The sequence below is a fragment of the Paenibacillus helianthi genome, assembly GCF_001909055.1.
Classification (GTDB): domain Bacteria; phylum Bacillota; class Bacilli; order Paenibacillales; family Paenibacillaceae; genus Paenibacillus_AQ; species Paenibacillus_AQ helianthi.
Genome location: NZ_LVWI01000103.1, coordinates 57672 through 115342, shown reverse-complemented (window position 1 = coordinate 115342; position 57671 = coordinate 57672). Strand labels below are relative to the sequence as shown.

The following is a 57671-nucleotide window of genomic DNA, read 5'->3' as shown; positions in this document are numbered from 1 at the left end:
CATTATGTTCTTCGGCAGATCGATCAAGACAGGACCGGGACGGCCTGACGTGGCCAAATAGAAGGCTTCATTTACAATCCGGTGAAGATCGCCAACTTCCCTAACCATATAATTATGTTTAGTAACCGGCATCGTCATACCGTAAATATCGACTTCCTGGAAGCTGTCCAGACCGATTAATTCGGTAGCCACCTGACCAGTAAGGATAACTAGTGGAATAGAATCCATAAACGCTGTTGCGATTCCGGTAATGGCGTTGGTTGCGCCAGGCCCGCTAGTGACGAGGGCGAGCCCTGGACGCCCCGTAGCCCTTGCGTAACCATCTGCGGCATGAACAGCCGCCTGCTCATGTCTTACCAATACATGTTGTATAGCTTTACAATCAAATAGAGCATCGTACAGAGGAAGCACAGCTCCACCGGGATATCCAAAAATGGTTTCGACGTTCTTGTCAATCAATAGCTGAATCAGCAGTTCTGCTCCGTTCATGGGTGACCATCGACTCCTACTTTATATAGTCATACAATTATGTGTGTCCCAACCCGTCAGCCACCTATATAAGACATACTTATCTTGTTCCTGCTGGCTGCACTTTGTTCCTGACGCTCATCGGAATACCGGTCTCCGCGCAGCTCCCAAATGTCCTTAATTACGCTCATCAGCATACTGTTGTCAGCACCGTTGCGAAGTAATGTCCGCAAATCTGTACCCTTGGATGCAAACAGACAAGTGTAGAATTTACCGTCAGAAGATAGCCTTGCCCGGGTACAAGAGGAGCAAAAAGATTCAGATACCGAAGTGATAAATCCGACCTCTGTCTGACAGTCCTTGTAGCGGTAACGCTGAGCAACTTCCCCCTGGCTCGCCAGCCCCAAAGCCTCAAGCTCATAAACACTTTGAACGCTTTCGAGAATATCCCTTTTGGTTACAACTTTTGCGAGGCTCCAGCCATTGTCATTACCCACATCCATAAATTCAATGAAACGCAGCGTTATGTTGCGTTCCTTGAAATAGGCAGCCATCGGCAGGATCTCCGATTCATTAACGCCTTTTTGAACCACCATGTTGATTTTGATCTCAAAGCCAAGGTCGCGGGCTTGATCGATATTTCTCAGGATAAGAGAAGGTTTTGTCCCTCTTCCGTTCATCTTTCCGAAAATCTCCGGATCCAGCGCATCCAGGCTAATGTTCAAACGCCGCAATCCTGCACTGTACAACCCTTTAGCCTGCTGCCCAAGGAAGACACCGTTAGTGGTCAATCCAATGTCCTCTATTCCATCTATAGACCGAATTTCGGATACAAGCTCGTGAAGATTACTCCGCAGCAACGGCTCTCCCCCGGTCAAGCGAATTTTGACAACCCCCAAGGATACAAAAAGCCTACTCAAACGAAGAATCTCCTCAAAAGACAGCAGCTCGCGGGCAGGCATGAAGGCGTAATTGTCACCGAATACTTCCTTAGGCATGCAGTAAGTACAGCGAAAATTACAACGGTCAGTTACCGAAATTCTCAAATCCCGGATGGGACGTCTTAGTTGATCGGTGATTGGTGTCGTTGTCATACGCCCTCCTTTTATCGCTAATGACCCCCTACTTATTTCTGCGTAATATCGCTGAATGTACCGACATAACGAATATCCGTGCCGGTCTCATCCTTGACAGCACTGATATTCAGCAGTTGGAGATACTCTTCACCATTCTTCCTTCTGTTCCAAATCTCACCCTGCCAAACTCCCTTTGCCCGGATTTCACCCCACATGTTACGGTAAAAATCTTGTGGTTGCCTTCCTGACTTCAGCACATTTGGCAGTTTGCCGAGTACCTCTGCTTCCGTAAAACCGGTAAGCCTCGTAAATGCAGGGTTAACGCTCTTGATAACACCCGAAGCATCTGTAACAAGAATTCCCTGTGCCGTAGATTTGAACACTTCAGAAGTAAGCGCCAGGCGATCGTTGTAATACAGCCAAATGACAAGGACCAGACTCGCCAGAGCCACTTGTGAAAGCAGCATGAACCCGATCGAATATTGGCCTGTGATGGAAAAGATAACGGAGAGCATAATCGGCGGGAAGAATCCGCCCAGCCCTCCCATCATCGAGACAATCCCGTTGGCAATCCCCGCCTGCTTATTGAAATAGAGCGGGACTAATTTGAATATGACCCCATTGCCAATCCCGGCACTGAAGGCAATAGCCAGGCATCCAACCGTGTACAATCCAATAGAGGGCAGAAATGCTAACAGGATTGCTGCAACCGTATAAATACTGAAGGTGCCGATGAGCAGAAATAATGGCTGGAATTTGTCTGCCAACCAGCCGCCAACCGGCCGGAAGAACGTGGCAACGGCAATAAACCCTGCTGTGCGCATGCCTGCATCCACCTTTTCCAGTCCAAAATTGGATACCAGAAAGTTAGGCAGATAAATGGTAAATGCGACAAACGATCCGAACGTAATGAAATAGAAGAGCGAGAACAACCAGAGCTTCTCGTTGGCAGCTACCCCTTTGATCTGTTCAATAATGGGTGTTCTAACCTTAGGCTCATGGCGGTCACCGAAGAAGAAATTCAGTGCAATAAATACCAGCAGAAGGATCAGATACAGCTTCACAGCAGTAGCCCAGCCATAATGGGCAGCTACGATTGGAGCAGTGAATGTAGTAAGGGCCGTACCCAAATTCCCAACCCCGTAGATCCCGTTCACAAACCCGTGCTTTTCTTTTGGGAAATACTTGGGCAGTGAGGTGACCCCTACGGAAAAAACGGCGCCGCCGATCCCTAAAAACAATCCGCCAACAATCAAGTCTATATATGTGGTGGCATTGCTAATATAGAAGACGGGAAACAGCAGCAGGATAAAGCTGACCATAAAAATGATACGCGCCCCGAGAATATTGGCATAATAGCCGAGAGGAATACGCAGGATCGAGCCTAGGACTACGGGAATCGCCGTAACCATAGCCAGTTTTCCGGATGGAATAGATATATCCTCGGAAATAAAGGGCATTAGGGATGAAATAATTACCCATACCATAAAGCCTACGATCAAATTCAGGGTTTGTAACGGCAATTGCAATTTTTTAATCATTCCACTCACCTTTTCCGCCATTTTTATCTGCTGCGTGTATGAACTCACTTCCTGTCCTTATTGTATCTGCCGTGACTCTGCCACTGATATAGGGGAGTCCCCTGTCCCTGAGAGGGTATTCCCTGAAAATAAAAAAACAGCTCCACCATCCCAATGGGGACAGTGAAGCCGTATGCAGATTTCATGTAATGAGCGTATTCATTCTAGAGAAAAGCCGTTTATGATCCGGCTCGCTCAGCTGAGTTTCAGCCATTGGAAAAATGACCGCTTCTTCTTTGACCAAATGAACGGTTAATATTTCAAAAGCCTCTCCGGCATCCTTCACGGCGGATATCATCTTTGCCAGCGGCACCAGTTCCAAATCGCCTGCCGTATGGTGAAGGAAATGACCCAAATATCCATCGATCTCCACATGCTCTTCCTGAATACCAACCAGCGGCCCTTGTTCAAAACCTATGTAGCTTCCGAGCAGCGGGAAAAAATGTTCTTCTTCTTTTTGTGTATGCTTGGCAAGCGGAATCTGAAACTCCATAATGAGCCTCCGCAGCTCCCTGATCCTGTGCCTGGCTTCCTCCTCGCCCGGGAGGTCGTCTTGTTCAAAAGAAAGAACAATCGTATGCCATTCTTGCATCAGAAAGGACAAATAGCGGTGCTCGTTCTCTAGAATGCGCATAGCGGGAGAAGTAGCGGACAAACCGGCGGAATTTGGCATATATATCCTCCAATCCGTGCTTAGAAATCCAGCAGCTTTTTTTTCAAGGCATATTCGACCAGCTCGGGCCGGCTCTTCAGGTGTAATTTTTCCATGATCTTTGATTTATGGGCTTCAACTGTCTTCACGGAGATAAACAGCCTTTCAGCGATCTCTTTATTTCCGTAGCCTTTGGCGATCAGCGGCAAAATCTCCAGCTCCCGCTTGGACAGCAATTCAAACGGGTCTTCTGAAGCGGCTGTTTTGTCCTTTTTAATAAATTCACGGACCAGGGAGGTAGCCAATTTGGGGTGAATATAGGTTCCTCCCTGATGGATGGTGCGAATAGCCAGTAAAAGCTCCTCATCCGGCGCACTTTTCAGCACATAACCTGACGCTCCGTTCTTCAGGACATGGAACAGATATTCTTCATCATCATGCATGGTCAGAATCAATATTTTGGTATCGGGGTAATCCTCCTTGATTTTGCCTGTTGCAATTAGTCCGCTCTCTCCTGGGGGCATGCTAAGATCCATGATCAGGATATCCGGCCTGCATTTTGCTACCAACGCATAGGCTTCAATCCCGTCGGCAGCAGCACCAATGACTTCGATGTCATCCTGGAAATTCAGAATCATGGCAAAACCGCTGCGCACAATGGCATGGTCGTCTGCGATAACGATCTTCATCCGGTGATCATTCCTTTCCACTACCATCTCCGACAGGAACTTGAATGAAAATCGAGGTTCCCATTCCCGTCTCCGTCCTTATGCTGAAGCTGCCTCCTACTAATTCTGCCCGCTCCTGCATGCCGTATAATCCCAGTCCGGTGCCACTCGGCTCATCCCCTGGGCTAAATCCGATACCTTCATCTTCGATCGTGAGTTTCAGCATTCCGTCCCGCTCGGTAAGTTTTACTTGGACCAAGTCTACCTGTGCATACTTAAGAGCATTGAGCACAGCTTCCTGACAGACCCGGTACATCACCGTTTCTATTTCACTGTCATAGCGGTTCTCTGAGAGATCGGATTCAAATTCTATAATGAGCCCGTAGATTTGCTCCAGCCGTTTAAAGTGTGAGCGAAAGGCTGCTTCAAGTCCGAAATCATCGAGAGCAGCCGGGCGAAGCTCCACGGAGAGATTGCGGATATCGTTCAAGAGCCGCGTCATGGATACTTCTGTCTGCTTCACCTTCTTAAGAATGTTGTCATCTGCGGTCATATACTTAAGCACCCGCAAATCCACTACAGCGCTCATAAGCTCCTGTGCGACGCTGTCATGCAGCTCACGGGAAATCCGTTTGCGCTCATTCTCTTGGGCTTCAATCACATGCTTCATCATTTTATTCTGATAAAATTTCTCTTGGGTCTTGAATTGTCTGGTTAGATCCCGGAGCATTAACACCCGAATTCCATTCTTGGAATCTATGGTATGAAAGCTTGCTGTGTAGGGGACAATCCCTTTATATTTTGTCTCAAGGTAGACCTGGTAAGAGGTGAAATCCTCAGATTCCGGCGTATGAAAAAAGCAGTTGAGACAGGTGCGGAGCTCCTGGTCACTGGTATAACCCCTGCATGTACCGCAGAGGGCAAGGGAATTCCCTTGCTCCAGCTGGTTCAGAAAGTCATTGTCCACAATACTGGAGGCCGCCGGATTCATTGCCAGCGTCTTTCCTTCCCTGTCAAAAAAGAAGATAGCCTCCCTGCTGTTCTCGAACAGCTTCAGCATCAGAATATTTAGTGAATCCATCCCGGTTGGCAGCATCAACTCAGCAACAATTCCTTCCCGTTCAAGTCTCCAATACCCTTGCGTGACGTATTCTCCAGATCCTTCAACATCATTTCATTCACCTGCTGAATTCCCCGGAAACCGCCGAGAAGCACACCAGCGACGCGGGCATCATTCCAAAGCGGTACTGCCCCGATGCTTTGCAGTTCCTCAGATTTAACTATCGGATAATTAAACAGCATTTCTTGCTGTACCTGTTCTTTTACTGAAGAGAGCAAAAACGACTTTCCGGTCTTGAATACTATTCCCGCCACCCCTCTTCCCGACTGAAGAACAATCCGTTTATACCGGGAATTCAGATTGCCGGAGGCGTATTTCCATCGGATGACATAGTCATATTCTGCAGGGTCGGCAAGTGCCAATGACATGAAGTCATACCCTAGTGCTTCACGGATTTGGTCTAGTTCCAGCTGATAATCGACCTTGTTTTTCATCGTTTTCTCTCCTATTTGAACAGGGAAAGAAGTGCTCACTTACTTTCCATTAATTCGATTTATGTCTTCTGTATAGAATATAACTTCTGCCTACATAATTCAACGGAACACTCCATACATGAACAAGCCGGGTAAAGGGCCAAAATGCGAAGATGGCGAAACCCGACAAGACGTGAATTTTAAAAGAAAGCGGCACCGTTGTCATTAACGAAGGATCGGGTCTGAACATGAACAAGCCGCGGAACCATACGGAAATGGTCTCCCGGTAATCAAATTCAGGCTGTACGGCATTGGTAACAAGGGTGGAGTACATGCCCATAAATACAATGAACAAGAGCAGAGAATTTACAATCAAATCAGATGCGCTGCTAAGCCGCCGGACATTCTTGAGCGTAAATCGGCGCGAGGTAAGAATCAGCATCCCGGCAAGGGTGGCTATTCCAAAAATCCCACCGATATATACAGCCCCAATGTGATACGTGTGTTCACTTACACCCACAGCCTCCATCCATGATTTCGGAACAACTAGGCCGCCGATATGCCCGAATATAACCGGAATTATTCCAAGATGAAAGAGAATACTCCCATATTTCAACTGTTTCTTCTCGATGAACTCACTGGATTTGGCCGTCCAGTTGAACTGGTCTCTCCGGTAACGGTAAATATGCCCGACGATAAAAATAACTAAACAAATGTAAGGAATTATGACCCATAAGAATTGATCGAACATATTCATTGACTGAAAGCCTCCTGTTCGATGCAAGCTTTGAGTGTTTCCCGAAGGCCCTTCACCAGATGAAAATACGGACTTTCATTTTTGTCCAGCGCCTGGAGCAAGTGGTACGTTCCATCCTCAAGAACCGCAATCAGCATCCGGAAATTCTCGGGTGCCCGGGGATCGTTACGCCATTCAGCTGCATATAGAAATTCACACATGAGCGGCAAATAATCCGGCAGCTCCCCTTCCGGCATTTCAAGGCCGTACATTTCATAGAGCATTTTCAGTTTCGCTAGGATTTGACCGCGCTCCTTGGCATCCTCAAACTTAAAATAGGTCATATAAAGTGCACAGTCCCGCTGAAAATCAAATGTTGCTGCATACCGTTCCTGGATTTCATCCAAACTGTAGCACTGCATGAGCGCCCCATACCTTTGCACATGATTGTAAGCCGGATGCCCCACTTCGAACGCCTCATCCTGAAAAGACTGTTGAAAATCCTGCTTTTCCGGATACATCAGCTGCAGGGCATAGTACCCGAAAGAAGGCTTGAATGTACACAGCTTCGTTAAGTCAATCACGCCAAATCCCTCCGTAGAAGTTCTCTTCGTAGATTTCCTTCGCGGTCTTCGTCTCTGAACCGGCCCCATCTGCCGGTCCGCAGCCATCACATCCCGACCCGAACCCGGAACCCATATCTCCCATCCGGTTACCGTACCCTGCTGAACCTTGGGCACGGTAAGGATTCATGGTTTGTTCCTTATGCGAAGTCGGAATCACGAAGCGGTCCTCATATTTGGCAATAGCCAAAAGACGGTACATCTGTTCCGTCTGCTGTGCGGTCAGGCCTACACGCTCAAGACGGCTCGGATCGAAGGGTAGATTGGCTGACTTGGCTCGCATATAGGAGCGCATCATAGCCATCCGCTGCAGAGCTTCTTTTACAGTCTGCGTGTCACCAGCAGTCAGCATATTGGCCAAATACTGAATCGGTGTCCGCATTTCCTCGATCGCCGGAAAGATCATGTCCGGATTCTTTAGAGAATCCTTCCCTTCAAAGTAGTTCATAATCGGGCTGAGCGGAGGTACATACCATACCATCGGCAGGGTCCGGTATTCCGGGTGCAGCGGGAACGCGAGCTTGTGCTCAATGGCGAGCTTGTAGACCGGCGAATTCTGGGCGGCTTCCAGCCAATCTTCTGAGATCCCGTCTTTTCTGGCCTGGGCAATAACTTCAGGATCATGAGGGTTCATAAACAAATCACATTGAGCTTTGTACAGATCTTTCTCATCCGGTGTCGAAGCAGCCTCCAGCACCTTGTCTGCGTCGTAGAGCAGTACGCCAAGATAACGGATACGCCCGGTACAGGTCTCTGAGCATACCGTTGGCAAGCCGGCCTCCACACGCGGGAAGCAGAAGGTGCATTTTTCCGCTTTGTTGGTTTGCCAGTTGAAATATACTTTTTTATAAGGGCAGCCTGTCATGCAATATCTCCAGCCCCGGCAGGCCTCCTGATCCACCAGAACAATGCCGTCCTCCTCCCGTTTATACATCGCACCCGATGGACAAGAGGCGACACAGCTGGGGTTGAGGCAATGTTCACAGAGGCGCGGCAGATAGATCATAAACGACTGTTCAAAGTTGAATTTGATCTCCTCTTCAATCTTCTGGATATTGGGATCAAGGGGTCCGGTCACGTGTGCGCCGGCCAGATCATCCTCCCAGTTCGGCCCCCACTCCAGGTCCATCTTCTCGCCTGTTACTGCTGAATGTGCGCGTGCCACAGGTGAATGCTTCTGTTCCCCCGCTTCCGTCAGATGCTCATAATTGTAAGTCCAGGGTTCATAATAATCTTTCATTTCCGGCATGTCCGGGTTATAAAAAATCTTCCCGAGCGCAATCTTGGACAACTTGTTGCCGGATTTCAGCTCAAGCTTGCCTTTGCGGAGCTGCCAGCCCCCCTTGTAGAGTTCCTGGTCTTCCCAGCGTTTCGGATATCCGATGCCCGGCTTCGTTTCAACATTATTAAACCACATGTATTCCGCACCTTTGCGGTTTGTCCAGGTCGTTTTGCAGGTCACGCTGCAGGTATGACAGCCTATGCACTTATCCAGATTCATCACCATTGCAACTTGCGCTTTAATCTTCAAGCCAGTTAACCTCCTTCATTTTTCGCACCGCTACGTATACATCACGCTGGTTGCCGATTGGACCATAGTAGTTGAAACCATAGCTGAGCTGTGCGTAACCCCCAACCATCTGGGTGGGCTTAAGATGAATTCGGGTGGGTGCATTATGACTGCCGCCACGCGTATCTGTGATCTCGGAGCCGGGAACTTGAATATGCTTGTCTTGCGCGTGATACATGAACATGGTGCCTCTGGGCATCCGGTGGCTGACTACGGCGCGGGCAGTGACCACGCCGTTCCGGTTATAGACTTCCAGCCAATCATTATCGGCTATACCGTGCTGCTCGGCATCCTCGTTATTGATCCACACCGTTGGCCCCCCGCGGAACAGGGTCAGCATATGCTGGTTGTCCTGGTAGGTCGAGTGAATATTCCATTTGCCGTGCGGCGTTAAGTACCGGAGGACAAGCGCATCCTGCCCGCCCTTCACTTCTTTGTCGCGCGGTCCAAATACCATGGGCGGCAAGGTAGGTTTATAGATTGGCAACGCTTCTCCAAACTGCTGGAAGATCTCGTGATCAATGTAGAAATGCTGCCTGCCTGTCAATGTCCGGAACGGGACAAGACGTTCAATATTGGTGGTGAACGGCGAATATCGGCGCCCTTGCTTGTTAGAGCCGCTGAATACCGGTGTAGGAATCACTTCCCGTGGCTGTGCAGTGATGCTATGGAAAGTAATTTTTTCTGCAGCCCGGTCGGCTGAGATATCCCTTAACACTACGCCGGAATCCTTCTCCGCTTGTGCGTAGGCTTTCTGGGACACCCGGCCATTGGTTGCGGATGACAGATGAAGAATCGTGTCCGCTACCTGGCGTGCGGTTTGAATTTTGGGCAAGCCGTCTTTAATCGAATCATCATAAAAAACTCCGTTCAGACGCTTCAGCTCTTCATATTCCTCAGCCACGGAGAAGCTGATGCCATGTGCGCCTGCTTTGCCGGTGATCAGATTAGGTCCGAGTGAAATGTATTTATCATGGATCTTGGTATAATCCCGTTCCACAATACTCAGATTCGGCATTGTTTTACCAGGAATAGCTTCCACTTCACCCTTGGCCCAATCTTTGACCAAACCCATCGGCTGTGAAATCTCACTGATGGAATCATGAGCAAGCGGTGTGGCAACCAGATCCTTATAGACACCCGGCAGCTCTGATTTCGCCATTTCCGAGAAAACTTCCGAGAGCTGGCGGTATATATCCCAATCCGAACGGGATTCCCACAGCGGATTGACCGCAGGATTAAACGGATGAACAAATGGATGCATATCCGTAGATGATAAATCCGTCTTCTCATACCAGGTTGCTGCCGGAAGAACGATATCTGCATACAGCGGCGTTGTCGTCATCCGGAAATCCAGCGCGACCATTAGATCCAGCTTGCCTTCTACATCCTCCCGCCAGACGATTTCTTCAGGCTTCTGCTCTTCATTCGGCCGGGCAAGCAGGCCATCCGATGCGCCGAGCAGATGCTTCATGAAGTATTCCTGTCCTTTCGCGGAGCTGGATATCAGATTCGAGCGCCAAATAAACAAGGTTCGCGGGAAGTTCTCCGGTGCGCCCGGATCTTCCACGGCAAAACGGGTCGTCCGTGATTTGATCTCCTCCAGCGTATGATTGATAATCTCAGCGTTGGATTTCTTCCCCTGCTGAGCAGCTTCTTCCGCGAACAAGAGACTATTTTTATTAAACTGCGGGAAGGATGGCAGCCAGCCCAGCCTTGCCGCAAGTACATTGTAATCAGCGGGGTGCTGGTAGGCTACCTCTCCTGCTGTCGGTGACTTGAGCGAATCGGTACCACTCTCTTCGTAACGCCATTGTTCTGTCGCAAAATAGAAGAACGACGTAGCATTCTGCTGCCGGGATATGCCCTGCCAATCCTTCGCGAAGGCGATGGTAGACCATCCCTCGATCGGGCGGCATTTTTCTTGACCGACATAATGCGCCCAGCCGCCGCCATTTACTCCTTGGGACGCCGTAAGGACCACAAGGTTCAATATGGAGCGGTAGATGGTGTCGCTATTGAACCAGTGATTAATCCCGGCACCCATGATGATCATGGAGCGTCCGCCGGTATCGATGGCGTTCTGGGCAAATTCTCGGGCAATCTGGACCACGACACTGGATTTCACACCTGTAATGTTCTCCTGCCATGCAGGGGTATAGTGCGAAGCGCTATCGTCATAATCCTTGGCGCTGTGAAGACTCTCTATCCTGCTGATCCCGTATTGACTCATCATCAGATCATACACGGTTGCGCCGTACCGTTCCGTTCCGTCAGCAAGCCGTATTTTTATTGCCGGAATCATCCGACTGAATGTACCATTCCCCGCTTGATCGAAGTAAGGGAATACAATTTCTACCCACTGCTCGGCATGACCATCGACAGATAACGCAGGGTCAATCGTCGTTCCGTCCTCCCGTTCGAGAATCAGATTCCATTTCTTATCCGTCTCCCAGCGCTGCCCCATCGTACCGTTAGGCACAATCAGCTCCCCGGAACCCGAATCATAGATTACAGGTTTCCAGTCTGCATGTGGAGAAGAATCACCGAGATCGCTGGCACGCAGGAAACGGCCGCCCTTTAAGGATTGCTCATGAGGGTCCAGGAGGATGATGAAGGGCATGTCCGTAAACTGCTTGGCATAATCCATGAACATAGGTTCTTTACGTTCATTATAGAATTCCTTCAAAATCACATGAGTCATTGCCTGTGCCAATGCAGCATCGGTACCTGGATTAGGTGCGAGCCAGTTATCAGCAAATTTGACGTTCTCCGCCAAATCCGGTGCTACGGATACCACTTTGGTTCCTTTATACCGGACCTCGGTCATGAAGTGAGCATCTGGTGTCCGGGTTAACGGTACATTCGAGCCCCACATGATCAAATAGCCGGCATTATACCAATCTGAGGATTCAGGTACATCCGTCTGCTCGCCCCAAATTTGCGGTGAAGCCGGAGGCAGATCAGCATACCAGTCGTAAAAGCTGAGCATTTGTCCGCCAATGAGCGAGATGAACCGCGCACCCGAAGCATAGCTGACCATCGACATCGCCGGAATCGGAGTAAAACCGGCAATCCGGTCAGGCCCATATTTTCGTATGGTATAGATTAGCTGTGCCGATATCAGACGAAGCGCATCGTCCCATGCAACCCGGATATGACCGCCTTTCCCCCGGGCTTTTTTATAGAGATCCGCTTTCTCCGGGTCTTCCACGATACTTGCCCAAGCATCCACGGGGTTGTCATGCTCCTGAAGTGCTGCCTTCCACAGCCGCCACAGTTTCCCTCTCATATAGGGGTATTTCACCCGAAGCGGACTATATTCATACCAGGAAAAGGTTGCGCCTCTGGGGCAGCCCCGGGGTTCGAACTCCGGCATATCAGGTCCGCAGGACGGATAGTCAATCTGTTGATTCTCCCAGGTAATAATGCCGTTCTTCACGAAAACCTTCCAGCTGCAGGAACCCGTACAGTTCACTCCATGCGTGGTGCGGACCACTTTATCATGGGACCAGCGCTGGCGGTACATATCTTCCCAATCCCTATTCTTTTCCTCCAGAATGGACCACTTCCCGGAATAGCTTTCAACAGGCTTAAAAAAGTTCAAGCCGAATTTTTTCTTCATCGCTTACAAACACTCCTTTGCAGAATGAAGGACATGGAAGAGTCCGACTCACTATTCATTCGAATACCTCCATTATGGAGGCCCCCGGCCGGAGTTCCCATTAGGGAATGTCCTATAGTCCCGCGGGAAATCCCTTGATTCCGCAAAAAGTCAAAAGCCCTCCTTTGGAGTAGGAGAGCTTTGATAAGGTTATGGGAATGTATGCTATACCAACTGTAGTTAGGGAATTCCCTCTTTTTATAAAGGGGATGTCCTAACCGGAAATTTCACAGCGGTCTTCTATGTTATACTGAGAAAAAAATGGGGGAGGATATACAATGGTAGGACCTTCATTACGCCAATTACACGCCCATCATGCCATACATCAAGGCGGACTGTCCGGTGCAATAGCTAAAACTGAAGAAGTCGAGAACCTGCTGGAGGCACGGGAATTCGAAGTTGCGCGTCAAGCAGCCGATCACCTCGTAGAATATTGGGAAACGAGGATACTGAGTCATGCCGAAGCAGAGGAAGAGGGATTCTACCCGGAGATGGCAATGAATAATCCCGGTTTGCAGCATGCAGTAACCAAGCTGACACGTGATCATGAGCTGCTCCGGATGATCATTGCAGATATCAAATCCATGCTTGACGAAGATGGACTCACACCGGAGGTGCTTCAGCAGTTTCATGCTCTTATCGTAGTGAATGCCATTCACAGCAGGGATGAGGAAAGGCTGCTGCTGGAGGAGCCCTCTCAATAAATGCTATTCGTACCGGATTCCATGTGGGTTATGTTCAACTTCTTTATGAAAGATTGCCTGAAGATCATGCTTGTTCAGCAGCAAATCTGCAAGCGTATATTCACTAAGCACCTGTAAATAGGCAGCCAGTGCTCTGCCGAGCACACCTTTTAATCCGCACACCGGGGTAATCGGGCAGCTGTTGCCGGCAGGGTTAAAGCATTCCACAAGGTGAAAATCGTCCTCCATCCGGCGCACAACTTCACCGATGTTTATCAGTTCTGGCCGTTTGGCCAGGCGTATTCCCCCTCCTCGGCCTCTTACCGCTTCGATATATCCTGCTTGTCCGAGCTCATGGGACACCTTCATTAAGTGATTCTTGGATATATGATAAGCGTCAGAGATGTCTTGGATGGTCGAAAGCTCGCTTTGCTCTTTAGCCCCGAGATACATGAGGATACGCAATGAAAAATCAGTGTACATGGTAAGCCGCATTGATTCCGCCGTCCTTTAAATGAAGTATGTGATCTTTGTTGCAAATGATACCACAAATAGTGTCCATTTTGTTAAAGTGGTATTTTAAATATATCTTTTAAAAACAAAAGAGTATATATTAAATTTGTAATAATGAGAGGAGTGAACGGTCATTTTATCCACACAAACACGTGAAATCGTCAAATCCACAGCCCCTGTCTTAGCGGAACATGGAACAGCCATAACTACGGTGTTCTACCGGAATCTCTTTGCGGCCCACCCTGAGCTTTTAAATGTATTTAATCATGCCAATCAGGCACAAGGCCGGCAACAGACTGCCCTTGCGAATGCAGTATACGCAGCTGCAGTTCACATTGACAACCTGGAGAACATTTTGCCGGCAGTCGTCCAGATCGCCCACAAGCATGTCAGTCTTGGTATTAAACCGGAGCAGTATCCAATTGTCGGTGAATTTCTGCTAAAAGCGATCAAGGAAGTGCTTGGAGACGCGGCAACCGATGAGATCCTGAAGGCTTGGGAAGAAGCTTACGGTGTGATCGCAGCTGCCTTCATTGGGGTTGAAGCGAACATGTACAAGGAAGCGCGCGAGCAAGAGAACGGGTGGAACTTCTTCAAACCGTTTACCGTCGTCCGCAAAGTACAGGAAAGCGACAGCATTACTTCTTTCTATCTGCAGCCAGCTGACGGATCAGGCGTACCGGAGTTCAAACCAGGGCAGTACATCTCCGTTCGTGTTCTGATTCCGGGCGAACAGTATACTATGATCCGCCAGTACAGCCTCTCTCAAGCCTCGAAGCCGGATGAGTTCCGTATCTCGGTGAAACGGGAAGCAGACAATGATCCGAATGGTGTTGTCTCTGTCTACCTCCATAAGCAGGTGAACGAAGGAGACACTGTGGAAGTAAGTGCACCTGCCGGAGAATTCCTGCTGGATACTACAAAAACCACACCGGTGGCTTTTATCTCCGGCGGTGTTGGAATCACGCCTATGATGAGCATGCTCGAAACGGTTGCAGTGTCATCGCCCGAGCGCCCTACTGTATTCCTGCATGCAGCACGCAATGAATCGCTTGCCGCTTTTGGTCATGATATCGAGAAGCATGCGCTGAACATGAGCAATATCAAATATAAAACCTTTTATTCAAGCGGCCCGGACGGCCAAATCACTCGTGAAGCATTAGCGTCGTACGTTGATCCTGCTGGTGATGCCTATGTATGCGGGCCGGTTCCTTTCATGGAAGCCATGATCCGTGAACTGCTGGCGATAGGGATGAAAGAGGATCAGATCCATTATGAGTTTTTTGGTCCGGCCATGCAATTAGAACAAGCCTAGTCACACAAAATAAAAAAAGAGTGCGCCAGAATCTAAATTCCGGAGCACTCTTTTTTCTCTTTACTGTTCAGTCAATGTATTTCTCCAAGGAGGGCCGGTTCCGGATAATCATCCGCTTATTGCCAACCAGCTCTATCAGCCCCAGATCTTCAAAGATGGCAAATTTCCGGCTAATGGTCTCCCGGGTAACCCCAACGTAATTTGCCAGCTCTTCACGGGACAGCGGGAGATCGATATGGATCTTGCCGCCACGATTTTTACCATAGACATCGCTAAGCTCCAGAATCATATAGGCAATCCGGATTTCGGGGTCCTTGGTAGCAAGGCTTTGCGCCAGATTCTCGGTATGGGCCAGCCTTTTGGTTACCGTACTAAGCAGTTTGAACGCGATATCCGGATTCGCCATAATCAGCAGCTCCATATCTGTTTTGGTCAGCATGCAGATACTGGTATCCTTCAGTGCATAGGCGCTAAAGTTGCTGAGTTCATCGCTGTTGAAGATACTCAGCTCACCAAAAAAATCACCGGCTGTCAAAATGTGCAGGATTTGTTCCTTTCCCTGCGGGGTCATTTTGGACAGTTTCACTTGCCCTTGCTGAATAATGTATAAGGTATCCGTCGGCTGTTCTTCCAGAATCAAGGGCTGTCCCTTGGCGTACTTCCGGTGGATAATCATCGCACTGACCCGGGAGAGATCCGCATCAGAAAGGGAAGCGAAGATCGGTACTTTTCGGGTGCAGGGCTCTGCGGCATTTTGGCAGGAATGTTCCGGCATATCGGGTCTCTCCTTTATCTTATTCTTTATGAGATGGGTGAAAAATGACTGGTATCCTCGCCGCAGACCGGACAGACCCAATCCTCAGGCAAATCTTCAAAAGCAGTGCCCGGTGCCACATCCTCATCGGGATCACCCAACGCCGGATCATAAATATAACCGCAAGGCTCACATACATATTTTTTCATTAGGTTGATCTCCTCTTTTTTTAAGTTCAATGATTTAGCTTTGCAATCTACGCTTAACTTCCGTCATAATTTCTGAAATACTTCGGGAAAGATCAATGCCTTCCAGGCTGCAGCCTGTCTCGATAGCGGATTTATAGGCCAGTGAGGCCGCTGCACCCTCCCAGGAAACAGCTCCGGTCATTGTGTGATCTTTCGCAAATATCTGCGTATACACCCCGTTCTCCAGTGCGGACACACTCTGGTCACACCGTGCTTCGTCGGTGTCTCCAATCGAAAAAAGCGAGATTCCAAACGCATTAAAGAAGGTGACCGGAACAGCTTTGCGGTAAGCAACAGGTTCAGCAGCCGCCATATTGTTACCGGCAATACGTCCCTGCTCCATGGCTCCTCCCCACAAACCTTCCACATGCCCGTTCATTTCCGCTATATCTCCGGCCGCATAGACATGGGGTGCACTGGTCTCCATGTTGGCATTCACGACAATACCTGAACGGGTATCAATCGGTGTGTCCTTAACAAGAGCGGTATTCGGCACAATCCCAATCGAATAAACTACATGATCACAGGCAATGGCAGAACCATCGTCAAGCGTAATTCCCGCAACGGATTCCTCACCCGTAATCGAGGTCACACCGGAATGCAAAATAACGTTCACACCGGATTGTTCCAGGGTGTGTTTAAGCATCTTGGAAGATGTCACATCCAGTTGGCGGGCCATTAACCGCGGAGCCGCTTCAACAACCGTCACTTCATAACCAGCTTCATGTAAGGCCCATGCCGTTTCCAAACCCTGTACACCACCGCCGATCGTAACAATACGGTTGCCGCCTTCGAGACTCGCTTTCAGGGAATCAGCATCTTCCATATCCCGGATCGTATGGACATTCTTCAGTTCTGCACCTTGTACTGGGAGCATACGGTTTCTCGCCCCCATACAGAGCAGAAGCTTATGGTAATGAATAACTTTGCCGTCCGCTGTTACCACTTGCTTCCGGTCTGTGTGAATGTTTGTTACCCGGGTAGAGGTTTGCACAGTGATGCGGTTGTCTTTATACCACTTTTCCTTCTTGATCAGCACCTTTTCACTGTGCAAATCGGTGAACAAGCCTTTGGTCAGCTTAATCCGGTTGTAGGGCAAATGTTCTTCCTCACCCAGAATGGTGATCTCCGTATCGGGGTCCTGATCGCGGATCGCCTTGGCGGCATGAACAGCAGCCACTCCACTGCCAACAATTAGATAATGTCGATTCATGATCTGCCCCCCTTAGTAAGAACTGAGCAGAAGATCAGAGACAAATTCCGCAGCATTTTTGATTTTTTGTACCTTATCGGGCGCTTTCGGCGAGAAACGGACCCGTATCGGGAATTCGATGTGGATCATCCCTGTTGTTTTGATGACTTCGGAAGTACTCTGTACAATCATGTTCGTAGCGTTCAGATAATCCTGGATCACTTCGATCGCTTCCCCGCTCCAGCCGTAGGAGCCAAAGGCCGCTGCCAGCTTGCCCTCTAAATCCATGTTCTTCATCTCCTGCAGGATGGGCTCCAGGTTACCGATCATATCAGCGTATCTGGTGGAGCTTCCTATGAATACGGCATCGGCAGAGGCAATGCTGCTCAGAATATCCGCCGCTGTGCTCTTGTCCGCATCCCATACTTCCGTCTCAATTTGATTTGCCTTCAGGCAATCCTGCAGGATATTGGCCATTTTCTTGGTGTTATTCTTGAGCGTGGTATAGACAATTACAGCCTTTTTGCCTTCAGACGTTTCACGGCTAAGTTCATCGTAGAGATCAATATATTTACGGATATCTTCGCGGATCAGGAACCCGTGAGAAGGCGCAATCATCTCAATATCAAGGTCTTGGACGGCATCGATCAGCGTTCTGACATATCTGCGGTGCGGGTGAATAATCGCACTGTAATAGCCTTTGAAATCATCCGTGATGTCGAATCCGGCTTCATCGCTGAACAGCTTCTCCACCGCAACGTGGGTGCTGAAGATGTCGCAAGGGAAGAGGATTTTATCTTCCACACAATAAGTAATCATGGTCTCAGCCGTATGAAGGTACGGTGTCTCCTTGAACAGCAAGGTTTTGCCGCCGATATCCAGTGTATCCCCGTCATTTACAACCAGGAAATTCCGGTTGTGGAGCTTGTACATTTCCTGCAGCTCCGGCACGGCGATCGCCGTACAGACAATCGTGGCATTGAGGGCCCGTGAGGAAAGTGCAGCCAGTCCCCCGGAATGATCGGGTTCGGTATGGTTAATTACGATATATTCAATATCCATAGGGTCTATGAATTGGCTTAAACGCTCCGCATATTCACGTCCGAACTCCATATCTACGGTGTCAATCACTGTAGGTTTACCCGTTTTTAGCAGGTAGGAGTTATAGGTGGTTCCTTTCGCCAGGATCAGACGATGAAAGGGTACCTCCCGGTTGTCTATTTTACCCACCCAATAAGTATCTTTGGCAATCTTGTATTCTGTGTTCATCTGCTTAGCCTCCTGAATGATAATGTTTATCAGCAATTTCATTCTATATCGGAGACTAAACAAAAAGGAGGATTACAATCACATTTTGAAAGTTTCAAAATCCATCTATTCATACTATAAATATACACGATTGCGGCCATAGGATTATGCGTATGGTCACTTTGTGTATCAGTAGCGTTTTAATATTTTATCAGCCTCTTCCCGGATCCGGCAGCGGAAAGACTCCGGTTCGAGTACTTCTACATTCCCGCCCCAGCTAAGGACATATGGCAGCAGTTCCTCCGGGTGCCGGACTCGAAAGGTGAATAATAGACCGTCCGTTCTCTCCTCCGTCGATTCCATATAGAAATTACCGGTCTCCAGGATTCTATCGGCTATCTCAGGGTTCACCCGAACCAGCACCTGTAAGTTCCGGTCATCCTTTTGGCGGTAACGGCTCAGGTCAAACCCGGGCGGTACAAGAAACGGCTCTTCCAGCATAGCAAGCTCCGTCATCCGTGATAACCGGAAATGGCGGATATCCTGCCGAAGGTCGCAGCGTGCGATCAAAATCCAATTCCCCTGAATGAACATCAGCCCATAGGGAGCAACCTCACGTCTGCTCTTCCGGTTTCCGTCAGATTCAGGCAATGTTTTCTGATACGTGAAACTTAATTTGCGCCGCTCAAGAATGGCACGCCTGGCTTCTCCAAGATAGTCCCTTTCCTTAATTCCGGTTACTGGTTCACTGGTGTGAAGAAGGCGCATCGTTTCCCGCACCCGTGTGGATTCAAAACGTACCGGCTCTGGCAGGATCGCCTCAATTTTGCGACGGGACGTCTTAGCCACGCTGCCATACAAGGAATCCAGCCTCTGTTCGATGAAATCCGTCCCCATGATCAGGGCCACGGCCTCCTCAGCGGTGAAGCCGACTGGCGGCAGGAAATACCCATCCATCAGGGAATATCCCTGTCCAGGGGCACCGACAATCGGAACTCCAGCTTCGCTCAGAGCCTGAATGTCGCGGTATATCGTCCGTACGCTCGTCTCGAATTGAGCAGCCAAATCTTCCGCTCTTAGCACCTTGCTCCGCTGCAGTTCAAGTGTAATGGCGAGCTGCCGTTCGGTTTTATTCATATTAACCCCTCACTGCTTCCTTAATTTTAGCGGTTTCGGCTAATGATATAGTCCAATAAATGCTTCAGAAAAGTGATTTTGCGGGGAATCGCACCCAGTGCTTCCACAGCGTGGCAATAGTGATCCCACATCTCGATTCTGGCAGCTTCCGGACCAAGTATAGATACAAAGGTTGAATTATTATTCTCCACATCCATACGGGTGTTTTTGCCAAGCAACTGATGATCCCCCTCCAAATCAAGCAAATCATCTTTGATCTGAAAGGCAATGCCTGCATGATAGGCGAATGTCTTCAAGGCAGTGATTTCCGCAGGCTGCACCTCAGCAAGAATGGCTGGCATCACCAGAGAGGCTTCAAACGCCAACCCCGTTTTATAAAAACACATCATATTCAACTGCTCCAGAGTTAATGGGATACCTTTGGATTGCAAATCCATGACTTGCCCCATGCACATGTCCTCTGCCTTTTCTGCCGAATATCGCATCAGCGCCAGCACGGTTTCCGGATTGAAAGCCTTCAGCGACGCTTGTTCTTGAATGGCCTTCTGAATCAGATAGAGACCCGTTAATTCTGCTGTGGCGCTATTATGCACCTGATGCAAGGTTGGCCGTCCTCTGCGGGTTGATGCATTATCCTGGGAAGGCAGATCATCAAAGATCAAAGATGCGGTATGCATGAATTCCAATGATCGGAGCAGCGGCTCAATTGCAGCAGGCTGAAGTCCATACACCTCGACCCCGAGGACCCAGGTCAAAATAGGCCGAATCCGCTTCCCGTCTCCGGTCAGACTATAATTTGCAGCCTCAATCAGCGATTCCTTCATCGGAGGAATTCCGTCCGGCCTGGGAATCTTCAGCAATTCGTTAATTTGATCCCTCACCGTGTGAACGGTACGCTGAAAATCTTCTTTTTCCTTCCGGTTATTCTTCAAATCGGTATTGATCTGGTCCCGCAGCAGCTTGTCGAAGAAATCCACTTGATCTGCTTTCCGAACCATTTGCTGCACGAGCTGATTGAATTCCGGATTCCCGGAGGCGAAAATCCCCATGATCTCATTATACTTTTCTGTGCCGATGCGTGCTTTACAGCGTTTGAGTCCGTTAATTGCACGGTCCAGAATGACCTCAAGGGTCTTCGAGTCGGAGTGGTATACATTATGGATCAGATGGCAGATGACCGTCCAGTATAATTCATAGGGGTTGATCAGATCCGAACGCTCATGCCGGTATTTCAAATAGTAGGTATATGGGGTTACCGCTCCGTCCTTCATATCGTCAAACATATCCGCAAAATCGTCAGCCAGCTGATTGTAGATACCATAATAAAAGGTCCGCTCATCAAACCCTTCATCTGCTTGTGCGCCAATTACGGAACGGACAATTAACCGGGAGGATGAGGATTTTATAATGATAGGGATATAGAGCTCCTCGTTGCTGTATTCCGTATTATTGATCTCCTTATTGCGGTCTATATCCTGGGAATGAAAAAACACATACGATTGCTCAAAAAAGGTTGTCTCTGTCTCTGGCTTCTGAAGACTCTTGATATATTCGAACGCATTCGTTAGCTCTGCATGGACATATTGAATGATCTCCATGTTCATTCCGGGCCACTCGTTAAGCTCCGGCACACCCCCAGTTAGAAGTGCGGTTCGTATCATGCTGGAATATTGTTCTTTCTCCGGAGCTGTTAAAACCTTAGAATCCAGAAGATCGTCAATAAAAGGATACGTCAAACCATAGGAATAGCCAATCCGAATGGCTTCATCCAGTCTTCGGGTACGTTCTGCGGACGTTGTATTCTCATCCATATCTTCTACCACATGCAGGACGACCCCGACAATGATTTTGATTAGTTTGCGTTCGGCTTGATCGGCATCCATTTCCTTCGGGATATGAGTGGCGACATTTTTAAGTTTCTCTATCAGCCAAATGGCCGTGGTTTCTATACCTTCCTTCTGGGCCCATCGGAAAAATCCGGCTACGCTGATGGATTCGGGACGGCTCCCCCTTACGGTTGCATCGGAAGGAACCAAGTGATTCTTCGTGTCGGTGACTACCCGCTGAATTCGTGCCTTTGTGCGGGGATCGTCAAGCGCTTTCCCTAAGTCTCTCATATAAATATAGGAAATGCTTCGATCCAAGTAGTCATCTAACTTACCGTTATCATTCAGCCATGCTATATATTTATCATAGTCCCGGGAATCCGCACTTTTCTTCCCCCGCGAAAAAAAAGACAGCCACGAAATTTTATGAACATGGTTCCGTTTCCACAACAGAATATCTTTGGTCAAAGCAGGGATATACGTTTTGTCCATAACCTGTATATTAAGGGATGCAAAATACTGAGCTGCCTTAAGCTCCGCCACCCTGTACACCGTCTCACCCTGATCTGTAATCTTCTCATTCATATGCATTCATTACCTCTGCTTAAATTTTTTATGAGCATCCTAATCATAACCCTAATACGGGTAGAAATCTTTTTGGTTACACAGCAAAAAAACCGCCCTATTGATAAATGGAGGGGACACCCAACCATCTCTACAAAGGAGCGATTTCTCACTGAAGTCTTTATTTATATCTCCCGAAACCTCTACATTTACCGGTCCGTGTCCTGAAACTCAACTGTCCGGTCATAACTCAACCTCTGCTGCAGGATTATGGCCAGTTCTTCAGCGGTATCATAGACGATTGGACGGATATCTTTGACTTGTACCCACAGTTTACCGGCTTCACTGCTGTGCACAGTCCAGATCACCGGGATGTTCAATCCAAGCGCGTATCCTGCTGTAAAATACACCTCTGGAGAATGACTGGTCAAGTCCGCGATCATCAATTTGCTGTCCCCGATACGCTCAAGGGAATAGTTGTCCTGATTCTGAGCTTTTTCATCACGAAGCAAGTGCGGCATATAACCGAACTGCTCGATTTTCGGCAACAGCATTTCCAGCCACTCTATGCGCTGATCCTCATCATCTGGAATGAGGACGAAGCATGGCTTTAATTTCTTTCCCCCAGCGATGGCTGCGGCCTCGCTCCATCCCTTGTCTGTAAGCTTAAAGGTCATGCCTTCCCGGATGAGCAGCTGCTCGCCGATCAGTTTATCAAGGATATATACCAGCTCTTGCAGGTTGGGAGAATACGTCAGGTTATAGCTGCTGGAGAGTGGCTGAATGACAACCGGTTCTCCCGGGCCTTCGGAATGCCTGTACAAATATTGATTGAACCGGTTCCCTTTGTCCTCAATAGTCACAGGGATTTTCGGGGAATTTGTTATGGATTCTAAATCGTCATTGGATAGTGTAACCTGTACACCACAATCGGTCATTTCACGGATATAAGCTGATACGATATGAAGCATATCACGTTTCTTTTGGTGCGGGAGTGAATGAATAGCTTCATAGCTGTCCCTCAGCAAGTCATAGAACCCGCCTGGTGAACAAGAACAACCTTCATATCTGTCATATTCACCTTCAGGCTTCACAGGGACCATCTCATCACAGAATAAACAGTGTTTTCTATTCATGATCATACATCACCTCTTAGTCCATACTCTCTCCACCTTATCAATAATCTATGGAAAAGTAGACAAGAAGATATTTCCTGCACTAAAAGCCGACGCTATGGATGAACCCGGACAACGGTCATCTAACCGTCTGGTAAACGAGACCTATGGCTCCAGAATCAAAGGTCTTGTTTTCGATAAGCTTAAGATTGATCTTCTCCTTTACACCTTGGAATAAGGGTAACCCGCTGCCGATCAGGACGGGAGAAACTGTAATCTTATACTCATCTATTAAATCAAGCTGCATAAGGTAGTGAGCGAACCTAGGACTGCCGAGGATAACCATATCCTTGCCTGGCTGCTCTTTGAGGTTCTTGATCTCTTCCCTGACATTTTCTTTCACAAGTCTGGAATTGTTCCATTCGGCTTTCTCCAGTGTCGTGGAAAAAACGATTTTGGCTGTCTTTTCAATCCACTCGGCATGATTCAGTTCATGCTGCGTAGCAGATGGGTTCGAAGGCACAGAGGGCCAGTAACTGTGCATCATCTGATAAGTCCCGCGTCCCCAAATAACAGTGTCGGCTGTACTCAGAATTTCCTTCGCGTGTTTCTCCAAATCAGCATCGTAGGAAACCCAGCCAATGTCCATTTCACCTTTAGGCCCTTCTACAAAACCGTCAAGCGATGCGTGCAGGAATAGAACGAGTTTTCTCATTTTCAATTCTCCTTTATTCATGATGGATATCTAAAAACTAAATTACCTACATTTTAGCATAATTCAACTCGGGTTGTTTCTTACGTATTGCTAATCTGCCCGTTCATCACACCAAGTATTGATCCTGCTCAAAAAACCGGGGTATCCCGCGCTGCCAATTATGGCATATGGGAACACCCCGGTTGCTTTCTTACTGAATCAGTTGCTGAAGCTGAGAACCCTCCGCACGGTACTGCGGCTTGAAATCTGCGGATTTCATGTAATGCGTCAAGCTGGATAAGAACTGTCTGCCCTCAGGTGTGCCGCTTACTTTGTCCGCGTCAAGTGCACAGATCAGGAGATTACCTGCCCCGACGCTGCACTCCAGCAAGAAGCCTAGCTTATGATTACGCTCAAAGTTGTCGATGGTCTGCACAATAGGACTCCACGAACGGTCGAATCCATCCAGGATGATGGACTTCGAGTTCTGAATGATGTTCCACCAAGGGTAAGTGGAATATTCTTCACACGGGAAATCACGGAACACAGGATGCCTGTTGTCAATCAGCAGACCCATTGTACCCACGGGTACGGGCTTGTTCATACTCTCGGAGATTGAACGGAACATGGGATAACACCAGAAATCCGTACAATAAAAACCTTCAACAGCATTTTGGAGCAACTCCGGCTTTGGCATGAGCAGCACATTCTGGCCTTGGTCCAGCAGGGCTAGTGCTTCCGGTGATAGCTCCTGAAAAATATGTACACCGTCCAGCACTCCGCTGCTGTTTTCCGGATATATCCACACATCATAGCTCTTGCGGATATCAGTACCCGGTATCCACAAGGAAAGAACGGCTTGGGTCATCTGCACGACCTCAGGAAGAGTGATGGATAAATCACAGATATCAATGTAATTTGAACCAGCCGGTACCCCTGCTTCTGAACTGCCTGCCGCCAGTGTTCCCTCTTCTGTATTCAACGCCCATTTCAGTACAAGGATATCCGGTGCCCCGTTCCGGTACCAGGACAGCTCAACATGAGCTTCGAAATGTTCCCCGGAGACATAGTTATACTTCGGAAATCTTGCCAACAGGACTGCATCACTGCAGAAAGTACGCCATTCCTCAGCGGAAACAAGTCCCTTGGAATCCATGAAGGCATCGAGTACCCCTACCAGCGCCGTTCCCTGGCCACTGAAATCCTGTAAATCCAGAAGCTGGAATCCCGCAAGTCTTCGGGTACGGAACGCAGCCTCAAGCTCCTCTTTGTAGCAGGCTACTGCCAGCTGTCCAGAGCATTCAAAATATTTCGCCGCGAGATGGCCCAGTCCATTGTCCTCCAGCCGGCCGCGAAAGATTTCATAATTTTTGGCTTTGAGAGAGCCTGTATATTTACTGATTTCTGCATAATTCGGATAAGTCGCATATTGACCAATCTCATGGGAGACTACCGGAATTCGCGGAATCCATTCACCGGATGCGTCCCCGATCTGCACGGTCTTGGCTTCAGTGCCGTACTGGATTTGAATGGTATCCCCCGTTGCCGCTGCTGTGTCTTCTCCGTTCCCCACAGCGGGCGGTACGAATTGCTCATCATAATCCTTCATGGTGCCAGGAACATCCGTCTGAACATGTCCCAGGGGAGCATCACACATTGCATAAGAGCCTCTGAACAGCCGGTCTTTGGAAAACCGCACACCACAGAAGAAATCTTCATGCTCCAGAACTTCCGGAACAAACTGATGGTTGTTGGAGCCCTGCGTATACAGATGTCTATCGTCGAATGCCTTATAGTCTTTCAAAAAGGTATCAATCTTGGTTCTGCTGCCCCACAGTTCGTTGCCAAGCGACATCATTACGAAGGAAGGATGGTTGCCAAATGCCCGTAGAATAGCATATCCTTCGCTGATCAGATAGTCTTGCTCGGCTTGATTATGGCCCTCATCCGTTTCTTCTGTGATCGTTCCCCAGAACGGCAGCTCCGGCTCCATATAGAAACCGAGCATGTCTGCTGCGGCAAAGGCTGCCTCCGGCGGGCAACAGGTATGAAAACGGTAATGATTAATACCGTAGGACTTCGAGATGCCAAGTATTCTGAGCCATTCCTCCAGATCAGTCGGGGCGTATCCGGTTAATGGGAAAATCAGACCGTCATGCTTGCCGCGGAGAAAGGTTTTTTGTCCGTTAATCGTAAATTTGTCGCCGCCGGTCTTGAATTCCCGGAGTCCAAAAATCAGCTCATGTTGATCAGAAGCCTCTTCTCCTGTGCCGCTCAGGTCAATGCTTATCTTATAGAGATGGGGTTCGGAGTCGCTCCAAAGTAGTGCATCCGGCCCCAGGCCGTAGCTGATTGAAAACTCCCCGCGTGAGATGTTGTACTCCTGTACGGCTCTAGTTTGAGCAGTCTTACTATTGAAAGTAACGGCTGATACTTTGATTACGCCCGTATCCGCGCCTTCAAGGGTGGCTGTAATTCGTACGGATCGCGCGGATACATCCGGATCAAGACGAATGCCGCTCAAATAGCATTCGCTGTAAAATTGAAGTTCAATACGTCCGGTAATCCCATTCCAGTTGGTCTGGGTATCCTTCGATGTTAAATGTCCGCCCTTTGTCGGATAATCCGTATTGTCAACCCGGATAGTGAGAGTGTGATTACCTGAGCGGAGCTGTCCGAGGTCGTACACATGAGGGGTATTCAGGCTGTCACGGTTGCCGATCTCCAGACCATCCAGCCAGACCATGGTAAGTCTTGTCCGTTCCAGATGAAGCATACATGTTTTACCGGTAAGCGCTACCGGAATTTCGAAGTCTTTTGAATACCAGGCCTGCCCTTCAAACAGGTACTCATCTGTGAGAGCGTCTACAAGTATATCCCCGTTCTTCGGTCCCTTAAGGGCGTGTGACGTTGTGCCCGGAAGAGAGATGACATCAGCAAAAGGCATTGCCAGTCCTTGTTTTGTCTTATCCAATTGCAACTTCCATTCGCCTTCCAGGCTGATCTTCGTCTGCATCTTATCACTCCTAATATAATCTCTAGTCTCTCTTTCTCTCTTAGCGTGCCAGTTTCCTGCAAGATTACAACACTGTTATTAACAGTAGCACAAACAAAAATAACAATTCAAACAGATTAACAGCATAGAAATACTTGACTAAAGGGATCGTTAGCTTGCTATAAAACAAAAAAACCAACAGAGTCCGGATCTCTGCTGGTTATCGTTGTTGCCAATATAACATTTGACGGGTCAGACCAAATCTAATTCCTGTGCCCCAGTGATAACGGAAACAATACTTTTCCGGAGCTGTTCCGCGTTCTGCGCCTGATATGGGTTAGCATTGTATATAATTGCATCTGCAATATACCCTTCGGCAATTCGCCCTAATTCATTGCCACTTCCCAGAATCCCGGCAGCACTCTCTGTAGCAGACTTCCATGCTTCTGTCCGGCTCAGCCCGTAATCTATTAACGTATCTAACTCTTGCAGGTTGTAACCATGCAATGCAGGGGTAGCGTAATCCGTACCGAATCCAAAACGGACTCCTGCTTTTTGGGCATAACCAATAGCTTTCGAATGGGCTTCAGCAGCACGCGCTGCCCGATCGCAAATCAGCGGGTTCAAGGCCAGTACACCCTTCGGATCAGCGGCAATGCGGTAAATCGAGGTTGTGGGCACATAAGCTACTCCAGACTCAGCGAGTCTGCCAGCCTGCTCCTCACTCAGAAACATTCCATGTTCAATGGATTCCACACCCGCTTGAATGGACCAGTCAATCGTCACTCCGCCCCACGTATGTACCAGCACCCTTTTATGATGGGCATGCGCATTGCGGACAATGAAGGCGAACTCCTCTTCCGAGAAAATAGGATCAACCACTTTCTCGGTAGGCGTACCAAGGCCGCCTGTCGCCATGATTTTAATCCAGCCTGCTCCTGTAGCAAAGATATCAGCCATTCGAGCTTCCAAATGCTTAAGACCGCGTGCATCCGCTGACCCGATCATATCGCTGCTGGTCTGCACCCGGAGGGGCTGCTGATAATGCCGGACCAGATGACGCACCGTGCTTGGCAGAATCCCGCCTGCATCACGTGTAGTCGTGACACCCGTCCGAAGCGTAGCCGCGAAGGCTTCAGCCTGCATCGCTTCGATCTCAGGTTGATCGCGCTTCAATTGATCGGCGTGGTCAAAATCTGTCCAGGCAAGATGCGTATGAAGGTCTATCACACCAGGACTTATCCATAAATCCTGGCCCGGCTGACTTGATTCATTAGGATAGGGACCAGCCTCAACTATTGAGTAGAACCGTCCCTCATTAATCACAATATCGAATCGTTTATCTTCAATACCTGCTATATTCATATTTTCTAGTGACAGCAGCTTAGGTTGTTTTTGGATCATGCTTATTCTCCCCATACCCGCCGGACAGCCAGTAATGCCTGTTCAGGGTCCATCTTCAACAATTGGGCAAGAACCGTTATAGCTTCTTCTACGCTTTTCCGTGAAGCATTCTTTCCGAAATGGTTAATCCGCAGAAGCTGGCCGAATAGTCCACCGTCACCGGGAGCCACGATACCCACAGGCTGATGGATCAGCAATTCCTGCTTCCCCGAGATTTTGATGGTTGTAGTCAGAGTAGAATAGTGTCTGCTGTCCTTTTGCCACGGCTCAAGACCCAAGGCAGTGATTCCTGCGATTGCAGAGGATGCGGCACGTTCATGTCGCTTAATCACCTGCTCCAGACCTTCTTCTTCGATTCGTGTCAACGCCAGGATCAATGCTCTGGCTTCCAAAACAGGTATGTTGGGTGGAACCCGTAACGGAGCAGCCCCATCCGGGGATGGTTTCAAATCCAGCAACGACAGGATGGAATTGCGGGGGGCGATTGCATTCGACTCAAGAAATTCCCAGCCGCGTGGAGAAATACTGACAGCACTAACGCCATTAGGGCCAGCCAAGGCTTTTTGGGCACCGATTACCGCAAAGTCTACGCCCCATTCATCTACGGGGAGAACCTCCCCTCCGACCGCCGATACAGAATCTGATACTGTAATCAGGTTGAACTCCTGTGCAAGCTTAACAATTTCCCTGACGGGATTAGAACCGCCTGTAACCACTTCAGCGTGAACAAAGGATAGGGCATCTGGTTGGTATTGTTCAATCGCCGCTGCAACGAGGTCCGCTGTAGCGACTTCATCAAAGGGGACTATAACCTCAGCAACTGTTGCTCCTCCCCTCTCCAGCCATTGTCCAAATAATCTGCCGTAAGGGCCTGTAACCACATTTACAAAGGTACGACCCGGTGCAGCTATTCCGGTAGCGACCGCCTCAATCCCCAAGATGGCCTCACCCGGGATAATAACCGGAGGATGCTGGGTTGATACAAGTTTGGAAAGCAATTCAGTAAGTGTATTGAACTCTGCCAGTGAAAGCGGCACAAATCCTTGATGTTCCGGGTTCATAATAACCTCCTGGTGGTACTTGTTTTTGGCATTTTTGGAACGGCTGACAAAAGCTCACGACTATATTCATGTTCCGGGCGGATGAAGAATTGGTCCTTGGAACTTTTCTCCACCAGCTTACCTTGCCGCATGACTGCAACCGTATCGCTAATGGCATGAATAACCCCCAGATCATGGGAGATGAACAGTAGCGAAAGATGAAGCTCAGCTTTGAGCGTATTGAACAGTTCGAGCACACTCCGCTGAACAGACACATCGAGTGCGCTCGTCGGCTCGTCCGCAATCAGTAGGCTTGGTTCCACACTTAACGAACGCGCGATTGCGATCCGCTGGCGCTGGCCGCCGGAGAATTCATGAGGGTATTTATCCAGTGATCTGGCTTCCAACTGAACAAGGGCCAAAAGCTCTTGGCATCGTTTCTCAACCTGTGACCGGCTCACGATGTTGTGAAACAGCAGCGCTTCGGAAAGAATCTGCCGGATAGAATGCTTGGGATTTAGCGAGGCATCCGGATTCTGGAAGATCATTTGGATCTGTTTATGCTGATATAGGCTCCTCTTCTTCCGTAATTCTTGAGATCCCAGCAATATCTTCCCTTCATCGGGTGCAATTAGTCCGGCAATCACCCTTGCCAGGGTAGATTTGCCTGAACCGGATTCTCCGACGAGCCCAAGCGTGGTATGCTGTTCCAGGTTGAGACTGAGTTTATCCAGGGCAGTGAATCCGCCGTAACGGACGGTGAGGTTGTGTACTTGCAGGGCCATATCCATCAAGCTCCACTCCCTTCAAGCTCCGGCACTGGAAGCACTGAATCAATCAGCATTTGTGTATAGGGGTCGGTTGGGTTCTGTAAAAGATCAAGTGTATCTCCGTGCTCTACAATCCGGCCTGCTTTCATCACGTACAGTCTGGAGCACAGGTTCGCTGCAATCGCCAGATTATGGGTAACAAAAACCATAGCAAACCCTAATTCATGCTGAAGGTCGGTAATGGTGTCAATAATTTGCCGTTGAACCGTAACATCCAGCGCCGTGGTCGGCTCATCACAGAGAAGAATGCCTGGTTTGCAAGCCAATGCCATGGCGATCACCACCCGTTGGCACTGACCGCCAGACAGCTGGCTCGGATACCGGTCCGATCTCTTCAGAGAATCGGGTAGACCGAGTCTCTCGAGCAGTTCCAGTGCAATGATGCGTGAAGCTTTCCGGTTGACCTGCTGCCTGTAATATACGACTTCTGCCAGCTGATTAACTACCGGACAGAGCGGATCGAGTGCGCCTCTCGGGTCTTGGAAAACCATTGCGCTGCTAGCCCCGCTCTTAATCATACCTCCGGTCTGAGTAACACCGCGCGGCAGCAGTCCCAGAATGGCCCGCAGCGTAAGCGATTTGCCGGAACCCGACTCACCTACCAAGCCCAGACTTTCTCCTTTACCGAGTGAGAAACTGACGTTATTCACTAATGTTTCTTTGGATTTCGCCGCCAGCGATAGTCCCTCAATTTGCAAAATCGGATGTATTGACATTATTTTTTCCTCCAAATATCGGCCAATCCATCACCAACAAGCGACAAAGCGATGCCTGTATACACTACAGCAAATCCCGGAACTGCCGAGAGCCACCAAGCTGTCGTAATGAAGGGTTGTCCATCAGCGATCATGGTCCCCCAGTCGGGCGTTGGCGGTGCAATGCCGATGCCCAGATAACCGAGTGTAACAATGGCTACAAGCAAACCAATCATATCCGTCATCAGGACGACAACCGCTTGAGGCAGTACATTGGGCAGCAGATGGCGCAGAATAATTCTTACCCCGGGCAACCCTAGTGTCTGTGCGGATGCTACCCATTCCTGCTCGCGGAAAGACGCGCTCAGACCTCTGACAACACGGGCAAATACGATCCATCCGACCAGCATAAAGGTGATGTAAATCCCCCGTTCTCCTGCTCCACTGGCAAAGGCCACAATAATAACAATCAGATAGAAAGGAAAGGCGATTAACGTATCCGTGAGCAGCGTAATGACGGTATCGATCCATTTTCCGTAATAACCTGCCAGCATGCCCAGAAACACACCTGTACAGAAGGGAATGATTTCTGCCAGCACCATAATTTTCAGATCGGTTCGCGCAGCGTAGATCAATCTCGTGAACAAATCACGTCCCAGCTGATCGGTTCCGAGCCAATGTGCTGCGGACGGAGGTTGTAAAAATGCGCTCAGATTCTGCCCCGAAGGCTCATAAGGACTTAAGTAAGGAATAAACACGGCCAGGATAATGAGCACGGCAAACATCATGCTGCCCACAAGAAGTGAAGGCGTATTCCATATTCGTCTGAGGCTGCCAGCTGTTTTGCCGCCCTCTTGCAATGGTGGGTCTAACCGTATATCGTTCATTGTTTTCCTTTCGTTCTGGGATCTAGCCACCAGGAAATGATTTCAATCAGTAGACTGATGATCACAACAGATAGGGCACAATATAGAGCTATGCCTTGAATAACCGGAAAATCCCTTTTCGAGATTGAAGTAAACAGCAGACTGCCCATTCCCTTGATTCCAAACACCTGTTCAACAACCAGTGTCCCGCCGATCAGATAGGAGATATTCACCCCAAGCAGCATCAGTGTAGGAAGAGCAGAGTTGCGCAGCACATGTTTGAACAGAATCACCCTGCCCGGTATTCCGGCAGCTCTCAAGGTAACTACAAAATCGGATTCCAGGACTTCAAGCATCTGCGCCCTTAACGACCGGACAAGCGTAGGAATCTGTGAAAAAGCAACAGTTATCGCCGGGAGCGCAAGGCTGTGCAGGGCTCCGGTCCACCCTTCTCCCACTCCGCCAACAGGAAACCAGCCAAGCCGGACGCTAAACAGCAGAATCAAAAGAATGCCAACCCAGAAGATTGGCATACCCAGAGTGATTGCAGGAAAAATACGGATCAGATGATCCAGCAGCTTATCCTTATGAGTGGCTGCAAGTGTAGCAAGCAGAAGTGCTATGATGATTGCCAGCACACAAGCCATCAGAATGAGCAGCAAAGTAATGGGAGCCCGCTGCGTGATCAGCTCTCTGGCAGAGGTCCCTGTAACAATTGAATTTCCTGTATCTCCTTGGGTAAACAATGTCTTCACAAAACGTAGGAACTGGTCCCATAAAGAGAGGTCAAGCCCGAGCGTATGATGCATACTCTCGAGCGCCTCAGGTGTACCGTATTCTCCCAGAATCATTTTCGCGGGGTCTCCAGGCACGATGCGGATAATGAAAAAAACTGCCGTCATTACGCATAGGATCACGGCCAGTGCTCTCACAAGTGCTATTAGTAGCCACTTGTGAGATGCATTGCCTCCTATCCGTCCAGTAAATGAAGAATTAGATTTCATCATTTACTGATGCTAACCGTGTCGAATCTTACACTGCCGTTAGGTAAAACAACCAGTCCCTGGACGGAAGAACGGGCACCGATCAGAATATCAGGATAATACAACGGAATATAAGGTACTTCATCGGCCAGTGTCTGCAGCAGCTTGGAGTAAATGTCTGCACGGCCATCCCCATCCGCTGTTTTCTGCCCATCATATAGAAGCTTGGTGACTTCATCATTCGTGTAATGGGTCCAATACGATTTACTGAAGCCTTGCGGGTCCGTCTGGAAAGCAAGAATCGAGTTCGCTTCCGGAGAGTCCGCTTGTCCGCTGTTCAACATAGCTGAGAAATCATAAGCGAAAAACCGTTCACGGAAGGCGGCAAGTTCAATCGATTCAATCTCTATTTTGATGCCGATCGCTTGCCCTGCAGCCTGAATAATTTGCGCCTCCTGGGCTCTTGTACTGTTGCCTGAAGCAACAAGCAATTTTGTACTGAACCCGCCAGGGAAAGCAGATTTGGCAAGCTCCGCTTTGGCTTCATCCACATTGAAGTTCAGCGCTTTAATCGTATCATTTGCATTATAAGGTATCGTTGGAGGCAGCAGGGAATTTGCAGTCTGTGCATAGCCAAACGTAAGTGCCTTAGTCAAGCCGTCACGGTCCAGTGCGAGCGCCAGGGCACGTCGGACATGCACATCCTTGAAATGTTCGTCGAGCGTATTGAAGAACAGCTGCTCGGTCACCCAGCTCCCGTTGGTAACTACTGCTGTGTCAGAGCCGTCCTTGATCTCATTGGCATTCTGCAGGGCCAAGGATTCAATTGCATCCACTTCTCCCGCCTTTAACTGGTTAATCGCCTGGCTGTCATCTTCAATCAGCTTATATACAAGCTTATCAATATTGGGCTTGCCTTCCTGCCAATAGTTCGGATTCTTGGTGAAGGTCAAATCACCAGCAGGGTCCCAGGTCTCAACTACGAACGGTCCCGTACCGACTGGTTTCTTGAAGAACTCTTCTTCGGTAACTCCGCCGAAATGGTTCGGGATAATCCCGTTCGAGAAGTTGGACAGCTCGGAGATGAACGGTGTATATGGCTCTTTGAGCGTAATAACCAGCGTTTGTTTATCCTGTGCTTTGATCGTAGCCACCTTTGCCGAAATGGCCAGCGGGCCTTTAACCTTCAAATGCCGCTGCAGCGAAAAAACCGCATCTTCAGCAGTTACATCCGTACCGTTCGAGAACTTCAAGCCGTCACGGAGAACAAAGGTATAGGTCAAGCCGTCTTTACTGATGCTGTGTGACTTGGCAAGAAAGTCCACTATTTCACCTTTGCTGTCAAATGAAACGAGGGATTCAAACACTTTATCAATCGCAAACGCATTGTTCGATGTAATTTCATTATGCAGATCGAATGAAGTCACCGCAGCAGGCCGACCATAGACAAAAGTGCCACCCACAGCGGGTCCAGCCGCGCCTGCACTCTGAGTTGGAGCCGGACTGGCACTCTCCTGAGCTGCATTTGTTGAATCAGCTTTATTATTGGAGCCGGAGCATCCTGCTAGCAATACCAGAAACAGAACTGCCAACGTCCCTATTCCAACCGACTTTTTAAAAGATGCTTTTAACTTTGACACGAGTGACCCACCCCTTCTGATAAATCTTATGTGTTTAGTATGGATTGAATTATGGATGAATCATCCTCGTCTGTCAAACAAAAAATCAGATCCCGGCTAACAATAGATCTAATTTATCCATTGCAGGAAATGAATTCGTTTTAATCTATATTTCCAGCAAGGACGGCTCCCCCAGGAGCAATGAAATTTCATGCAGCACACCCTGTTCATTATTGCTCACCGTGTGATAATTGACTACAGCTTTGACTTCCGGCGAAGCGTTGTCCATAGCATAACTGTATTTGCATAACTTCAGCATTTCAATATCATTACTGCTGTCTCCAAATGCCGCACATTCCTCAGGCCGCACACCATAGCGCTCCATCAGACGTTCAAGCCCTGAGGCCTTGTGGCAACCGGGAATGATCAGGTCAATACACTGATGGCCACTGGTCACAGGATCTACCATTCCCCTCAGCTCTTCCATGAGCAGCGGCAGATATTTCGCAACACCACCGGCTGTCCAATCAGGAGTGAGTAAGGAAAATTTGAAAATCTGGTCATTTACCTGCTCAAATGAGCTTACCTTCTGCAATCTCGGATAATAGCGGCACATGAGCTCATAGAAATCATTGCTGGCATCCTCGAGCACATAAGCCCCCTCCACTCCGCACATGACTGCCGAAATTTCCTCATATTGACTCAGCTTCTTCACGATCAGCCTTACCTGATCCGGTGGAATTTTGCCCGTAAACAACACTTCTGTCCCATCGATGACATAGGCGCCATTCTCTGCAACATAAGCGAGCTCATCCTGGATATCTTCAAAAATAGATTTTAGCTTATAATACTGGTTCCCGCTGGCTACCACGAAATGAACGTCTTTAGCCTTCATTACAGCGTAGAGCTGTTTGAACCATTTTTGATTATAGTTTTTTTTATCATCTAAAAAGGTGCCGTCCATATCTACTGCAATTAACTTGATGTTCATTGTAAGTTCTCCTCATGTAAGTTTATGTTGTCTCCTTTACTGTAAATTGTGAAATGCATTTCATGTCAAGCAACCTAAAGACTCGAATTCACCTTACTCAATAATCTCATCAGTGTTTCCGCCTCTTCCGCAGTAAGATTTTCCGTGATGCTTTTTTCCACTTCCGCAAAAATCTCATTGAACTCCTCGACTAGAACCGCCGCTTTCTCCAATAGATATATTTTTTTCTGCCGCTCATTTTCTTTGGGGATCACGCGTTGGATATATCCTTTTCTCTCCAGGCCTTGAAGCATGCTGGTGATGCTGGCCTCCTTACGGTTGAAATGCTCCGCCAGATCCTTTTGGATCAGACCGTTCTCCTGATTTTCCGCAATATAGCCGATCATCTGCCCCTGCTGTGCATTCATGCCCAGCTCCGCTAATCTTTCATTTGCCTGTCTTTTCTTTTTCAATCCAATTTCCCGGATCAAATCTGAAAATGGCGTGTTCGAAGGTTGTTCAGTCATGGGAAAACTCCTTTAGCTATGGATGTATAGTTAGATATCTAATTATATGAATAGCATATACTTCATCCTTCTAACAGTCAAACAAAACAGGCCAATGATCATTTCTGATCACTGACCTGCAATGCCAGGTGACTTGCCCAACCCGCGTATCATTCGTTCTATGACGCACTGGTCAGCTTTCGCACAACCTCTTGGACGTACTTGCGTTTGGTAATGATGTAGAAGCTGAGCTGAAATAGGAAATAGATAGCGATGACAATCGTAGTGTTCTTCATGAATTCACCGAGGATATCGGAGCCGCTCATGACATGTGTGACCAGATAGATGAAGGAGTAACCGAAGAGGCTGCCCAGAAGCAGGGGTACAAAAAAGGTTATGAGCAGCTCTGCGGATACCACCGTCCGAATCTCCCTGTCACTGATCCCGATTTTGTACAGCTTGCGGAAAAAGACAATGGCGTTCCCTATTTCGGTGTATTGCTTGAAATACAGCACCATTCCACCTGCCACAAAAAACAAAACGCCGACAAGAGAGGTTATGAACACAAACAGCGAATAGTTATTTTTCAGCTCTTTATAGGCATCTATTTTGGAAGAGACCGCAAACCATTGGCCGCTTCCATCCTTGTCTGTTGCCTTCAAAGCATCCTTCAGCCTCTGGACGATCCCTTCTGTACCCTTCCAGTCTGTAAAGTTGATCCCATAATGGGTACCTATTGCACCGCCGTCTATCTTAGCCGCCATGTCCTTGTAATCCTCATTACTGATTACGATGCCTGAGCTTGTGGGATAAGAGCTTGCTGTTGCAAACCAATTGCCATGGTAGGAGGACTTCACCTTAAAATCAAAGGTTTGGGTACCATCGGTGAACGCAATCGCTGCTCCCGGGTCAATTCCATGAGAACCCGGCTCCCATGCCGTGATAATATTCAAGGCTTCTCCTGCCCCCACGGTTACCTTCTCGCCTGTTAGTAAGTTGTACCTATCCTGTGAAATAATTGGCTTTGACTTCAGAACATCGTATTTGTCGCCTTCCAGATTCATTTTCAGATTCAGAAAGCTGGTTTCTGTGATCGACTTGAATGGCTCGCCGGACTGCTTCATCATCTGTTCCAGCTGTCCGCTCCCCAGTGTGTGTACACCTGTTACCGAGATATACTCGATATCATATTTATTCCGCTCCGCAATACTTTCCGACAGCTGCAGCAATGAGAAAGGTGAAGCTACGAGAAAAATGGTCACCCCGCTGAGAATACTCAGGATAAACATCACACGCTTGTTCTGATTGAATTTGTGATTAATTTCGGTGATGGAGAGAATGTGACGGTAATAGAATTTCTTATTCTTCAGGAAGCGGATCAGCGTGTTCCCCAGATGGGCAATAATCATGTAGATACCGGTGAAGCTCATCAAAATATATGAAATGATCATGAACGGATTCGTATTCAGGCTCTCATGATTGGAGATCAGCACCAGGAAGAGGATCGAGGCCACAACCAGCCCCACGCCTGCCAGCCCCAGTATAGTGTCATTCTTCTTCGCATGATTATCCTGCGTACGGGAATCCTTCATCAGATCCGCGATATCCAGCTTGCCGACTTTTACGCTTGATATCAGCTGTGAGGCGGCAAAAATCACTGTAAAAACAACCGCAGTCACTACAAAACTCGCCGCACTAAACGAATACGAAACCTCCTTCAGATCCAGCAAATCAATCGCTATATTCTGAAACAGCCGGGAAAAGACTGCTCCTGTGATGATCCCGGCGACGAGTGAGGAAACACTGATGATCAGATTCTCCAGCAGAATAAGTTTCTGCAAATCATTTTTGTGCATGCCCAGTGACATAAAGATGGCGAATTCTTTGCTTCTCGATTTGATAAATGAGGAATGTGCATAATTGATGAAAAATACGGAAAACAGCGTCAGAGCTACTAGACTCAAGATCAGTACAATCCGGATCACATCCTCCGCCGTGCCCTCTCGAACACTATTATTGAACAGCAAGGAAGCATAGAGGAAGAAGATCGTGATTGCAAAGGCACTGCACATGAAATAGGAGGAAAAATTCCGTACATTACGTTTGAAGTTCTTAATCGTGACGTCTCTAAAGGTCATTGCGCTCTCCTCCGATGATCGCCAGACAATCCAGGATCTGATCGAAGAACGCCTTGCGGACCCCGCTGCTGACAATCTCCATGCAGATCGCCCCGTCCTTGATGAATATGATTTTTTTGCAAAAGCTAGCAGCGAAGGCGTCATGGGTTACCATCAGAATGGTGCTCTCACGCTCCTGATTCATCCTCGCGATGCATTTCATCACGGCACTCGAAGATTTGGAATCCAGGTTGCCAGTAGGCTCATCTGCAAAAATAATATCCGGATCATTGACCAGCGCCCGGCTGACCGCGACTCTCTGCTGCTGCCCTCCGGAAATGTTATAGGGATATTTGCCGGCAATTTCGTTGATGCCGAACAGCTTCATAATCTCCTCGCTTTTAGCTTCCATCTGTTCTTTGTCTTTCTTGTCAAGAATCATGGGCAGCATGATATTTTCCTTCAGCGTCAGACTGTCCATCAGATTAAATTCCTGGAATACAAAGCCGAGATGCTGCCTGCGGAAGAGCGACATTTCATTTTTGTCCAACGAGGTGATATTCTTGCCGCCTATAAAAACCTCACCGTAGCTGGGCTTGCCGATACCGCTTAGGATATTCAGCAAGGTGGTTTTGCCGCTGCCTGAGGGTCCCATAATGCCGATGAAATCTCCCTTTTCCACAATAAAGCTGATGGAATCGAGTGCTACTGTCGAGTTACCACCATTCTGAACACCATAGATCTTCTTGACCTCTTTGACTTCCAGTACTATGCTCACCGGTTCATCTCCCTTTTTCATTCTGGGTGTATTGAACGATATATCTTCATTGTAGAAGTCCCCGGGAGCAGTATCCATCCATTTAAGTTACGCTTTCTTTCAATTTTGAAAGGTAAGCAATCTGTACCTCTGTGCCCTGATTTACTTCTGAGGAAATGGTGAGGTGATGCCCCAGCTTCCGGGCAATTTCCGAGCAGACATAGAGGCCAATACCTGTCGCCTGATGGTGGGTACGGCCGTTTTTCCCGGTAAAAAAGGGCTGGAACACCCGCTGTAAATCCACTTTTTCGATGCCAATGCCTTCATCCCGGATGGACAGAACCACCTGATCGCCACTCTGCTTAATATGGAAGTGGATGGATTTCGCCTCTTCTCCCGCATCCGAATATTTGATCGCATTAGTGACGATTTGCTCCAGCATCGCGTGATTCCATTTGCTGTCCGTCATGACGATTACGTTCTCCTCTTCGCATACGATCACCGGATAGACATTGTTATAGATGTATTGGTTCCGCTTGCTGTTGATCAGGGCTCTGAGCGATTCCAGCAGATGGATGGGTTCCGGGGTATAATCACGGGTGAAATGCTCCAGCCGGAAGAATTTCAGCATCTGGTTCAGCATGCTTAGGATTTTGTCCTTCTCTTCTCCGATATGCTGCAAGGCAAGGGCGTGGCCGGTAGTGTTCATATTGTAATTCTGCAAGATGAGGTCGATGACCGACAGCGGGGTTTTTAGATTATGTATCCACTGCGATATGAATTTGTGAGTACTGTCAGCCTGGGCTTTGATCTCATAAATCTGGTCCTGGTAGGTGTGGTGAATGCGGTGAATCATCGAAATGATGGACTGCTGTTCACAGGAAAAGCCTTTTTCTTCAATCTCAACATTCTCTGATAGCCTCTGGATCTCCCGACGGGTGGAGACATATTTGATGAAGCGGAAGCACATGAATAAGATATAGACATACACACTGATGCTGAGCAGGTACAGAAGCTGGATATTGCCGCTAATATAATGATTGCAGTATACACTCACCAGAAGATGGCTGATAAAATAGACAAGCGTGAACGAAAAATGATCTCGCAAAAAATCCCGAAACAGCTTGATACTCACTGGCGTGCCCCTCCTGCCATAGCCGAATCAAAGATATAGCCCACGCCTCTTTTTACCTTGATAACATCCTGAAAGCCCAGATTGGCCAGTTTGCTCTTCACCCGGGTGACATTCACAGTGAGCGTATTATCCACAACGAAATGCACATCGTCCCACAGCTCCTCCAGCAGCTCTTCCCTGCTGACGATCGTATCCTGCTTATCCATCAGCTTCTTCAGCAGCTTGTACTCATTCTTGCTTAACTCTTCAACCATACCATTGCAGGAAATGCTGAAATTGCGGTCATCCAAATGTATCGGCAGCGGTTCTTTCTCCGGTTCCGGCTTGGCTGCATATTCCCCGTAATTCCGGCGCAAAATCGCCATAATCTTGGCCAGCAGCACCTGAATGTTCAGCGGCTTGACGATAAAATCATCCGCACCCAGCTCCATGCTCAGCACCTGGCTAGACTCTTCATCTCTGGCGGAGATCACAATGATCGGCACCGTGGTTTTTCTTCTGAATACCCGGCAATAGTAGAATCCGTCATAGTACGGTAAATTCAGGTCAAGCAGCACCAGATGCGGCAGTTCCTGCTCAAAGATCTGCTCGACTTGCAAAAAATCCGCAACCTCCACTACTTCATAGCTGTACTTGCGCAGAATATCGGTGATCAAGGTTCTGATTTTGCTGTCATCCTCGACGATCATAATCTTGAACAATTCCGTCACCTCCGGGCATTAGCGCCTCCAACTGCTGCATCAGCCAGGTCTCTCCCATCTCAGTCATCGCTTTGGAAGGAAGCACGATGGTAAAGACATATGTACTTCGAAGCACAGTTATGGCCTTATATGAAGGGAAGTTTTTAAATTGGGTGATGACATTTTGTTCTTTCCATACGCATCCCTTAACTTCAAACAGCTCGGTAGGGACTGTAAAACCGGTCTGAATCACTTTGGACATCGCTTCCTTTACTGTCCAGAGCAAAGTCAGGAAAACGGGAGCCTGTATTCCAAGTCCATGCAGCAGGAATTGCTCCTCCTTGGATGTAATTCTCGCTATGGCATCCATGGCCTTCTCATCTATGAGCTCCATATCAACACCCAATAAAAGCCGGGGGTCATAATCAATTGCCGCGCCCATGGTATCGCAATGGGTAATGGTGATCTTCCGGTCACTTCCACGTATAAATGGCTGACCCATGACTCCATGATCAATGACTATATCATTTAGATCATCATCGGCACGAGCCACTGCCATTTTACAAGCCAGCTTACTGAGGAGATAGCTATTACGTCTTCGCTGGTATTGGAAGCTGTTGTATTGATCCTTTTCCACCTTGCTCAGATAATCCAGTGGTCCATCCTCTGGAGGCACGGAAACCACACTAATATTCAACCCATATATGCCTTCCGGACCTTCTAGTTTAAGCTCCGCTTTCCTTACAATCCTGGTGAGAAAAAGCTTGTATTGCTTTTCAAAAGTTGCATACAGCATATCTGTGCCCCTATTCTTGTTCTCAAGTACTTTTCGATTTTTTTACCAGAATATCCCGTTTGAATCTACTAAATTATCATCTACCCTCTTCTGAAATGTCAATGAATGTTTATGCTGTATAATGTTGAATTCCGGCACAAAAAAGCCTGCAATTATTTAATTGCAGACTAAACATCGTTATACATGTCGGGTATTGTGTAATATAGAATATACCAATGATCACAGGGAGGTTATATCCTTGCCAACTACAGATTGGATCCCGGTCGCCGCACTTACTCTCTCGATAATATTGATGTTCAGAGTAATGACCCTTAGCAGGAGGGTTAAAGATTTGCAATCACAGCTGGATCGGATCGATAACCGCTCAGGATTGGGCGGAAGTATGTTCAAACCAAATATGGAAACACCCACACCGCTGTATGTGCAGAACATGGAATTTGCTCCGGACCTGGAGAGAAGGCTGCATCTGCTGCTGGCTGAAGGTAAGAAAATCCAGGCGATCAAGGTGCTTCGTGAAGCGAGGAATTTATCGCTGAAGGATGCCAAGGATTACGTTGACCATATGGACCAGGGCAGGTAATCCTTTGTAAATAGCACTTTCCGGGCATGACCTGTCTAAAGCAATGAAGACAAGAACCGGCTGCGCTAATCCCTATAGGGACAGTGCAGCCGGTTCTACGATAACGTATATAGTTATCGAGGGCCTTATCCAGCGCGCCGGGGGACATATTAGCGCGTTAGATGTCTTTCTTAACGAAAATCCGCAACGAAATCAGATAAGAACAATACAGCAGAAATATGTAAGCCACGCCGCCTATAGCCCATAATAAGATATGGCTTGAGGTTTGCGGGTGAATCCAATCGAGCAGAGCCGGAAACCGCTTTGCCAAATGAGAAGTAGCAGTGATATTCAACATGATCAGCATGATAAAGGCAAAATTCACGATCTGCATCCCTTTTTGTCCCAGCCAGAAGTACAGCGGTAAATAAAAGGCTGCAAGTACCGGGAAGGTTGCAATGGTCAATAGTAACTCTCTCCAGGCAACCGGTTCACTAATCTGCCCGGATAAAACCCCGGAGAGGTAGAGCAGCAGCGTGCAGATCAGACTGATGATAGCATACGGGATCAGACTTAAATATTTGGCCAGTACCAGCTGATGGCGGGGCACCGGAAGACTGATCTGAAACCGCTGGTTGTTATCCAGCACGTCCATAGCGCAGGCATTCAACAATATCAGCATTGCCGGAAGCAGGGCAAATACTGAGTAAGCATCAACATTCGTAAAACCTATAATGATATAGTATGGAATCAGCAGCAACAAAAACTTGCGGACCAGGAAGAAATCCTTACGGATCAAATAAATGGAGTTACGCATGTGCTTCACTTCCTTTTACGGTAAAATACATGATTTCCTCCAGCGTAGGGATCTCACAGATGGCGGTATCCTTGAAGTAGCGTTCGCCTTCCGCACGGTTGCCGATCAGTCCTTCGAAGCCTACAGCAGTCTCACGAATACCAATGAACCAGCGCCGGACGTCCCGGTCAAGCAGTTCCCTCCCGCCTTTGACCAGCAGATATTTCTCTGTAAGAGATTCCTTCATCTCGTTGAAAACCAGCCGTCCGTCATTGATGAACACAATATAATCGGCAATGCGGTCCAGATCCATTGTGTTATGTGTGGAGAAGAGAATGGACTTCTTCTCATCCTGGATGTGTTCACTAAGCAGCTCCAGCAGTTCTCTGCGGAATATCGGGTCGAGCCCCGAAGTAGGCTCATCCATAATCAGCAGATCCGCATCGTGGGACAGGGCAATGGCAAGTGAGAACTTGATTTTCATCCCTTTGGACAGATCCTTGATCTTCTTATCCTGCGGGAGCTTGAATCTCTCCTGGTACTTCTGGTATATATCCTCATTCCAGCGGCTGTAGAACGGAGCAATGATCCTCTTCATTTGATTAACAGTAAGACGTTCGTAATAAATATTTTCATCGGATACATAGCCGATCCGGTCCTTGATAGCCGCCTGATGAAGCAGATGGTTCTGCCCGAATAGCTGAATTTCACCCTGATCCGGATAGACCATCCCCATGATCATTTGGATCAGGCTTGTTTTACCCGCCCCATTCGGGCCGATCAGCCCTGTGATATACCCTTCCTTAATGCCGACCGTAATATCACGCAGTTCAAACCGGTCATAGCTTTTGCTTAAGCCTTCCAGCTGAATGACCTCACTCATTCTTTCTCCTCCTCATAGAGCAGTTTCAGCATCTCCGCAAGTTCCTTATATTCCATTCCCAAAAGCCTGCTCTCGTCAATAAGCTCTTTCAGCTTGCCTTCCATAATCCGCAGCCGCTGCTCCCGGATGAACTCCTGATCTGCCCCGGATACAAATGAACCCTTCCCGACGATAGAATTAATCAGACCCTCCCGCTCCAGCTCCTCATAAGCCCGTTTCGTGGTGATCACGCTGATCTGCAGCTCTTTGGCTAGCTGGCGGATGGATGGCAGCGGCATCCCGGTAACCAGTTCACCCTGAAGAATCAGCTGGCGGACCTGACCCGCTATCTGGGCATAAATCGGCTCGCCGGATGTACTCGATATCAATATGTTCATGTTGCAGCATCAGCACCCTCTGTAAATACTGTAATTATTGTATATGTGTAATATATACACTATTTGTTTGCTTGTCAAGATTCTCTCTATGCATTAAAGCATGAGGTATCCTGATACCTCTTTATGGGAAAAGGTATGAATATGAGTTTTTATCAAGCTTTTAACTGTTCACTAACGATTGGAAATTATAGTAGATCTAAAAGGGGTTAATCCTTCCAATGCGCACAAAATGGTTCAAGCTAGGCTACGGGACTCTGATTGTTGTCTTCATTCTGCTGTTGATGCCCAAATATTCTTACAATGACCCTGACACGTTCTGGCATATTGAACTCGGCCGTTACATGATTGCCCACCACACCGTGCTGCATCATGCCATCCATACCTTTTACAATGACAAGCTGCCCTATATTCCCCATGAGTTCGGATTTCAGCTTCTTATTGCTCCCTTGTACCAGGCATTCGGGTGGCCGGGAATCTACCTGTTGACTGCCATTTGCCTCTTCTGGCTTATTATGGGACTGCTCCGTTTAGGGAAGGTTTCGCGCAAAGAACTGGGCCTGCCTGAGGAGCATCCGCTCCTCCTGCCTTTTGTGCTGCTGATCACCAGCTGGATCTATTACAACTATTTCAAAGGGCGGCCGCAGATGATCTCTTCCGGGATGATTGTGTGGTTCTTCGTGTATCTGCGGGAATTCCAGCTGAAGACAAGTCTTAAATATGCCACTGCGATGTTGCTCCTCTCCTGTGCAGTAGCTAATATTCACACCGGAGTATGGCTGGTGATTGCAGTGTTTACGGGCATGGCTGTGCTGGAATCATTGCTGGAGAAAAAACTAAATTTACGCCGTGCCGCAGTATTCATACTGGTCTGGCTCTCCGGACTTTTGAATCCGGCTGGTGCAAAGAGCTTGCTATATATCTTCACCGTAACCCATAATCACTTCAACATGCTCATCAACGAGTGGCAGCCGATCCAGTTCAACCGAATTGAGAATCTGCCTATTTTGCTGCTGTTGTTGTTTTTTGCGGTAACCCTTCCTTTTTCACTCTACAAAAAGCCCTTCCGCTTCTTCCTGATGGCTGGCATTCTCTATTTGGGGGTAACCAATTTCAAGCAAAACCTGTTTATGTGGTTGTTTATTCCTTATTTCGCAGGCGTTTTCTTCGAAGTGGTACCGTATTTCCGTAGCCTGTCCCTGCGTCTTGGCCGGGGGACTCTGATGTTTGCACTGACAGTAGGCCTGTCCCTTAATATCGTCTGTATTTTCACCGTACCGCCGGTTATCGATGTCAGAGCTTATCCCGTGAAAGAAATGGACTATGTCCTGGAACATGCGGCACAGGGCGTCCGGCCTAGGGTGCTCTCCAGCTATGGATCATCCGGTTATGTCATGTACCGCGGTGGTGACGTGCTCTGTGACGGAAGGCAGGACCCTTTTATCACCAAAGCCTCTGCCGGGCCGATGGGCTGGACCGCTTTTGAGCGTTCCATGTACGGTTTCTCGGAATACCTTCCCGATATTGTGAAGTTCGACCATCCCGACTTTTTAATCGTCAAAAACAACAGCTCCACGCGGCTTTATCAGGACTGGGTTAAAACCTTTGGAACACCGGTCTTCAAAGGAGACTATGGCAGCGTATTTTCGTTATGAGAGGTTGCAGAAAGCACCTCCTCCGGTTCCATGCTAAACAGGCATAATCCGCTTCAAATAGAGGGAATATACCTGTTACTTTATTATCCATTGGCAGCTCACGTAGGAACACCAATTGTTATATGGACAAATGTTGCAAATAGAACAAACCTGTTGTAGCCTGACAATAGTGCGTCTCATTCATTGCATAAAGGTGGACCGGCCATGATTCCTGAGCATTATTCCTTTACCGCCGGCTTTAATCTGCTCCCCGGGGAGCAGGACCTTGCCGTTCTGTTCAGCGGTGAAGGCCAGCCATATCCCGGTCATAAAATCGGACCATCCGTTCATGATTATTATCTGATCCATACGGTGCTGGAGGGTGAGGGCTGCTTTCAGAGCAGCACTGTTTCTCAGCAGTGCAGGAGCGGAGACACCTTCGTAATCTTTCCCGGCTCCCTCTTCAGCTATCAGGCGGATGATCGTAACCCGTGGCATTATGCCTGGGTTGCGCTCCAAGGCACCGGTGTATCCGGGCTTCTGTCCGATATCGGCATTACAAAGGAGCGGCCGCTGCTGCATACAGAGAATACCCTGGAGCTGCATAGCTTGTACGAACGAATCCGTCTGTGCTTCCGGCAGTCTGCTTATCCGCGTCTGGAAAGTCTGGAGGCCTCTGGATGGACGCGGCTCCTGCTTCACCATTTCGGACAGGACAACCTGGCCATCCTGCCTGCCAGGCCTAAGGAAATGCCGGAAATCATCGACCGGCAGATTGACCAGGCCATCCGCTGGATCTCCCTTCAGTTCCATCAACAGATCAGCATTGACCATATGGCCGCTACGCTCGGTTACCACCGTGCGCATCTGTCCAAGGCTTTTAAGCAGAAAACAGGCCTCTCCCCTAAGCAGTATCTGCTAAAGATGCGGATGGACAAAGCCAAAGGTCTGCTTGCCGGCCCCCTCACCATTGATCAGGTAGCTTCGTCTGTCGGCTTCAACGATGCACTGTATTTCTCCAGGCAATTCCGCAAATTCAGCGGTATGTCACCCAGTGAATACCGCTCAATGCTGCGGCAGGAATAGACGGCGCACCTGTTAAGCCGTGCGTTCTTTTCTCCGGCGCACCAGCCAGAGAACGATAAGAATAACAACGGCACCGCAAATGATATAACTCACAGGACGCATGTACTCCTCAACGACTGTCCAATGGTCTCCAAGGCGATATCCCAGATATACCAGAGCGATATTCCAGGGCAAGGAACCCAGAGCTGTAAAAAAAACAAATTTCCCGGGTTTCATCCCGGCAATTCCAGCGGGTAAAGAAATGAAGGTCCGAATAAAAGGCAGCATCCGGGTGAAGAACACCGTACTTTCACCGTAACGGTCGAACCAGCGCTGGGACTGCTCCAGGTGGCGTGAATTAAAGAAAATATATTTACCATACTTTTCCAACAACCTTCTGCCTCCATGTGCCCCCACATAAAATGCGGCTATAGAGCCAACGAGATTGCCGAGCACTCCCGCGGCCACCACCTCCGGAAAAGACAACGCTCCTCTGGCAATTAGCAGTCCGCCGCTAAGCATAATGACCTCACTGGGAATGGGAATACAGGCGCTCTCCAGCACCATCCCGATCCAGATTCCCCAGATTCCCAGCGTATTTACAAGATTCAGAGCGGCATCCGTTATCGCGTTCAGTAATTGGTGCATGCTATCCCTCCTTATCTTACCTTATTGCTCTTATCACACTTCAGAACCATTTAATGGTTCTGAAGCTCCTCTACAACGGGAAAAGACAGCGTGACTGCCGTTCCCTGTCCGGGTATGCTGGAGAGCGTTATGCTGCCGCTGTATCTAGCGACCAATCGTTCTGCAATGGCGAGCCCCAGGCCGCTTCCGCCTTGTTCCCGGCTTCTTGACTTGTCCACGCGATAGAACCGCTGAAACAATAGGGGCAAGTCCTCCTCCGGCACTCCAATACCACAGTCCTCTACACTGATGTGAAGCCGGGACTCCTGCACAGCTCCATTTATCGTAATGGTCCGTGTAGACCCCGAATATTTAACAGCATTATCCAATAGAATAAGCAAAATCTGCTCCAGATGATTCGGCACGATGTGGATTACCGCACCGTCTATGTCATCGAGATTCTGAGTGAAATGGAAATCGGGATGCAGCAAAGCAAAGTTCCGCAGGGTGTATTGAAGGGTATCATTGGCTATGCAAGGAAAGTCGTATAGCTCCCTGCTCTTCTCTTCTGCCCGTGTAAGCTCCAGTAATTCATTGACAATCCCTTTCAGTCGGCCCAGCTCCTGCACCGATACATTCAGCGATTCTTCAAGAATCATCGGATCATGTTTACCCCAACGGCTAAGCAATGAAATATGCCCTTCAATGATAGAAATCGGTGTCCGTAATTCATGGGAAGCATCCTCAACGAACTGCTTTTGGCTATAAAAGGAAGTCTCGAGCTGATCCATCAGATCATTAAAAACCCTGGCAAGCTGAGCCAGCTCATCATTGCTGCCCGAGATGCGTACCCTCTCCTGCAGCCCTTTTTGCTTAATGCTGGTCATGGTGTCTCTTAACGATTGAATGGGCCGCAGGAGCTGCCGGGACAAAAAAACTCCCCCTATCCCGCTGATGACGATAGCACCCAGCCAGCCGGCGATCATAACACCCAGCAGCAGATCACTTAGCTGATCAGAGCTTTCCAGGTTGTTCACAATTTCTATAGTTCCGTTGAACTTGGAGGTTCGCAGCGGACTTCTGACGATCAGAAGATGTTCTTCTTCATGCCAAATACTGTCCGTGGTTGTCTTCATTGATACTTGCGGTTTCACCCATTCCTCCGGCAGTTGGGCAGATGCGGTTAATACCGGTTTACCGCGAGCATCCAGAATACGGATCAGCTGATGGCTCCCGTTGATGCTCTCAATAAAAGAATGGCTGCCGGCGATTCCTTCAGCCGTTTCGTTCTCTGCCCGGAAGTACCCTTGAATCTCCTCTATATTCTTGTGGAGGGCAATCTGCTCCTGATGCAACATCCAGCGGTTAATCACAAAATATTGCACCCCGTTGTAACTCAGAAACAGTACACACAGCAAAATAGAGGACCAAATGGCCAGCATCCAGCGGATGGACAACCGCGACAGCAGTGTGGTGACTCTTCTCATTTACGGATCACATATCCCAGACCGCGCAGAGTCTGTACAACACTGGGTTGTCCAGGTGAGTCGATTTTCCCTCTCAAATAGCTGATGTACACATCTACCACCTTCATTTCTACATCCGTTTCATAGCCCCATACTGCCTCCATCAGCTTCTCCCTGGTCATCACCCGGCCCATGTTCTGCATCAACACCAGCAGGATATCGAATTCGCGCTTCGTGAGCTCAAGGGTCTCCCCGGCTTTGGTAAGGGTCCGGCCCAGCGCGTCGAGCTGAAGATCCTGGCATACCAGCAGATGCCCTTCCAATAGAGTGCCCGCTCTTCGCAGTAACGATCTCATACGTGCGAGCAGTTCCTCAATCGCAAAAGGTTTGGCGATATAATCATCGGCACCACTGTCCAGCCCGTTGATTTTATCGGATAATCCGTCCCGGGCTGTAATGATAATGACCGGAGTCTGCTTCACCTTGCGGATGCGCCGGCAGACCTCAATTCCGTTAAGGCCCGGCAGCATCAGGTCCAGCAATATTAAATCCCAGTTTTCTTCCTCTGCCAGCTTCAGACCGTTAATCCCATCCTGCGCCCGGGTAACCGAATAAGATACATGCTGCAGCTCCAGTTCAATGAAGCGGGCCAGATTCTTCTCATCTTCAATCAATAGTATTCTGTTCATATGTGATCCTCTCCACGTGAAGCCATTCATTCATTCCTTCACTTCTATACAGGTACAACTAAGTGTACCTCTCCTTTCTTAAAGAATCATTAATTTATGAATGGTGTTCCTGATCAATTGTCACTTCACCTGTTCCAACTCTGATAAAGCTGTCCCAAAATGACCCTACCCTATCATTAAGCGAGTTTCAGGCGATTAAAAACGGAGGAATGGGCAGATTTACGCATAACAAAAAGGAGCATTGGGGGAAATGCTCCTTTTTGTCTTACATCTTCAAGTTGGTTGCTGTGATCGCTGGGCCCAGTTAGAATCCCAAACTTATATCTATAATTTACCATCTAAATTACATAAATACAAGTATTTCCTTACTATTCCATGGAAAAACATTTCATCAGGTGTACGGTTCGTTTATTTGGATCTCTACATCATAGCTACGGAGTCATTTGTGTGTGATGTACCTGGGTAGCTGCCTCATAACCGGCCCTTTGCAAAATAGAATGGACCACAGCCGTCTTCCCTTCGCAGTAAGCATCGATATCATATCGGAACTGCTCGGACAGACTCAGCTTCACTAGTTCATATTCCCGTGCGGCTGATGGGTTGACCCGTAGATATTCGCGTAAAATAATATGCTCCAGATGCCCTTTACCGTCCTTTGGACACACGTACAGATGATATTTCATGAACCCGTCTTCCTGCTCCCGATTGAATGCTTCCCTGCCTTCGATACCGAGATTGCCTTGATGAACATATCCATATTGACTTAACCGCTCAACGATCTTCGGGAAAACCTCATAACTCTCCATCACCAAATCTATATCAATGATGGGTTTGGCTGATAATCCTTCAACAGCAGTGCTGCCGACATGTTCAATAGCTAGGATAAGATCACCAGTTATTTCATGCAGCCATTCGCGCAATCTGCCGAACTCACTCTTTCATGCGGGATCATAAGGAACCACTTCAACAACCTTAGTTTTTTTAGCGATGCTCTTCACCCCCTATACGTTTCTTAATAGACCAGCATTGTATGGCACAACTATTATAGCAGGATCTGTCAATTATGAACTCAAATTACTTTTTGCCCTATGATGGATAAGATACTGGGATAAAATACAAAACACCGCCTCATACTAAGCTTGGAGAGATGGAGGTGAACGTCATGCCCAAAAACAGTGCCGATCCCAAACACGACCGCGCCAATAACCGTGCGGATAAGAAAAACAATCAGCAGAATCACGATCATCTCACCGAGGAGCCTCAAATGGTTAGCAACAATAAAGCTGCCGATTATGTGCCAAGCTTAAATGGTGTTACCAAAAATGAAACTTAGTTGACGGAAAGGCTGCACCTCGTTGCTCTTGGACGAAAGTGCAGTCTTTTCATGTAACCATGTGGAATGGACTGCACATAAGCCAATCATGTCAAAAACCAGACGATACCTGAGCCCACCCGGGAGAATTTGCATGGATGGTCTGGCCTTTTTATTCAGCTTTCGTCCTGGTAGGTCGGTTGCGTTACTCCTATTCGTGCTTCGACTGTACTGGGATTGAATCACATCAGGGAATATTCTTGAGGTCAAATGGAGGATTTTATAGTAATATAGAAGAAATGCCCGATTCTGGATTCTCAAACCGGACAGGAGGTGAACACAAATGATCCAGTACGACAGGATTATGGAGAAGCTGCGCATGAATCCGCTAAAAAATGTCACCTTGCTAAAAATGCTCACTGCACACCACCAAGTGATGGACAGTTATCTTATCGAACAGGAGAACAATTGGGGTATTCTGCTGCTGCTGCCGGCTAACGCTTTCTCATATGATCTCAGAGCTTATCCCAATGCCAACACCATCGTGCTCTTGGATTACAGCAGCCCGGAACTGCTCCCGGCATTAATTGACCAGTTGCCCAAGGATGCCCGGCTTGTCTTCAAGCTTCAGGATGAGTATAGCGTACTTGCACTTTCTGAACACTATCCGCTGTATAAGACCCGCTGTTTTTACTCCTACAGCACAGCATCCGCTCATTCCTTTGCCGAGGACAGGGATACGGTGCTCAGTGAACTGCCGGATGAAAGACTATATCCGTTGTGGGCGGCAAATGGCTATTCCAGTGACGAAATCGGGCATTATTTTGCGGAAGGTGCTTTTTCCGTATCTCTTTTTGAAGGCGAAATTCCGCTGAGTACCTGCTTTGTTTTCCGTAATGAAGAACAGATCTGGGAAATCGGGGGTGTGCATACCGTTGAAGAAGGAAGGAAAAAGGGATTGGCGAAGCGTGTGGTACGCACAGCACTATTCCATACCCTGCAAAGGGGTTATATTCCCAGATACCAGGTTCAGGATAATAATGTTCCTTCCATTCGACTGGCGGAGTCTTTAGGTCTGCCGCTTGCGGTGAAGCTTACACACTGGATCAACTACATAGAACAGCCGATATAAATAAATACAAGTGGAAACGGCTTCGCCGTCCTTTTGAGGACGGTATCCGTTTCAGCGAGAAATAGAAGGATAATTTATCGCGTGAAACATAAAAATTCTTATCTTTGAACAAAGAGCACATCTCCGGTTGGAAAATATTATATAATACACTGGAGCCATGGTTCACAAAACACATAAAAGGAGCTATCACATGAGTTATCAACCCCCGCCATTTGGAAATCAGGAATATTACACACAGCCACCCGCGCCCGCCAAAACAAATGGTAAATCCGTTGCCGCCCTGGTGCTGGGAATTTTATCGATCGTATCTCCTTATATTGGTCTGATCTTTGGGATTATTGCCATTATTCTCTCCGCGATTTCGCTCAAAGAGATCCGCAACCGTAATGAACAAGGCAAAGGGATGGCTATTGCCGGGCTGGTCTGCGGAATTGTAGGCACTATTATTTATGCGGTTATTATTGCTATCGTCGTTGTTGCAATTATTTTCTTTAATGACTATGATGGCGGCATTAATTCGTTCAACAGCTTCAACAACATCTAACCTGCCCTATAAATCCTTATATTTTGAACATAAAAAGGAAGCAGACACCGGTTTCGAAACCTGGTATCTACTTCCTTTTTATGTTGCAGTATAGGCGGGGTGATTATTGCGGCGGCGTTCCTTTGCTCATCAGAATATTGATATTCTGCTGCTGGCGATACTCGGTAGGGGTTAACTGGTACCGTTTGCGGAACATCTGGGTGAAATGCTTCATGTCCTGATACCCCACACGCTCGGCGATCTCAGCCAGTTTCAATTTCGGATTAAGCAATAACAGCTTGGCCTGCTCCAGCCGCAGCGAAGTAACATACTCTTTGTAGCCCTGCCCGGTTTTTTGCTTGAACAGCTGACTGAAATAGGCCGGATTCAGGAAAACTACCGAAGCCATTTTTTCCAAGGACAAGTCTTCATAGAAATGCTCCTTAATATAATGCAGCGCCACATCTATCGCCTTCTCCCCGCTCCCCTTCATCGGTTCGAGCTCTAGTGCCTGTGACGCCGAGGCTTCTCTCATCCGTTTGACGACCTGCGGAACAGTATTGAAATCATAACTGAGGCCGGAGTGTATCATTTGAAAAGGGATCTTTAAATAGTGTGTGAGATGCTCCTTGACTTCATCCTGAAACTGCTGAATCGTGGCATCCTCCCGCAGGGTAATGAGTCCAAGCAGACTCTGGCGGTCATAGCTGACAACAAAGCCTCGCCCGTGCAGCTCAATAAGCTCAGACAGCACATTCTCGACAATGAAGTGCTCCAGCCGTATGCTTCTGTCCTCCGCATCCAGCTGCACCATCACCATATAGAAATGCTTATAATCTTCGATGAAGGGCTCAATGTCCAAATTACCGATATCGAGTCCTGAGGCTAAACGCTGAAAGACGCCTTCCCTCAGAAACCGCAGGCTCGCTTTCAGCCGCTCTCCCTGCCGGGAAATATCATTGTCCTGCTCAATTTCAACAGTGAGATTAGTGATGATTTCCAGCAGCTTGCTCTTGCCGATGGGCTTAAGCAGATAATCCCTCGCCCCAAGTCGTACCGCCTCCTGGGCATAGGAGAACTCACTGTGCGCCGAGATCACGACCCATTTTACATAAGGGTACCGGCGCTTGGAGATCTTCATGAATTCAAGTCCGCTCATCCCTGGCATCAAAATATCCGTCAGAACGATGTGAATCCGCTGCTCTTCCATAATCTTGACGGCGTCTTCCGCCTTAGCCGCCATAAATACCTGATGATCCGGACTGATCTGTCCGATGGTTCGCATGATGCCTTCGCGGATTACTCTTTCATCATCGGCTACAAGAATATTCACGTGATGTTGTCTCCTTCCAACCTAATCGGCAGCACAATGGCAACCTGTGTCCCTTCTCCGGGAAAGCTCTGAATGTGCAGGCCATATTCCTCTCCGAACATATGCTGCAGGCGGCGGTGCAGATTCTGCAGTCCAATCCCGCCTTTGCCGCCTTCTTTGGGCCTATCCCCGTTCAGGGACTGAAGCAGGCGCTCCAGCTGACCGGCATTCATTCCATCGCCATTGTCCTCCACAATCAATTGCAGAATAGAACCCTCTTCGCGTGTGTACACCTTCAGAATACCTTGGCGGCTCAGAGATTCGAGTCCATGCTTGACGGCGTTCTCAATAACAGGCTGCACCGTCATCTTCGGAACACGGATGTTCAGCCAGCGCTCGTCGATATCCATAATAATCTGCAGTCTCCCTTCCAAGCGGATGGAAATGATCTTCAGATAATGACCAATCTGCTCCAGCTCTTCACGCAGGGTAACCTCGGCGGCATCCTCCCACTGGCTGCTGTACCGGAACATGGATGACAGGGAGAGCACCAGCTCGCCCAGTTGCTCATTTCCCTCTTCATCCAGCATCCAGTAGATCATGTCCAGTGTATTGTAGAGGAAATGCGGATTGACCTGGGACTGCAGGGCATGCAGCTCTGCATTTTTTTCACTGACAGAAGACAGTTTCACGCGTTCAATCAGCTCTTCAATCCGCCGGACCATCCGGTTAAAGGAAGCTACGAGGATATTAATCTCCTGGTAGGAGGACACATTGACCATTCCCCGGAAGTTCCCGACCTCCACCTGCCTCATTTCGCGGATCAGCTTTTTTAACGGTGAGGAGATCGTCTGAGACACAATAGACGCAATTAATGTCGAAACGATAATTAGAATCGAGATGACAATCAGCAAATAACGCTTCATTTCTTTCAATTCCACATTGAGATCCTTATCCGGTGTAATACTCATTACCCACCACCCGGAAAAAGACAGCTTGGAGGCCACCACGAGACGTCCCGCTTCCTGCCGGACACTCTGATCCTGGAAACTCTGCAAGGAAGGCAGCGTTCCCATCACTGGAGCCGGGTCTGTTGCTGAGGTCACAAACCGCCCATCCTCTGACATCAAGTACACCTGGCTGTGCGCGCCCAGCTTGAGGTTCTCCAGAGCGTCAAGAACCGGCTGGGGATTCGTCTCGTAGAGAACAATACCGATCGGCTTGTGCTCATTCAGATCATAGATTTGCCGGCCAAAAGCAAACACCGGGCTATCCTCCACCTGGTCGATTAACGAATGCTGATATACGCCGAGCCAGACCATTTTGCCGGAAGAGGCTTGAAGCTGTTTGTACCAATTCTGACTGTGGTATTTCGGATCGACGACATTCATATAGTTCCCGTAATTATAAATCTTGCCCTTGTCTGTAATGACATGAATGCCTACCAGATCATCCCGCGAATAAAATATGGAACCGATAATATTGGTGATGGTCTGCTCATTAATGTAGGCTACCGCCGGCTCATCCGTTGTTTCATTAATCAATCGAATCATCTCGAAGTTGTTGCTGAGTGATTTGGACAGAGAATCGTACCCTTTGTAGAGCAGGCTGAACAGCCCGGCGGTCTGGGAGACATTCTTTTGCGACAAATCACTGATCTTCTCATGCAATTGCACGGTAGTCCGGTTATAGTACAGCAGGCTGACAATAAGCAGAATACTGGACATGCAAAAAAGAAACAGCAAGAACAACCGATGATGGATGGAATGAAAGCCGCTTTTCATAGGACTCTCTCCTTTCAACACCTTGTCCTGCCGTTTCCTATTATAAATCTATCCCATTTTTATTTGCAACGACGATTAGCCTTTAACCGCTCCTGCTACCATACCTTTGGTAATTTTGTTGGACAGGAAGAAGTAGATCAGGATAACCGGCAGCGCACCCATGACCAGGAATGCCCCGATGTTGCCGTAATTTACGGAATATTGGCTGACAAACGTGTATACCCCGAATGGCAATGTTTTTAGCTTCTCGGAGGAAATAAAGGTTGCCGCCAGGATGTATTCATTCCAGATGTTGATAAAGGTCAGGATACATACAGTCATTACCGGCGGAATAGACACCGGAAGAATAATGCTGCGGAAGATCCGGTACACGCTTGCTCCATCAATAAATGCCGATTCCTCAATCTCATGGGGGATATCTCTCATAAACCCGGAGAGGATGAAGACAGCAATCGGTGTGGAGAATGCAACGTAAGGCAGGATCAGCGACAAATGAGTGTTCAGAACGTGAATGTTCTTGAAAATAATCATCAGCGGCAGCAGTGTCGCCTGCATCGGAATCATCATGCCCATCAGGAAGATCGTCATAACGATATTGCCGTATTTCCAGCGGAAACGCGAGATGGCATAAGCCACCATGGAAGCCAGCACGATAACACAGATCATTGTAATGCCGGTAACGAACACACTGTTGGATAAGTATTTCAGATAGCTGCCTGATGTATAGGCTTCACTGTAGTTATGCCATTGAAAGGTTTTGGGGAAGGAGAAAAAACTGCCATCCATAATTTCTTCATTGGTTTTCAATGAATAGAGTAATAACCAGAGTAAAGGATATAACTGGGTCACCACAGGAATTGCGAAAAGAAGATACACGATTCCTTTTTTGAATTTTCGCATGATCGCGCACTCCTTTTCTAATTGAATTTACGTTCAATTCTATTGAATATAGTATTGATAAATCCGGTAAAGACCAGACAGACTACAACCAGGAAGCTGGCAATCGCACTGCCGTATCCATACTTCAAAGACATAAATGAGCTGTTGTACATATGTGTGGAGATAACATCGGTTGCATGAGCCGGACCACCGGCGGTCATAACCATTACCAGATCGAAGGCCTGCAGGGAACCGATAAACGCCAGTACAATCGATATTTTAAAGATCGGGACGATCAGCGGAAGTGTGATGTAGCGATCCGCTTTGAATCCGTCCGCCCCGTCAATTTTGGCCGCTTCATAAAGCTCATCCGGAATATTCTGCACCCCTGTGTACTGAATCAATAGATGGTAGCCGAAGAACTGCCATAGGGATACGAGATAAAGAGCGAACATCGCAATTTTGGGCTCGGTCAGCCAGTTGTGTGTCCAGCTGTTCAGTCCCAGAGAAATCAGAACACCGTTGAGCATACCGCCCATGGATGCCGGGTTGTAGATCGTTTTCCACAATTGTCCAATGATAACAACAGAAAGAATAACCGGTGTGAAGTAGATCGAAACCAGCGTGTTTCCTCTTTTGACATAACGGTTAAGCAAAATAGCCATTCCCAGGCAAAGTGGAATTTCCAGCATGGAAGCTACGGCATATAGCAAGGTTCTTCTTACAGACGGCCAAAACACCGGGTCATTGAAGAACATATTTTTGAAATTGCCGAAACCGACAAATGTGGCAGACGTAAGTCCGTCCCATTTCAATAAACCTGTATACAGTGAAACCAGTATGGGTATAAACACAAGGCACACGTACAAGAACAGACACGGCAACACGAAGACGGCTATTGTGCGTGCTGGCACCTTCAGTACTTTCATCTTTCCCGCCTCCTAAACAAGCAGATTCTTTGTCTATAGTAGATGTTATGTTTCATTGATAAATTTCGGTGCGAAGAAGCCAGGTTCAGCTTGCTTCGCACCGAGAGTGAACGATGATTGTGGCTGCTTATTTATTAGCTTCGAATGCGGTTTGATGTTCTTTGGCTACCGCAGCGGAATCCATTTTCTGCACGAACAGGTTCTGGATACTGCTGAGATGCACCTGAGAGGTGGCCGGATTCATCGTGTTGTCAAACGAAAGGTCGCCGCCCTTAACTTGGTTGAACAGACCGGCAATGGTAATCGCCAGATCGGAGTAACCGGCTGCTTTCAAATCGCCGTCAACCTTTTGACCCAAACCTACAGCATTTTTCAATTCAAATTGTTTCTTAGGTAGATTGCTGGCGAAGAAGTTGAGGAAATCTTTGGTTTCCTGCAGGTGCTCACTGTTAGCA

The 57671-nt window shown here is 48.2% G+C and carries 54 protein-coding genes and 1 pseudogene (2 of these 55 cut by a window edge); 8 read left to right on the top strand and 47 right to left on the bottom strand.

Going from position 1 to position 57671, the window contains the following annotated elements; all coding sequences use genetic code 11:
• The 11 genes from ilvB to A3844_RS30440 form a co-directional block, all read right to left on the bottom strand.
• Positions 1–489, bottom strand: partial view of a biosynthetic-type acetolactate synthase large subunit gene (gene ilvB / locus A3844_RS30490; protein WP_074109457.1) — the start only. The gene continues 1188 nt to the left of window position 1, outside the view; the window shows 489 of its 1677 coding nt (coding positions 1–489); the start codon lies at positions 487–489; its stop codon lies off the left edge, out of view.
• A gap of 56 nt (positions 490–545) precedes the next feature.
• A complete protein-coding gene (gene moaA / locus A3844_RS30485) occupies positions 546–1562 on the bottom strand; it encodes a GTP 3',8-cyclase MoaA (RefSeq protein WP_074109456.1) in 1017 nt (338 codons plus the stop codon).
• 32 nt (positions 1563–1594) lie between these two features.
• Positions 1595–3085 carry an MFS transporter gene (locus tag A3844_RS30480; protein WP_074109495.1) on the bottom strand — a complete coding sequence of 497 codons (1491 nt, stop codon included), beginning with the start codon at positions 3083–3085 and terminating at the stop codon, positions 1595–1597.
• 181 nt (positions 3086–3266) lie between these two features.
• Complete coding sequence (locus A3844_RS30475; protein ID WP_074101866.1) at positions 3267–3797, bottom strand: hemerythrin domain-containing protein; 531 nt, start codon at positions 3795–3797, stop codon at positions 3267–3269.
• Positions 3798–3817: 20 nt separating this feature from the next.
• Complete coding sequence (locus A3844_RS30470) at positions 3818–4465, bottom strand: response regulator (RefSeq protein WP_074109455.1); 648 nt, start codon at positions 4463–4465, stop codon at positions 3818–3820.
• Positions 4466–4472: 7 nt separating this feature from the next.
• On the bottom strand, positions 4473–5540 hold the full coding sequence (locus A3844_RS30465) for a sensor histidine kinase (protein ID WP_425270629.1): 1068 nt from the start codon (positions 5538–5540) through the stop codon (positions 4473–4475).
• The gene (locus tag A3844_RS30460) at positions 5540–5998 is read right to left on the bottom strand and encodes a GAF domain-containing protein (protein ID WP_074109453.1); all 459 of its coding nucleotides are present in this window, start codon (positions 5996–5998) and stop codon (positions 5540–5542) included. The genes A3844_RS30465 and A3844_RS30460 overlap by 1 nt, the downstream gene beginning before the upstream one ends.
• A gap of 49 nt (positions 5999–6047) precedes the next feature.
• Positions 6048–6734, bottom strand: coding sequence for a respiratory nitrate reductase subunit gamma (gene narI, locus A3844_RS30455; protein ID WP_074109452.1), 687 nt, complete (start codon positions 6732–6734; stop codon positions 6048–6050).
• Positions 6731–7297 (bottom strand): nitrate reductase molybdenum cofactor assembly chaperone, encoded by a 567-nt coding sequence (gene narJ / locus A3844_RS30450; RefSeq protein ID WP_074109451.1) that lies wholly within the window; start codon positions 7295–7297, stop codon positions 6731–6733. The genes narI and narJ overlap by 4 nt, the downstream gene beginning before the upstream one ends.
• Positions 7290–8867: a nitrate reductase subunit beta gene (gene narH / locus A3844_RS30445; RefSeq protein ID WP_074109450.1), complete on the bottom strand. Its 1578-nt coding sequence runs from the start codon at positions 8865–8867 to the stop codon at positions 7290–7292. Before narH ends, narJ begins: the two co-directional genes overlap by 8 nt.
• Positions 8857–12531: a nitrate reductase subunit alpha gene (locus tag A3844_RS30440; protein ID WP_074109449.1), complete on the bottom strand. Its 3675-nt coding sequence runs from the start codon at positions 12529–12531 to the stop codon at positions 8857–8859. Before A3844_RS30440 ends, narH begins: the two co-directional genes overlap by 11 nt.
• Positions 12532–12848: 317 nt before the next feature.
• Between A3844_RS30440 and A3844_RS30435 the strand changes: the two genes are divergently transcribed.
• On the top strand, positions 12849–13274 hold the full coding sequence (locus A3844_RS30435) for a hemerythrin domain-containing protein (protein ID WP_074101874.1): 426 nt from the start codon (positions 12849–12851) through the stop codon (positions 13272–13274).
• Positions 13275–13277: 3 nt separating this feature from the next.
• Here the strand turns inward: A3844_RS30435 and A3844_RS30430 are convergent, their stop codons facing one another.
• The gene (locus A3844_RS30430; RefSeq protein WP_074109448.1) at positions 13278–13748 is read right to left on the bottom strand and encodes an RrF2 family transcriptional regulator; all 471 of its coding nucleotides are present in this window, start codon (positions 13746–13748) and stop codon (positions 13278–13280) included.
• Between the two features lie 151 nt (positions 13749–13899).
• Here A3844_RS30430 and hmpA point away from each other — a divergent pair, with 151 nt between their 5' ends.
• The gene (hmpA, locus tag A3844_RS30425) at positions 13900–15081 is read left to right on the top strand and encodes an NO-inducible flavohemoprotein (RefSeq protein WP_074109447.1); all 1182 of its coding nucleotides are present in this window, start codon (positions 13900–13902) and stop codon (positions 15079–15081) included.
• Between the two features lie 67 nt (positions 15082–15148).
• Here hmpA and A3844_RS30420 read toward each other — a convergent pair whose 3' ends face one another.
• The 23 genes from A3844_RS30420 to A3844_RS30310 all read right to left on the bottom strand — a co-directional run bounded on the left by A3844_RS30420 (position 15149) and on the right by A3844_RS30310 (position 41153).
• Positions 15149–15856, bottom strand: coding sequence for a Crp/Fnr family transcriptional regulator (locus tag A3844_RS30420; protein ID WP_074101877.1), 708 nt, complete (start codon positions 15854–15856; stop codon positions 15149–15151).
• 26 nt (positions 15857–15882) lie between these two features.
• Positions 15883–16044 (bottom strand): rubredoxin, encoded by a 162-nt coding sequence (rd, locus tag A3844_RS30415; protein WP_046503928.1) that lies wholly within the window; start codon positions 16042–16044, stop codon positions 15883–15885.
• A gap of 34 nt (positions 16045–16078) precedes the next feature.
• On the bottom strand, positions 16079–17296 hold the full coding sequence (locus A3844_RS30410) for an NAD(P)/FAD-dependent oxidoreductase (RefSeq protein WP_074101878.1): 1218 nt from the start codon (positions 17294–17296) through the stop codon (positions 16079–16081).
• A gap of 12 nt (positions 17297–17308) precedes the next feature.
• Complete coding sequence (locus tag A3844_RS30405; protein ID WP_074101879.1) at positions 17309–18544, bottom strand: FprA family A-type flavoprotein; 1236 nt, start codon at positions 18542–18544, stop codon at positions 17309–17311.
• 168 nt (positions 18545–18712) lie between these two features.
• The gene (locus tag A3844_RS30400) at positions 18713–19660 is read right to left on the bottom strand and encodes a helix-turn-helix transcriptional regulator (protein ID WP_074109446.1); all 948 of its coding nucleotides are present in this window, start codon (positions 19658–19660) and stop codon (positions 18713–18715) included.
• A gap of 26 nt (positions 19661–19686) precedes the next feature.
• Positions 19687–22071, bottom strand: coding sequence for a polyprenyl synthetase family protein (locus tag A3844_RS30395; RefSeq protein ID WP_083607111.1), 2385 nt, complete (start codon positions 22069–22071; stop codon positions 19687–19689).
• Between the two features lie 188 nt (positions 22072–22259).
• Positions 22260–23186 (bottom strand): hypothetical protein, encoded by a 927-nt coding sequence (locus A3844_RS30390; RefSeq protein WP_074109494.1) that lies wholly within the window; start codon positions 23184–23186, stop codon positions 22260–22262.
• A 118-nt stretch (positions 23187–23304) separates the two neighbouring features.
• Positions 23305–23880: a dihydrofolate reductase family protein gene (locus tag A3844_RS30385; protein WP_074109444.1), complete on the bottom strand. Its 576-nt coding sequence runs from the start codon at positions 23878–23880 to the stop codon at positions 23305–23307.
• Positions 23881–24070: 190 nt separating this feature from the next.
• Complete coding sequence (locus A3844_RS30380; RefSeq protein ID WP_074109443.1) at positions 24071–26875, bottom strand: glycoside hydrolase family 2 TIM barrel-domain containing protein; 2805 nt, start codon at positions 26873–26875, stop codon at positions 24071–24073.
• Positions 26876–27106: 231 nt separating this feature from the next.
• Positions 27107–28258, bottom strand: a complete 1152-nt coding sequence (locus A3844_RS30375) for an amidohydrolase family protein (protein ID WP_074109442.1) — start codon at positions 28256–28258, stop codon at positions 27107–27109.
• A 2-nt stretch (positions 28259–28260) separates the two neighbouring features.
• Positions 28261–29319, bottom strand: coding sequence for a pyridoxal-phosphate-dependent aminotransferase family protein (locus A3844_RS30370; RefSeq protein WP_074109441.1), 1059 nt, complete (start codon positions 29317–29319; stop codon positions 28261–28263).
• Complete coding sequence (locus A3844_RS30365) at positions 29316–30083, bottom strand: ABC transporter ATP-binding protein (RefSeq protein ID WP_244169896.1); 768 nt, start codon at positions 30081–30083, stop codon at positions 29316–29318. Before A3844_RS30365 ends, A3844_RS30370 begins: the two co-directional genes overlap by 4 nt.
• Positions 30084–30088: 5 nt before the next feature.
• Positions 30089–30844 carry an ABC transporter ATP-binding protein gene (locus tag A3844_RS30360; protein ID WP_074109440.1) on the bottom strand — a complete coding sequence of 252 codons (756 nt, stop codon included), beginning with the start codon at positions 30842–30844 and terminating at the stop codon, positions 30089–30091.
• Positions 30844–31710, bottom strand: coding sequence for an ABC transporter permease (locus A3844_RS30355; RefSeq protein WP_074109439.1), 867 nt, complete (start codon positions 31708–31710; stop codon positions 30844–30846). Before A3844_RS30355 ends, A3844_RS30360 begins: the two co-directional genes overlap by 1 nt.
• Positions 31707–32693, bottom strand: coding sequence for an ABC transporter permease (locus A3844_RS30350; protein WP_244169900.1), 987 nt, complete (start codon positions 32691–32693; stop codon positions 31707–31709). The genes A3844_RS30355 and A3844_RS30350 overlap by 4 nt, the downstream gene beginning before the upstream one ends.
• Complete coding sequence (locus A3844_RS30345) at positions 32693–34312, bottom strand: ABC transporter substrate-binding protein (protein ID WP_074109438.1); 1620 nt, start codon at positions 34310–34312, stop codon at positions 32693–32695. The genes A3844_RS30350 and A3844_RS30345 overlap by 1 nt, the downstream gene beginning before the upstream one ends.
• Before the next feature lie 145 nt (positions 34313–34457).
• Positions 34458–35282, bottom strand: a complete 825-nt coding sequence (locus tag A3844_RS30340) for a Cof-type HAD-IIB family hydrolase (RefSeq protein WP_074109437.1) — start codon at positions 35280–35282, stop codon at positions 34458–34460.
• 74 nt (positions 35283–35356) lie between these two features.
• Entirely contained in the window at positions 35357–35788 is a 432-nt protein-coding gene (locus tag A3844_RS30335) for a MarR family winged helix-turn-helix transcriptional regulator (RefSeq protein WP_074084425.1), read from the bottom strand.
• Between the two features lie 158 nt (positions 35789–35946).
• Entirely contained in the window at positions 35947–37905 is a 1959-nt protein-coding gene (locus A3844_RS30330; RefSeq protein WP_074109436.1) for an FtsX-like permease family protein, read from the bottom strand.
• A complete protein-coding gene (locus A3844_RS30325; RefSeq protein WP_208619475.1) occupies positions 37895–38662 on the bottom strand; it encodes an ABC transporter ATP-binding protein in 768 nt (255 codons plus the stop codon). The genes A3844_RS30330 and A3844_RS30325 overlap by 11 nt, the downstream gene beginning before the upstream one ends.
• Positions 38663–38744: 82 nt before the next feature.
• Positions 38745–39776: a sensor histidine kinase gene (locus A3844_RS30320; protein WP_074109435.1), complete on the bottom strand. Its 1032-nt coding sequence runs from the start codon at positions 39774–39776 to the stop codon at positions 38745–38747.
• On the bottom strand, positions 39773–40477 hold the full coding sequence (locus A3844_RS30315) for a response regulator transcription factor (RefSeq protein WP_074101893.1): 705 nt from the start codon (positions 40475–40477) through the stop codon (positions 39773–39775). Before A3844_RS30315 ends, A3844_RS30320 begins: the two co-directional genes overlap by 4 nt.
• Positions 40449–41153, bottom strand: a complete 705-nt coding sequence (locus A3844_RS30310) for a 4'-phosphopantetheinyl transferase family protein (protein WP_167374782.1) — start codon at positions 41151–41153, stop codon at positions 40449–40451. Before A3844_RS30310 ends, A3844_RS30315 begins: the two co-directional genes overlap by 29 nt.
• A gap of 430 nt (positions 41154–41583) precedes the next feature.
• Here A3844_RS30310 and A3844_RS30305 point away from each other — a divergent pair, with 430 nt between their 5' ends.
• Positions 41584–41832 carry a ribosomal protein L7/L12 gene (locus A3844_RS30305; RefSeq protein WP_167374781.1) on the top strand — a complete coding sequence of 83 codons (249 nt, stop codon included), beginning with the start codon at positions 41584–41586 and terminating at the stop codon, positions 41830–41832.
• A gap of 157 nt (positions 41833–41989) precedes the next feature.
• Here A3844_RS30305 and A3844_RS30300 read toward each other — a convergent pair whose 3' ends face one another.
• From A3844_RS30300 to A3844_RS30290, 3 genes are read right to left on the bottom strand one after another with little or no spacing between them, the layout of a single operon-like run.
• Positions 41990–42628: an ABC-2 transporter permease gene (locus A3844_RS30300; RefSeq protein ID WP_074109433.1), complete on the bottom strand. Its 639-nt coding sequence runs from the start codon at positions 42626–42628 to the stop codon at positions 41990–41992.
• The gene (locus tag A3844_RS30295; protein WP_074101896.1) at positions 42621–43490 is read right to left on the bottom strand and encodes an ABC transporter ATP-binding protein; all 870 of its coding nucleotides are present in this window, start codon (positions 43488–43490) and stop codon (positions 42621–42623) included. The genes A3844_RS30300 and A3844_RS30295 overlap by 8 nt, the downstream gene beginning before the upstream one ends.
• Positions 43487–43867: a GntR family transcriptional regulator gene (locus A3844_RS30290; RefSeq protein ID WP_074084433.1), complete on the bottom strand. Its 381-nt coding sequence runs from the start codon at positions 43865–43867 to the stop codon at positions 43487–43489. The genes A3844_RS30295 and A3844_RS30290 overlap by 4 nt, the downstream gene beginning before the upstream one ends.
• 218 nt (positions 43868–44085) lie before the next feature.
• Here A3844_RS30290 and A3844_RS30285 point away from each other — a divergent pair, with 218 nt between their 5' ends.
• A complete protein-coding gene (locus A3844_RS30285) occupies positions 44086–45519 on the top strand; it encodes a hypothetical protein (RefSeq protein WP_074109432.1) in 1434 nt (477 codons plus the stop codon).
• A 204-nt stretch (positions 45520–45723) separates the two neighbouring features.
• Positions 45724–46584, top strand: a complete 861-nt coding sequence (locus tag A3844_RS30280) for an AraC family transcriptional regulator (RefSeq protein WP_074109431.1) — start codon at positions 45724–45726, stop codon at positions 46582–46584.
• A 12-nt stretch (positions 46585–46596) separates the two neighbouring features.
• Here A3844_RS30280 and A3844_RS30275 read toward each other — a convergent pair whose 3' ends face one another.
• The 4 genes and pseudogenes from A3844_RS30275 to A3844_RS30260 all read right to left on the bottom strand — a co-directional run.
• Entirely contained in the window at positions 46597–47211 is a 615-nt protein-coding gene (locus A3844_RS30275; RefSeq protein WP_074109430.1) for a DedA family protein, read from the bottom strand.
• A 50-nt stretch (positions 47212–47261) separates the two neighbouring features.
• The gene (locus A3844_RS30270; RefSeq protein WP_074109429.1) at positions 47262–48677 is read right to left on the bottom strand and encodes a HAMP domain-containing sensor histidine kinase; all 1416 of its coding nucleotides are present in this window, start codon (positions 48675–48677) and stop codon (positions 47262–47264) included.
• Entirely contained in the window at positions 48674–49345 is a 672-nt protein-coding gene (locus tag A3844_RS30265; protein ID WP_074084438.1) for a response regulator transcription factor, read from the bottom strand. The genes A3844_RS30270 and A3844_RS30265 overlap by 4 nt, the downstream gene beginning before the upstream one ends.
• Positions 49346–49776: 431 nt before the next feature.
• A pseudogene (locus A3844_RS30260) lies at positions 49777–50268 on the bottom strand (GrpB family protein); the annotation flags it as partial.
• A gap of 239 nt (positions 50269–50507) precedes the next feature.
• Between A3844_RS30260 and A3844_RS32970 the strand changes: the two are divergent.
• The 3 genes from A3844_RS32970 (at position 50508) to A3844_RS30250 (ending at position 52333) form a co-directional block, all read left to right on the top strand.
• Entirely contained in the window at positions 50508–50678 is a 171-nt protein-coding gene (locus A3844_RS32970) for a hypothetical protein (RefSeq protein ID WP_167374780.1), read from the top strand.
• A gap of 322 nt (positions 50679–51000) precedes the next feature.
• Complete coding sequence (locus A3844_RS30255) at positions 51001–51789, top strand: GNAT family N-acetyltransferase (protein WP_074109428.1); 789 nt, start codon at positions 51001–51003, stop codon at positions 51787–51789.
• A gap of 190 nt (positions 51790–51979) precedes the next feature.
• Positions 51980–52333, top strand: coding sequence for a DUF4190 domain-containing protein (locus A3844_RS30250; RefSeq protein ID WP_074084440.1), 354 nt, complete (start codon positions 51980–51982; stop codon positions 52331–52333).
• A 103-nt stretch (positions 52334–52436) separates the two neighbouring features.
• Here A3844_RS30250 and A3844_RS30245 read toward each other — a convergent pair whose 3' ends face one another.
• The 5 genes from A3844_RS30245 to A3844_RS30225 form a co-directional block, all read right to left on the bottom strand.
• Positions 52437–53645 carry a response regulator gene (locus A3844_RS30245; protein WP_074109427.1) on the bottom strand — a complete coding sequence of 403 codons (1209 nt, stop codon included), beginning with the start codon at positions 53643–53645 and terminating at the stop codon, positions 52437–52439.
• A complete protein-coding gene (locus A3844_RS30240; RefSeq protein WP_074084442.1) occupies positions 53642–55408 on the bottom strand; it encodes a cache domain-containing sensor histidine kinase in 1767 nt (588 codons plus the stop codon). The genes A3844_RS30245 and A3844_RS30240 overlap by 4 nt, the downstream gene beginning before the upstream one ends.
• Before the next feature lie 75 nt (positions 55409–55483).
• Complete coding sequence (locus A3844_RS30235) at positions 55484–56308, bottom strand: carbohydrate ABC transporter permease (protein ID WP_074084443.1); 825 nt, start codon at positions 56306–56308, stop codon at positions 55484–55486.
• Positions 56309–56325: 17 nt separating this feature from the next.
• Complete coding sequence (locus tag A3844_RS30230) at positions 56326–57216, bottom strand: carbohydrate ABC transporter permease (RefSeq protein WP_074084444.1); 891 nt, start codon at positions 57214–57216, stop codon at positions 56326–56328.
• 127 nt (positions 57217–57343) lie between these two features.
• A protein-coding gene (locus A3844_RS30225; protein WP_083607100.1) for an extracellular solute-binding protein crosses the window boundary here: on the bottom strand, positions 57344–57671 show its final stretch. Its footprint extends 1043 nt past the window's final position; 328 of the gene's 1371 nt are visible here — the last part of the coding sequence; its start codon lies beyond the right edge, outside the window; its stop codon occupies positions 57344–57346.

Coding starts and splice junctions, on each gene's coding strand:
- rd (WP_046503928.1), bottom strand. CDS start 16,044: ATGAAAAAATATGTATGTGAGCCTTGCGGTTATATTTATGATCCGGCG.
- A3844_RS30235 (WP_074084443.1), bottom strand. CDS start 56,308: ATGCGAAAATTCAAAAAAGGAATCGTGTATCTTCTTTTCGCAATTCCT.
- A3844_RS30480 (WP_074109495.1), bottom strand. CDS start 3,085: ATGATTAAAAAATTGCAATTGCCGTTACAAACCCTGAATTTGATCGTA.
- A3844_RS30290 (WP_074084433.1), bottom strand. CDS start 43,867: ATGAACATATTGATATCGAGTACATCCGGCGAGCCGATTTATGCCCAG.
- A3844_RS30395 (WP_083607111.1), bottom strand. CDS start 22,071: ATGAATGAGAAGATTACAGATCAGGGTGAGACGGTGTACAGGGTGGCG.
- A3844_RS30340 (WP_074109437.1), bottom strand. CDS start 35,282: ATGAACATCAAGTTAATTGCAGTAGATATGGACGGCACCTTTTTAGAT.
- A3844_RS30330 (WP_074109436.1), bottom strand. CDS start 37,905: ATGACCTTTAGAGACGTCACGATTAAGAACTTCAAACGTAATGTACGG.
- A3844_RS30405 (WP_074101879.1), bottom strand. CDS start 18,544: ATGAACACAGAATACAAGATTGCCAAAGATACTTATTGGGTGGGTAAA.
- A3844_RS30335 (WP_074084425.1), bottom strand. CDS start 35,788: ATGACTGAACAACCTTCGAACACGCCATTTTCAGATTTGATCCGGGAA.
- A3844_RS30475 (WP_074101866.1), bottom strand. CDS start 3,797: ATGCCAAATTCCGCCGGTTTGTCCGCTACTTCTCCCGCTATGCGCATT.
- A3844_RS30285 (WP_074109432.1), top strand. CDS start 44,086: ATGCGCACAAAATGGTTCAAGCTAGGCTACGGGACTCTGATTGTTGTC.
- A3844_RS30295 (WP_074101896.1), bottom strand. CDS start 43,490: ATGAGTGAGGTCATTCAGCTGGAAGGCTTAAGCAAAAGCTATGACCGG.
- A3844_RS30365 (WP_244169896.1), bottom strand. CDS start 30,083: ATGGCCCTGCAAGTACACAACCTCACCGTCCGTTACGGCGGATTCACT.
- A3844_RS30355 (WP_074109439.1), bottom strand. CDS start 31,710: ATGAACGATATACGGTTAGACCCACCATTGCAAGAGGGCGGCAAAACA.
- A3844_RS30410 (WP_074101878.1), bottom strand. CDS start 17,296: ATGAATCGACATTATCTAATTGTTGGCAGTGGAGTGGCTGCTGTTCAT.
- A3844_RS30350 (WP_244169900.1), bottom strand. CDS start 32,693: ATGAAATCTAATTCTTCATTTACTGGACGGATAGGAGGCAATGCATCT.
- A3844_RS30430 (WP_074109448.1), bottom strand. CDS start 13,748: ATGCGGCTTACCATGTACACTGATTTTTCATTGCGTATCCTCATGTAT.
- A3844_RS30300 (WP_074109433.1), bottom strand. CDS start 42,628: ATGCGTAACTCCATTTATTTGATCCGTAAGGATTTCTTCCTGGTCCGC.
- A3844_RS30230 (WP_074084444.1), bottom strand. CDS start 57,216: ATGAAAGTACTGAAGGTGCCAGCACGCACAATAGCCGTCTTCGTGTTG.
- A3844_RS30440 (WP_074109449.1), bottom strand. CDS start 12,531: ATGAAGAAAAAATTCGGCTTGAACTTTTTTAAGCCTGTTGAAAGCTAT.
- A3844_RS30380 (WP_074109443.1), bottom strand. CDS start 26,875: ATGCAGACGAAGATCAGCCTGGAAGGCGAATGGAAGTTGCAATTGGAT.
- A3844_RS30280 (WP_074109431.1), top strand. CDS start 45,724: ATGATTCCTGAGCATTATTCCTTTACCGCCGGCTTTAATCTGCTCCCC.
- narI (WP_074109452.1), bottom strand. CDS start 6,734: ATGAATATGTTCGATCAATTCTTATGGGTCATAATTCCTTACATTTGT.
- A3844_RS30270 (WP_074109429.1), bottom strand. CDS start 48,677: ATGAGAAGAGTCACCACACTGCTGTCGCGGTTGTCCATCCGCTGGATG.
- A3844_RS30385 (WP_074109444.1), bottom strand. CDS start 23,880: ATGAGAAAACTCGTTCTATTCCTGCACGCATCGCTTGACGGTTTTGTA.
- A3844_RS30420 (WP_074101877.1), bottom strand. CDS start 15,856: ATGCCGGAACATTCCTGCCAAAATGCCGCAGAGCCCTGCACCCGAAAA.
- A3844_RS30470 (WP_074109455.1), bottom strand. CDS start 4,465: ATGAAGATCGTTATCGCAGACGACCATGCCATTGTGCGCAGCGGTTTT.
- A3844_RS30370 (WP_074109441.1), bottom strand. CDS start 29,319: ATGAACCCGGAACATCAAGGATTTGTGCCGCTTTCACTGGCAGAGTTC.
- A3844_RS30375 (WP_074109442.1), bottom strand. CDS start 28,258: ATGATCCAAAAACAACCTAAGCTGCTGTCACTAGAAAATATGAATATA.
- moaA (WP_074109456.1), bottom strand. CDS start 1,562: ATGACAACGACACCAATCACCGATCAACTAAGACGTCCCATCCGGGAT.
- A3844_RS30400 (WP_074109446.1), bottom strand. CDS start 19,660: ATGAATAAAACCGAACGGCAGCTCGCCATTACACTTGAACTGCAGCGG.
- A3844_RS30360 (WP_074109440.1), bottom strand. CDS start 30,844: ATGTCAATACATCCGATTTTGCAAATTGAGGGACTATCGCTGGCGGCG.
- A3844_RS30250 (WP_074084440.1), top strand. CDS start 51,980: ATGAGTTATCAACCCCCGCCATTTGGAAATCAGGAATATTACACACAG.
- A3844_RS30435 (WP_074101874.1), top strand. CDS start 12,849: ATGGTAGGACCTTCATTACGCCAATTACACGCCCATCATGCCATACAT.
- A3844_RS30240 (WP_074084442.1), bottom strand. CDS start 55,408: ATGAAAAGCGGCTTTCATTCCATCCATCATCGGTTGTTCTTGCTGTTT.
- A3844_RS30390 (WP_074109494.1), bottom strand. CDS start 23,186: ATGAATAGAAAACACTGTTTATTCTGTGATGAGATGGTCCCTGTGAAG.
- A3844_RS32970 (WP_167374780.1), top strand. CDS start 50,508: ATGCCCAAAAACAGTGCCGATCCCAAACACGACCGCGCCAATAACCGT.
- A3844_RS30275 (WP_074109430.1), bottom strand. CDS start 47,211: ATGCACCAATTACTGAACGCGATAACGGATGCCGCTCTGAATCTTGTA.
- A3844_RS30255 (WP_074109428.1), top strand. CDS start 51,001: ATGATCCAGTACGACAGGATTATGGAGAAGCTGCGCATGAATCCGCTA.
- A3844_RS30460 (WP_074109453.1), bottom strand. CDS start 5,998: ATGAAAAACAAGGTCGATTATCAGCTGGAACTAGACCAAATCCGTGAA.
- A3844_RS30465 (WP_425270629.1), bottom strand. CDS start 5,540: ATGCTGCCAACCGGGATGGATTCACTAAATATTCTGATGCTGAAGCTG.
- A3844_RS30265 (WP_074084438.1), bottom strand. CDS start 49,345: ATGAACAGAATACTATTGATTGAAGATGAGAAGAATCTGGCCCGCTTC.